The organism is Chitinibacter sp. GC72, from assembly GCF_009760905.1.
Classification (GTDB): domain Bacteria; phylum Pseudomonadota; class Gammaproteobacteria; order Burkholderiales; family Chitinibacteraceae; genus Chitinibacter.
On sequence record NZ_VIRW01000002.1, the window covers coordinates 287,522 to 343,745 of the forward strand.

Sequence of the window (56,224 nt, forward strand, 5' to 3'; positions counted from 1 at the left end):
CCAGATCAAATGGCTGGCTATTGCGCGCCAGAAAACGCTCAGCGTCGCTCAAAATCACGTCAACATGATGGGCACCGAGTAGCTGAGCATTGGCTTTAAGTGCCGCGTGCACCGGTTTAGCCATTTCCACCATCACGACTTTTTTCGCATTGCGGCTAGCCGCCTCAAAACCTAGGCCACCACTACCGGCAAATAGATCCAGACACACCTGCCCGGTCAGGTCCTGCCCCAGCCAGTTAAACACCGTTTCGCGCACGCGGTCGGGCGTTGGGCGCAGCGCCAGCGAATCAGGAAATTTCAAAAGTCGGCGTTTATATTGACCCCCAATAATACGCACCTGATTTTTATGCTGTGCAGACACGGTTGCTCCGGTAAAATCCTGTGAATTCATTATTTTCCGCGATTTGTAGCCCGAGCGCCAAACCCATGTTTAGTTTTTTCAAAAAAAAGAAGCCCGCTGACACCGTCGCGGAGCAAGATTTAGCGCCTGCGCAAGTCACACCCACAGCGCAGACCGCGCCAGCAGAACACGTCGCGCAAGCCACGGAGGCCGGCGCCGCCACTGTTCCCGCAGCGCCCGCCGTGCCAAGCACGCAGCAAGCCCCGGCGCAAACCGCTGCAGCCGAACACAGCGCCACTGCCGTGACAACACCAGAGGTATTGCCCGCTACGCCAGAGCCAGCAAAGCCTGCAGAGCAATACATCGAGACTGATCCAGCCAAACTGGGCAACACCGATCAGCCGCAAGAGCGCCCCAAGCTCTCATGGGCCGACCGGCTGAAAATGGGTCTGGCCAAAACCCGCGATAAATTGGGAAAAAGTCTGGCCAGCGTATTTGGCGGCGGCAAGATTGACGACGATTTGTACGACGAGCTGGAAACCGTGCTGCTCACCGCCGATATGGGCGTTGATGCGACACAACATTTATTGAAAGACGTCCGCGAGCGCGTGTCCCTCAAAGGTTTGAAAGACCCGAACGAGCTCAAAGGCGCATTGAAAGACAGCCTGGTCGAGCTGATCCAGCCACTGCAAATTCCGCTCAATGTCGAAGGCCATAAGCCGTTTATTTTGATGGTAGCCGGCGTCAATGGCGCAGGTAAAACCACGTCGATTGGCAAGCTGGCCAAATATTTCCAAAGCCAGGGCAAGAGCGTCTTGCTCGCGGCGGGCGATACTTTCCGTGCCGCAGCGCGCGAGCAGCTGGTGGTCTGGGGCGAGCGCAATGGCGTACACGTGATTGCGCAGGAATCGGGCGATGCGGCAGCGGTGGCGTTTGACGCGGTGAATGCGGCCAAAGCGCGCGGCATTGATGTGGTGATCGTCGATACCGCCGGTCGCCTGCCAACGCAATTGCATTTGATGGAAGAAATCAAAAAAGTAAAACGCGTGGTGCAAAAAGCCGACCCGACTGGCCCGCACGAAATCATGCTGGTGCTCGACGCCAACACTGGCCAGAATGCACTCTCGCAAACCAAATCGTTTGACGACGCGCTGGGCTTGACCGGCCTGGTGCTGACCAAGCTCGATGGCACCGCCAAAGGCGGCGTGATCGCGGCGATTGCCAAAAATCGCCCGGTGCCACTGCGCTTTATCGGCGTGGGCGAAACCATCGACGATCTGCGCCCCTTTGTCGCCAAAGATTATATTGACGCGCTATTTGAATAAACCCGGTTTGGGCTTGCCTCCTGCGCAAGTTTAAATCATGGGGTATCGCCCTGTAGGCAACAGCCAAATTAACTCGCATGGCAATACCCCTAAGGCAATATTCAGCTGCCGTGTTGACAACAAGAATCGTAGGGTGGGTTAGCCCCTCAGGGCGTAACCCATCCGCGTGATCAACACAAGATCTGAACATGGCCAAAAAACCTACTCGACGCCAGCAAACTGCACAAGGACCGACATGATCCAGTTTCAGCAAGTCAGTAAAAGTTATCCCGGTGGTTTTGACGCCATCAAAAACTTGAGCTTTGAAATCCCGACCGGCGAGCTGGTGTTTCTGGCCGGGCATTCGGGCGCAGGCAAATCGACTTTGCTCAAGCTGATTGCCGGCATCGAAAAGCCCAGCAGCGGTGCGGTGCTATTGAATGGGCAGAATCTGGCCCGCATGAGCCGTGGCTCGCTGCCGTTTGTGCGCCGCCATCTGGGGCTGATTTTTCAGGATCACAAAATCTTGTACGACCGCAGTGTGTTCGACAATGTGCGCCTGCCGCTTGATATTATCGGCTTTGATTATCAGGAAGGTCGCCGCCGCGTGCTGGCGGCGCTGGATAAAGTCGGTCTGGCGGGCAAGGAAAAACTCAATCCGGTATCGCTATCCGGCGGCGAGCAGCAAAGGCTCTGCATCGCGCGCGCCGTCGTACACCGGCCATCAATTTTGCTGGCCGATGAGCCAACGGCCAATCTGGATCGCGATTACGCGCACGATATTCTGGAATTATTCAAATCATTCCATCAGGTTGGCGTCACGCTGGTGATTTCGGCCCACGATGAATCGCTGATGGCCGATTATGGCCGCCGCATTTTGCGCCTCAAACACGGCCAATTTACCGCATAAAAAGGGAACACGATGAAAGCCTGGTTCCGCTCGCACACCCTCGCCTTCACCCGCTCGGTGGGAGGCTTGTTCCGCCAGCCAATTGGCAGCCTGCTCAATTTGCTGGTCATCGGCATTACGGCCGCTTTCCCGCTCGCGCTGTGGCTGCTGGTCAGCAGCCTGGCGGGCATTAGCAAAAATATCTCGGTAGAACCGCAGCTGTCGGTGTTTATGGTGCCCAGTGCCGATCAGGCCCAAGTAGCGGCCCTGCAGCAAAAACTGGAAAACGATAATCGCCTGAAAGTCGTGCAATTTATTGCCAAGGATGAAGCGCTGAAAAAACTGCAAAGCAGCTTTGGCTCGGCCGATTTGCTGGCCGGCATCAGCGAAAACCCGCTGCCCGACGCTTTTGTACTGCAGGCCAAAGACCCCAACCCGCAGCTGCTGGCCACGCTGAAACAGGAGCTGGCCACGCAAGCTGGCGTTGAAGAAATCCAGCTCGACTCCGAATGGGCGCACCGGCTGGCACGCATTAGCGAACTGGGGCAAAACCTGTTTGAAGTAGTACTGGTGATGCTGGGTGCGGCTCTGGTGCTGATTACTGGCAACGCCATCCGCATGCAGATTTTGACGCGCAAAGACGAAATCGAAGTGGCCAAGCTGATCGGCGCAACCGATGCCTTTATCCGCCGCCCGTTTATCCATAGCGCAATTGTGCAAGGCATCACGGGCGGGCTATTTGCCGTTGGCATGGTGTGGGGCGCAATTGCTCACACCAATCCAGCCATCGAAGCACTGGCCAAATCCTATGGTCAGCAATTTGCCCTGCAAACACCGGATGCGCTAACCATCCTCATCGTCTGCGCCACCATCGCCACGCTGTGCTTAGTCGGCGCGCTGATCGCGGTGTCACGGCATTTGCGGCAGTATCGCTAACTGCGCGCCCAAACAACGCAGGAAAAATCAGGCGCACGCAATGTTGAACAACATGGATTCAAATCAAACAGAGCAAAACATGCATATATTCCGCCTGGAGGCTTTCTCGGAGCACATTCATTCCGATTTTGATATTTTTTATGGGGATCACAGCGTAGGTGTATTGCAATTGATCAGCGCAACGCCAGCACCTGGAAGCACTGATTCTCGGCATTTTTCATTGATTTTCAGCGGGCAGCCAACGCCCCACTTGCCACAACGTACCTACCATTTTGTTCACGCCATACTAGGCAGATTTGACTTGTTCATTGTACCAATCGGACCAGACCGGCAGACTGGGCAAATGTTATATGAAGCTATAATTAATCAATAAGTTAGACTATTCCCTACTCTACAAATACAACCTATACTGCCGGGCTAGGCGACATGCAAGATAGTCAGCCACCCCGCAATCTTGACTCAAGGCCACTTGTATTTTTCGTCAGGAATATTTTTAAATCGGGCTTAATTCGCAAGGAGTGATGATGGCTGAAAAATCGGCAATGACGCGCAGAAATTTTTTGATCTGCGGAAGCGCCGCGACCTTAGCGGCAACTGGGCTGACCGCTTCGCGGCAACCACTTCACTCTGTAAAAGCATTAGAAGTTGCACCAGCCATTTGTAGCAGTGATTTATCGCCTGCGACTGCAATCTGTCCGAGCACAATCTCATTGAATGACTTTGCCTCTTTAAAAGGGCAGATTTTTACAGTATTTAATCAAGATAAAAGCGCGAAGCTACGACTTACTGATGCGCAATCATACGCTCAGCCGGAATCTACTCAAGCAACACATGGGCGACGCGACCCTTTTAGTCTGTTGTTTGTGGCTGAAGAAGGTGAGCTCCTGCCTGATGCCATTTACACAGTGCAGCACGCAGCAATCAAGCACCTTGATCTATTTCTGAATCCGGTTGGCGCTGCACAGAAATCATCTCAAACGTACTATCAGGCTGTATTTGGCTAATCCAATGAATTTAGCAGTGAATCATCAGCTTCTAGGGCTGCGACCTATAAACAGTGACGACATGCCGGTTTTGCAGCAGATTTATGCTGCTAGCCGAGCCGCTGAAATGGACTTAGTCCCATTCTCGGAACCACAGAAGGCCGAGTTCCTGCGGATGCAATTCATGGCTCAGCATACCCATTATCAAACTTATTATCCAAGGGCGGATTTTTGCTGCATTGTGCAAGAAGAAACTGTGCTTGGCCGTTTATATATTGATCGCCACCCTAACGAAATCCGCATTATGGATATTTGCTTGCTGCCCGAATATTGTTACCAGCGCATTGGCAGTTATTTCATGAAACAGTTACTCGGAGAAGCGAGTCGAGCCAGAGCCAGATTGACTGCCCATGTCGAATTTGGCAATCCTGCCAGAGCCTGGTATGCCCGACTTGGTTTTCAAGAGATCGAAGAGCGTGGAGCATATATTTTCGTCGCTAGAGAACCTGATTTGCCCATTTCACAGCCGCCCTCAAATACAATCGGCGCTCAATCGCCGCTAACGGTTGCGAGTCAAACCAATCACCCTATGGAGAACACCGATGGCTGAACCATTTTTGGCCGAAATACGGGTTTTCAGCTTTGTCTTTGCCCCTAAAGGCTGGGCGCTGTGCAATGGACAACTGCTGCCGATCAATCAGAACATGGGCTTGTTTTCACTGCTGGGCACCACCTTCGGTGGCGACGGGCGCGTCAATTTTGCCCTGCCGGATTTTCGCGCTCGCACCCCCATCCATGTCGGCAATGGGCATACACTGGGCGAACGCGGCGGTGAGCAGGCTCACACGCTGTCAATCAGCGAGCTGCCGGAGCACACCCACCTAGTGAGAGCCGCGGATGCACCGGCCAACATGCTGAATCCACATGGTGCCATTCCGGGCCAGGCCCCCAGCCCGCAATACTCCGACACCAGCCCTGGCAATGCACTGGAAACCTCGGTAGCGGGCCATCCATCAAGTATCAGCACGATTGGCGGCACGCAGGCGCATCTGAATATGCAGCCCTTTCTGACGCTGAATTTCTGTATCGCCCTGCAGGGCATTTTCCCTTCACCCACCTGAGGAAACAACATGGCTCAACCATATGTTGGCGAAATCCGCATCTTTGCCGGTAATTTTGCCCCGGCTGGGTGGATGTTCTGCGAAGGGCAACTGCTGCCAATTTCAGAGAATGAAACCCTGTTTCAGCTGATCGGCACCACCTATGGCGGTGACGGGCAATCCACCTTTTCGCTGCCGGACCTGCGCGGGCGCATTCCCGTCCATCAGGGCAACGGTTTCATCCTGGCCGAAACGGGCGGTGTCGAGGAAGTCACGCTGACCGTGTCACAGATTCCGGCTCACAGCCACGTGCTGCATGGCAAACAGGCCACCGCGCAAGCCGCCACCGGCAATGCCACCCACCGCGCTCCCTTTGGCGCCCAGGGCGGCCATTTGCCGGCGAGCGGAGCCACCAAGGCCTACTCGTCGCAGCAACCGGCAGCGCAACTGAATGCCGCCACGCTGACAAGCAGTGGTGGCAGCCAGCCGCACAGCAATATGCAGCCCTATCTCTGCGTGAACCACATCATTTCCCTGTACGGGATCTTCCCGTCTCCCACCTGAGAACATCTATCATGGCCGATCCATTTGTTGCCGAGATTCGCATTTTTCCGTTCAATTTTGCCCCTAAAGGCTGGGCTTGGTGCGATGGGCAGTTGTTACCGCTCTCTCAGAACACTGCGCTATTCTCGCTACTGGGCACGACCTATGGCGGCAATGGCAAAAGCAACTTTGCCCTACCTGATTTACAAGGCAGGGCAGTAATGAATCCTGGTCAAGGACCGGGTCTGTCGCTACACGATCTGGGCGAACAGGGCGGCAGTGAGACTATTACGCTGATCGAGTCAGAAATGCCTTCGCACAACCACAGCATGATGGCTACTGCCGCCATCGGCAGTAGCCACTCTCCAGAGAACAACGCTCTGGCTATTGGTGCAAAAGCGACGCCACTCTATAGCCCCGCCAGCTCGGCCTCGGGAACCATGCATACAGAAACGCTAATTGCCACGGGCGGCGATCAGCCGCACAACAATATGCAGCCCTACCTGACCTGTTATTTTGCGATTGCACTGCAAGGCATATTTCCACCCCGCACCTAACGCAATCCCCGCGAGCCCATCGGGACAATGCAAGATCAAAATACAGTACAGAGGTTGTTCAGATGAAGCACATTCGATGTTCAAAGCAGATCGCACTTTTAGCAATTACTTTACTGCTCACCGCCTGCGGTGGTGGGGAATCAAATAACGACAAAGCACCAATTACACCAGCCAGTGCTTGTACCGGCGCAGTGCAAGAGTTGTTTGTTGCAATGCAGGGGAGCTATGACGGGCTAGCTGATCCTGCATTTGCTAGTGGTGCCGCCCTGCCATTGACTCCAGGAAAAGTATATCCGGTGATGATTTCCGGCAAAGAATGTGCCATCCGCTTTACAGGCAACAATGATGTGAAATACAACTTCATTTACGGCGAACCGGGAAACAAGGCAGCAAGCAAGTTAACAGGTTTTTCGGGTACAACCATCATCAAAAACCCTGTCACCCTTAATCTGACAGAGAATCAATACAACATAAGTATTGCAACATCAAATAACACTATTGAACTAGAACGCAGAGTTAAATCCATCTCCGGCGCAGAAGTGACTGATGGAGACTTGCATCTGTACAGCATCCCCGGCCCCGCCTCTTTTGGCGGAATGCAATTAAGAGCAGCCAGCAAACGCTGATACATATCGCAGACGGCTACGGCGGGTACGATAGGCGCTGGCCTCTTGTCTAAGAGCGATTACCCACCAAAGCTTTTCAAGCAAACAGCTATTAGATATTAAATACAACGCCCTACGGCAATCACCGGGTATCAAATGAATATGCAAATCCATACTGCAAGCCAGAAAAATCAGTCTTTACTGCGCAATATTGCATTTGTTGATGCTCGACTAGCCGATCACAAACAACTCGTTGCAGCTCTATCACCGATAATGCCAGTGATTATGATTCCAGCCGATCAAGACGGATTGGAGATAATTAGTCACACGCTGACCAATATGCCCGGCATGTCGGTGGCTCATGTATTTTCACATGGCAGCGAAGGACGCGTGACTCTGGGCAGCAGCGTGCTCGATGCCCGTGCGCTGGCAGAGCCGGAAAGCCGCGCGCAACTCGCCGCGATGGCTGACAGTCTGGGTCGGGATGGGCTGCTGGCGCTGTATGGCTGTGATGTGGCCAGCGGCCTGCAAGGCGAAGCATTTGTCAGCCGGCTGGCGCAGGAGACCGGCCTGCAGGTAGCCGCATCGGATGACCCGAGCGGCGCGCAGACGCTGGGCGGCGACTGGACACTGGAAGTGCTGGCGCTGGCCGATGGCAGCCTGAGCAGTGTGGCCACGCTGAGCGCCCCGCAGGCACTGGCCGATTACGGCCACACGCTGGCCGCAGCACCTGCCGCCAGCGCGCAGGTGCAAATTGCCAGCGGCCACGACTACATTTCTGCCACACCGGGTACAGCACCGCTGAATGTACTCGGCGTGGTCGAGTTGTCCGATGGCAGTCGCGCCGTGCTGCTGGCCAATACGCATGCCCAGTATTACGACATGCCCAACCTCGATTACCTGCAGGTCGCCCTTGTCGATGGCGCGGGCAATGTCACCACCAGAATGCTCAGCGGCAATGTGGCCAACGTGGTCAACAATAATGCAAGCACCACCCACAATGCCGATGCCAACCTGCAGACCAACGATGGCGCGAATCTGGTCGCACTGAAAAATGGCGGCTTTGTCGTCGCGTCCTATTCCAATGACGGCTATGCCATCCAGATGTACGACAATGCCGGCAATGCCGTCGGCCTGTCTGCGATAGCCACGCTGACCAATTCCCTCAATCCCGACGTCAGGGTGCTCGCGGCCGACGATGGCGGCTTTGTCGTCCTGTGGACGCAGAACAATTATCAGACGCTGAATTTCCAGCGGGTGAACGCCGATGGCAGCCTGAATGGCGCCCTGGTCAGCACCGCATTCAACACCAGCACGCATACCCCCTACATCCAGGGCGCCGCCGTCGACCAGCATGGCAATCTGGCCATTCCGATCACAACCGACGACGTCTACACCCAAAGCCAGGTCAAGCTGTGGAATGCCAGCAATGGGCTGGTTGGCACCTATGACACGGCTTATTACCAGGCGCCGGCAATCATCACCGCAATGTACGGTGGCGGCTTTGACCTGTTTGGCAATGATGTGGTTTCCGGCGTTGGCAATACCAGCAGCGCCTACCATCTGCAGACACTGGGTACCGATGGCAGCCTGGGCCAGCTTGTTCGCGACGTCCTGCCACTGACCAATCTCAAATCGGTCAGCAAATCGATTTCGGGCGATATTCTGGCCATCAGCGGCGTGGATGGTGCTGCCAATACCGCTTATGTGATTGATGGCTTCCAGCCTGCTGCGGCCAGCACTTTCCTGCTCGTCAATGACCAGAGCAAACTGGCGACGGCCCCCACCCTGGGCCCGGATGGCAATCTCGTCGCCGCCTGGCTGACTGGCGCAACGCTGACAGGCGAAGGACTCCCCGCTTCGGGCACGGTTTCGGTTGTCACCTACCTGGACGCCTTTACCCAGCCCAGCAATATGCCGCCCACCCTGGCTGGCACATTCATGACCCAGGGTAACATTGGCGACAACGCCAGCATTGCGCCCTTCGCCAACCTCACCGTCAGCGATGCCGATTCGGCCAGCGGCAGCATCCGCATCACCTATCAGGCCGCCAACGGCACACTCAGCGGCGCCGGGCTGTCGGGCAGTGCTGGTGATTATGTGCTGGCCGCCGGTGGCATGGCGCTGGCCGAACTCAACGCGGCGCTGCGCGCACTGGTGTTCCACCCAACGGCCAACCAGGTCGTCGTTGGCGCCACGGTGCAGACCATCTTCACGCTCACGCCCCAAGACGCCAGTGAGCAGGGCCGGGCCAATACGGCCAGTGTGGTGGTGGCAACCTCGATCAACGATGTGCCAACGCTGGCCAATCCGATACCCGACCAGAGTATTGCCGAAGATGCTCAACTCAGCTTTACCTTTGCGGCCAATACCTTCCTTGATCCAGATATTGGCGATGTATTTGGCTACAGCGCCCAGCTCGCTGGCGGCGGTGCGCTGCCCGCCTGGCTGAGCTTTGATGCCGCTACGCGTACCTTCAGCGGCACACCACTGAACGACGACGTGGGCACGCTCACCATCGAAGTCATCGCCGCTGTCAACGGCGGTGCGGGCGGCACTGTCAGCGACCAGTTCACGCTGACCGTCACCAATACCAATGACGCCCCCACCCTTGCCAATGCCATCGCCGACCAGAATGCCAGCGAAGACACGGCCTTCAGCTTCCAGTTCGCCAGCAATGCCTTTGCCGATGTCGATGCCGGCGATACGCTGAGCTACAGCGCGCAACTCGCCGGCGGCGGCGCACTGCCGGCCTGGCTGAGCTTCGACGCCGCCACGCGTACCTTCAGCGGCACGCCGGCCAACGGCGATGTCGGTACTCTGGTGATTGATGTCATCGCCCGCGATGGTGGTGGCGCGACCGCTAGCGACACGTTCAGCCTCGTCGTCGCCAACACCAACGACGCACCGACGGTCGCCAATGCCATCGCCGACCAGAATGCCAGCGAAGACACGGCCTTCAACTTCCAGTTCGCCAGCGATGTCTTTGCCGACGCCGATGCCGGCGACACGCTGAACTACAGCGCGCAACTCGCCGGTGGCGGCGCGCTGCCGACCTGGCTGAGCTTCGATCCCGTTATGCGCACCTTCAGCGGCACACCGGCCAACGGCGATGTCGGCAGCATCAGCATCGATGTGATCGCAGCTGACGGCAACGGCGGCAGCATCAGCGATACCTTTACGCTGACGGTCGCCAACACCAACGATGCCCCGACCATCGCCAATGCCATCGCCAACCAGAACGCCAGCGAAGACACCGCTTTCAGCTTCCAGTTCGCCAGCAATGCCTTTGCCGACATGGATGCCGGCGACACGCTGAGCTTCAGCGCGCAACTCGCCGGCGGTGGCGCACTGCCGGCATGGCTGAGCTTTGATGCCGTCACGCGTACCTTCAGCGGCACGCCGGGCAACGGTGATGTCGGCAGCATCAGCATCGACGTGATCGCCGCTGACGGCAACGGCGGCAGCATCAGCGATACCTTTACGCTGACAGTCGCCAACACCAACGATGCCCCGACGGTTGCCAATGCCATCGCCGACCAGAATGCCAGCGAAGACACCGCTTTCAATTTCCAGTTTGCCAGCAATGCCTTTGCCGACGTCGATGTGGGTGACACGCTGAACTACAGTGCGCAACTCGCCGGTGGCGGCACACTGCCGGCCTGGCTGAGCTTTGATGCCGCCACGCGCACCTTCAGCGGCACGCCGGCCAATGGCGATGTCGGCAGCATCAGCATCGACGTGATCGCCGCTGACGACAATGGCAGCAGCATCAGCGATACCTTTACGCTGACGGTCGCCAACACCAACGATGCCCCGACCATCGCCAATGCCATCGCCGACCAGAATGCCAGCGAAGACGCGGTCTTCAATTTCCAGTTCGCCAGCAATACCTTTGCCGATATCGATGCCGGCGACACGCTGAGCTACAGCGCGCAGCTCGCCGGTGGTGGCGCACTGCCGGCATGGCTGAGCTTTGATGCCGTCACGCGTACCTTCAGCGGCACGCCGGGCAACGGTGATGTCGGCAGCCTGAGCATTGACGTGATCGCGGCTGACGGCAACGGCGGCAGCATCAGTGATACCTTCACGCTGACAGTCGCCAACACCAATGACGCCCCTAGCGTCGCCAATCCCATCGCCGACCAGAACGCCAGTGCCCGCATGCCGTTCAGCTTCACCTTTGCCGGCAACAGCTTTGCCGACGAGGATGCCGGCGACACGCTGACTTACAGTGCGCAACTCGCTGGCGGCAGCGCGCTGCCGGCCTGGCTGAGCTTCGATGCCGCCACACGCACCTTCAGCGGCACGCCCGATGACGGCGATATCGGCACGCTGAACATCGAGCTGATCGCCAGTGATGGCCACGGCGGCAACGTCAGCGACAGCTTCGCGCTGGCGATCACCCCGCTCAATCCGGAAGTGCTCAGTGTGCAGTCCACCAGCGCCAATGGCAGCTACAAGGCTGGCGCCACCCTCACGCTGACCGTCACCTTCGACCAGATCGTCACGGTAAACACCGCCGGCGGTACGCCAAGCCTGCTGCTGGAAACCGGGGGTATTGATCGCAAGGCCATTTACACGGGCGGCTCGGGAAGCAATACCCTCAGTTTCAGTTACACCGTGCAGGCAGGTAACGAGAGCATGGACCTGGATGTGCAGTCTGCCGGCGCACTGGCGCTCAATGGCGCCCGCATCCGCAACGCCGCCCTGATGGATGCCATCCTGACCCTGCCGGCGCCCGGCGCAAGCGGCTCGCTCGGCGCCAATGCGGCGCTAGTTGTGGACACGCAAGCACCCACGGCGAGCATTGCCAGCTTGCAGCTATCCAGCGATACCGGCAGCTTTGCCAATGACTTTGTCACTCGCACCAGCGCGCAGACACTATCTGGCATGATCACCGGCGTACTCAGCGCCACTGATACGTTGCAGATTTCGCTGGATAACGGCAACAGCTGGCAAGTGGCCGACACGCTCGATACTGCGACAGGAGCCTGGTCGAACAGTATCAATCTGATGGGCAGCAATACAATGCGGGTTCGGGTTAAGGACCAGGCTGGCAACACCGGTCCAGAGAGGGTGCAAAGCTATGCACTCGATACACAAGCTCCCAGTGCGACAGTTAGCATCAGCAGCAACAGCCTTGGCAAGGACGCAGTGGCATCGGTCAGTTTTGCATTTTCCGAAGCCATCACGGGTCTGGACGCTAACGACATCACCATTGAAAACGGCCAGCTTGGCAACCTGAGCAGCAATGATGGCGGAAGAAACTGGACCGCGACCTTCACACCGACCGCCGAAATCAGCGACAGCAGCAATGTCATTACACTGAATCTGACCGGTGTCAGCGATCTGGCCGGGAATGTGGGCAACGGTACAGCTGTTTCGGCCAATTACAGCATCAATACCGTTACTCCACCGCCTCCACCCACGCCAACTCCGACGCCGATTGGCACCTTCGATGGCATAACCGTCACCGAAGTCACCCAGAGCGATGGCAGCAAGGTCATTACCATTCCGGTGATTCCCGATAGCCGCCCCGGCAATCCCGGCGGCACGCAGTCCTCGCATGTCGAGATTCCGCTGTTCAAGAACAGCATCGGACAGCCGGTACTGGAGCTCGGTCTGCCCGCAGGCTTTGGGCTGATTATCAGCGGACAACCTGCCGTACAAAACCCGGCCGCTGCCGACCGCACCCTGACCGACGCGATTTCTCGCGCGCTCTCGGACGATCTACTCACCCGCGAGCAGATCGTCACCGAGCTCAAAACATTCCTTGCCGGACTACCGACCGATGAGCGGCTGCTGATCCAGAGCATCACCCCGACACTACCAGCTGGGGCTGGTGTACCGGGCCTTCCCTTGATCATCACAGGTTCAAACCGACCAGAAGACGGTCAGCAGGCGCTGGTCATCGATGTCAGCAAACTGCCCAAAGGTACGGTGATTCAGGTCAACGACATCGAGTTTCTCACCGTGATCGGTGAAATTCGTGCCATTGGCGGAGCAGGCCAGAATACAGCCGTCGGCGACGGTCAAACCCAATTTATGGTCCTGGGCGCCGACGACGATCTGATTTATGGCGGTGCAGGTAACGACACTGTTGGCTCGCTGGGCGGCAATGACCAGATTCATGGCGAGGCTGGCAATGATGTGGTTTATGGTGGTGCTGGCGATGACACAGTCAGTGGCGGCAGCGGCAATGACCGACTCAATGGCGGCCTAGGCCAAGATACGGCGCTGATGAGCGGTGGCCGCAGCGACTACACGATCAGTACAGAAGGCAACACCGTGGTATTGACCCACAAGCTCGGTGAAATCGAGCGATTGATTGATGTTGAACTCATCAAATTCGCCAGCGGCAATGATCTGCAAGTAAGCTATGGCGAGGTACATACCACAGAAGAAAATGCCGACATTCTGAAGATCAGCACAAGCACTCGCTATGTAGGAAGCTCAGCCAACGAGCAAGGCTATCTACCGATGGGGTTGGGTCTGACGATTGACGGTAATGCTGGTCATGACGTGCTGCAGTTGCAAGGTCAGGCCAGCGATTATCACCTAGGTAAGAACGGTAACGCACTGGAAATTACCCGCTATAGCGATGGAGCGATGTTCAGTTTGCAGAATGCTGAAATGCTGGCCTTTGACAGCCAGCAGACCGTGGTGCTAGCGCGCAATGGTATCGAAGCCACGCTGGCCAGACTGGTACAGGTCTACCTGAACCGAGATTCGAGCATGACTGAATGGCAGGAAGGCACTCAGGCCGTGGCGGCCTACCAAGCTGGCAGCATGACAGCGGAGAAGATTTTCGCGTGGTTCCATACCCAGAATCCAGGACTGGCAGGCCTAAGCAATGCCGCCTATGTGCAGACCTTATACCAAAACACACTAGGTCGTGCCGCCACACAAGGCGAGCAAAATACGCATGTTCAGCAACTCGAACAGCAAACGCTGAACCGTGATTGGCTAGCGGTAGAAATTGCCAATAGTGCGGAGACGATCAAAACAATAGGAACTGTAATTCAATTTGAAGACTGGTTATAAATAACCCAACGCATTTGAGCATATCTAAGGTGGTTTTGATGGGAAATAGCGGCGTCTCCATCATTCATGGCAATCGGGCTTCACGGCCTGCATTGCCGTGAAATTACCGATTCAAATACATTCAAATACACTAAACGGGTAATGTGCATTCAATTCGCAGCAGCTCGCGATTGTGCAATTTATAAAACGCCTCTTGCGGCATATCCTGTGCCCACAGCGCGTCAAAATCCAAACCGGCATACACACCGCGCAGGATCTTCCCGAGCAAGCCATGCGCGACCACAATTAGCTGGTGTGGCAGCTGAGGATCGGCTAACCAATGCTCAATCCGCGCCAGCACGGCTTCATACGGCTCGCAATTGGGCGCATTGAAGTGCCAATTGGGCTGTGTGGCCAGCACTGGAATTTCAGCATGCAATTGCTCGACGGGCGCGGCTTCCCATTCGCCAAACGCCACCTCGATCAGTCGGGGCTCGGCCTGAATCACCTCAGCAGGCAGCGCGAGCTCTTCACACACCAAACGGGCAGTTTGCATCGCCCGCCCCAATGGGCTGGCTATCATGTGCCAATCGCGAGCATCATCGCCAAGCTGACGACGCAGCGCCGCCCCCATCGCGCGCGCTTGCGCCTGCCCCAGCTCGGTGAGCGGTGAATCGCAATGGCCTTGCATCCGACGCTCGGCATTGAGCTCGGTTTGACCATGACGCAGTAAATAAATCGTACGAGACATCAAAACTCCCAAAAAATTTGCGGCCGAATTTCCCCACAGAAATTCAGCCGCCACTTAAACTACCGCCGCGCCGCGCATGCGGCGAGCGTCAATCAATAACTAGTGATGCGCCGTACGCGGCCACAATAACATCGGTGCGGCCACGCCAAAGGCCAGGGCAATCACAATCATACACGCGGTAATGCCGCTCACTCCGGCGCTGACCAATAATTGCGTGCCATCTGCGCCATGTGGCAAGGTAGCCATCCCCAGCAAGCCCTGCACCGCTTTATACATATAAGTACCCGGCACCATCGGAATCGCCGCGCTAACCGCAAAAATTGCCCCCGGCTCGTCACGTCGCGCACCCCACCATTCGGCGAAAAAGCCAATCAGCAGCCCGGCACACAAGGTGCCCAGCACAATATCACCGCCGCCCATCATCACCAGCTTACGACATGCATGCCCAGCAATCGCCAGTACGCCACACATCAGCAAAGTACGCGGCGGCACATTAAACAGCAGCGCAAACCCCAGCGCCGCCGGTGCCGCCCATAGCTCAAGCAACCAGGTATCCATCGCCAGCCCTTTTAGTTCAACAGTCGCAGGGCAATACTCACCCCTACTGCGATTCCAAAGATAATCACCGCGCTCATCGTAAAGCGCACCATGCCATTCAAATAATTGCCATTGAGTAGGTCTGAAGCGCCATTAATCAGCGGCACGCCCGGAATCAAAAACAGCACCGATGCGGCCAGCGCCGCATCCGGCGTGGAGCTGCCTTGCTGCGCAAGCAGTCCGGTAATCAATAGCGCGACAAAGCTCGCTGCCGTCGCAAAAATCGACGGTTTAAAATGCCGTAGCACCAGCGCAAACCGCACCGCCATCCCGCAGGCGGCACCCAAGGTCGTAAATAAAATAGCAGGTATATCGCCACCAAACAACGCAGCAAAGGCACCGCACGATATACCCACCATCACCGTCACAAACCAGCGCGGATAGTGGATTGCCCGCTGGGCAATATCAGCCAATAGCGCGCGTGCCGCAGCAATATCAAGCTCGCCCTGTTCCAGCTGGTACAGCCAGCGGCGCACCGCCGACAACGTCGCAAAATTCGCCCCCATATGCGGCGCTTTGCGAAAGGCCGTATGCGTTTCATTGCCCGCCTCGCCAGCACGCTCAACGGTGACGCCAATATTGGTCGACGAAATCATCGTCTCCACCCTAGCAGCGCCCAGCGATTTGGCAATCCGCTGCATGGCCATTGAGGTACGATGGGTGCCCGCGCCCGACTGATGCATCAATAGCCCGGCATCCAGCGCCAGGGCCAAAATTTCATCCAGCGGCAACACCGGAGAAGTGGAAATGGTCTGCATGATCGCCGCACCCGCACGCACAAGAATGCAGCGATTGTAGGCCAAATCGCGCACGCCAGTCTTGCCCCGCATCAAAGCGCGCCACCGGGCGATCGGCGGTAAAAGTACCGTTCAAACCCTGAAAAGGAAATATGAATTGACACTGGGCGGCTTGGGCTATATAGTTCGCCCCTCTGTCGCGGGATGGAGCAGTTGGCAGCTCGTCGGGCTCATAACCCGAAGGTCACAGGTTCGAGTCCTGTTCCCGCAACCAGACAAATTCCTCAAAAATCGCTTCGATGTGCAACTTAGTCGCTGTGACAATGTGTGACGCAGCAAGCGGTTTTTCTCAGTAGCAATACTGATCGCCAAGTACAGACGCGGGATGGAGCAGTTGGCAGCTCGTCGGGCTCATAACCCGAAGGTCACAGGTTCGAGTCCTGTTCCCGCAACCAAAACCGCCAATTTCCAATCATTTTCTTGTGACGTTGATGATTAAAACTGGTAATTTATTGGATGCGTCGACCAATAAATAGCAAACAGCCGCGGGATGGAGCAGTTGGCAGCTCGTCGGGCTCATAACCCGAAGGTCACAGGTTCGAGTCCTGTTCCCGCAACCAAAAATGAAAAAACCTAGGTCTCAAGCCTAGGTTTTTTTTCGTCAAAAATTTGCCAAAAACGTCACAAACTCGATTTGTGACGTTTTCTGTGCCAAATCTGTGACACGCACTGTGACTAAATAGGCCATTTTTGACCTTCGACAGGCAAATTTGGCAACATTAGCCATACCTATCAGAGCCCCACTAACACATCAGCCAGCAGACCCTTGAGTTGTTGCCCACTTGGCCGATCGAGCAATCGGCCATCCATGCCCATCGCCTTGGCGCCATCACGATCTGCGTATGTCGAATCACCGATAAAAATACAGTCAGTAGCAGCTAGGTTAAGCTTGTCCAATACGTATTGGTAAATTTCAGGCTCGGGCTTGATGTGGCCGAGCTGATAACTCATTGCATATACGTCTGCATCAGGTAGTAATTCCATCACTCTCGCCCCATAGGTCTGAGCCAGATTTGAGCAAATCGCAATGCGACATCCGCGTTGGCGAAGCGCTGCGAATGACTCTGCGACATCGACAAAGCATGCGATGCTGTTCAAATCGGCCTGCAAAGCGGCTTCACAGGTCGCCAATTGATCTGCTGGCACCGTTGTGCCCAAGTGCGCCGCCAACTCGGCCAGACTCCCGTCAAACGTCAAAATGGTACGTGAATCATCAGCTTGAGGCTGTCGCCCTTGTGCGCGCAAATACCGCATTAGCAGTAAATACGGATGATGTTGCTGACCGATTTCCAGCAAAGTACCAAAGACATCAAAAATGACCGCTTTGGGGTGATCAGATAAAGCATTCATCATTGTCATTCCGTTCTGATTTAATCACGCCCCTTCAGCATGCAAATGATGATAGAGGGTTTCATCGAACAAGCTCATGTATGTATCGGGTGAGCCGTCCAGAAAAGTCTATACTGTATCAAAGGAGGTTCTATGATCGTCGTAACTGATAAGCAAGAAATCCAATACAACCTAGCATGCGATTTAATGGGCAGTCGATTCGCTGAATTATCCGGTCTGATCGGCGAAGAGTGGGATAAGCCGAACGGTGGCAGCGAGGCGGTCGTTCAAGAGCTTGGGCGTCAGCAATCCATCATTCATCAAGCCAGAATGGCACTAAGTCCTGTGGACGACAGTGCCGTAGCTGCAGCAATCGAGCAATACCGCACAAAATAAAATGTTTGTGATGTATTGATGCCTCAATAGCACTCTGCGAGTGGAGAATTAGCGGCTTCTTGAGTTTATTCGCCCATCTCCTCATCAAGCCTCAAATCGCTTGCGCGCCTACTATCCATAGTTCTAATTGCTTGTGTAAGTAAGCATGTGCCATCACCGTTCTTTCTGTGGCGAGCAATGCATAATCGATTCTCGGGGCATTAGGCTCTGCGGTTTGTGGCGCTTGTTTTTGGTAGAGGCAACACAATTCTTCCTGACTCAGCTGCTGTAGTGTTACTAGCAATTCACGCACCAAAACTTGTGCTTGAGTTGATGGGGTACTGTTTTGTAGAGCACGGTGTTCATAGATCGTCCAATGATACCCACCATCTTGGCGTTGATTCAGCTTGAGTTGAACTGTCGACAAACGCCCATCATCAGGCGTGCGAACTGAAAAAATAAACATCGACGACTGGATGCAATCAATCGCACGGCTGGCCACGCAATGATGCATCGCGCTGCCTTCGCGGATGAGTTCTGCTTCCGAGCGCAGCGGGATAACATAGCCTAGCTGGTGGTGCCAAGGTGATGTGAGCGGAGAAGGCCATACGCGAGGAAACGCGGCAACAGGCTGATTGTTGGTCAGTGGCCGATGTAATTGCCGCAACCAATAGCGTCCAGCAAGCAGTACTTGCCACGGGCTCAATCTCGTTAAGGCATGAGCTAACTGTTGTTCCAGCGTGGTATCACGCACACCTTCTTCATTAGCTTGGTATTGCGGATTGATGGCGCGAATGTAGCGTGCTAGCGATTCAAGAAAATCCTCAATTACTTCAAATGGGTTTTCGGCTGGAAAACATTGCCGTGCTTTAGTCATAGCGTTCTGCCAGCCGAGTTGACTCAATGTTGGTAGCCACGCTCTCACTAAGCTTTGCCAGGGCATTTGGCCTAACCATGCCTGCAACATCATGCCGAGGATCTGCCATTCGACAGGCGATGTAGGACGTTTCTCACGGGCGATCATCGCGCACCATTGAACAATCTCGGCCACTGGGCGTAATACCAAGCAAGTTGGCAAATCGCTGACTTTGAGTGGCAAACACCAGCGTGCAACTTCACTATTCACTTGGGCATGCTGCGCGAGTACGGGGATTAAGGCTTGGCCGCTATCAATGGCGTGGCATAAAACATCGGCACCTGGATCACTATTTCCCCACAATTTGGCACTTAAAGGAAAAACACGTAATGCATCAAAGCGATTACGTCGCACCGTTTCATCGCAGTGAATGAATAAGTTGTAGCGCTCCAAACTGAGTGGAATCGCGCTTGGCCAGGCCTGAATGAGCTGTGCAAATTGTAGTTGTTGAGCAAATGCTGCGAGCTGGGTGGGCTGAAAAAGGCGTTTGCAGCGCGCAAAATGACTGAGCTTGCGCGGTAATTGGCTATCAAAGCGCTCAACTACCACGCAATAAATCGGCCAGCGTACTACGGTGAAAAAATAGGCCTGCCAATCGGACAAGGTGCTCGCAACAAATGGCCGTTGCTCCCGATTCAGTGCCGCCATCATTTGATCGAGAGGTATGTCGAAGCTACGACAATCTAGCCATGCAGGAGTGGCCATATCGTATTGCTGGCAGACATCTCGCATCAACTCACCTAAAGCCAACAGCAGCATCAAACATTGGCCATTGTCTAACTCCAGCAAGATCAATTGCGGTACATCGGCGGTCACGACGAGGTGTTGCGACGCGCTGGGTGAAGGCCAAATTACCAACTGCCGCGCACCTTGCATAGATACTCGTTCTAGTGTTGTTGCAGTTGGCATATCGACCTAATGTGAGTATGAATACGTGTAGCTTAGCAAATGCCCTAGCTCGCAACATGAGCCTGCCAAACCTTCAAACCTATCGAAGTTCGGTTCGTTTAGTGATGAGACTTGGACTTTCTCTTGCCAGATTGCACAACAAGCCACAGCGCAGCCAAGGCAAAGATCAGTAGTAAGCCCAATGCAGGCAATAGATCAATGATGGTCATATTTTCTCCTTATCGATATCTGGGCTGGTCGATCTAACGATAGTTGCTCCAGTGACCTTGTTGCTAAGGTGATGTCCTGGCGTTGCAGTTATTCCAGATCTTTTAACTCCGCAAATTTGCTGGCCATCGTTGGGTTATTGCGCGTGAGTTTTTTGATCGTCACGTCTTGGGCCTTATCATTGGCGAGGCGCAGATTACGATCGGTGCCGAGCAGGGCTTCTTTGGTTTTTTGTAGGTGATCAATGGATTTATCGATTTCATCAATCGCGGTTTGAAAGCGTCTTGAGGCCAGCTCATAGTTCTTACCAAACGCAGATTTGAAGTTATCTAGCTCCAGTTCGAAATTGGTAATGTCGATGTTCTGTGCTTTGACCAGGGCCAGCTCTGATTTGTACTGGAGCGAGTTCATCGCCGCATTGCGCAGCAGAGTGATGATCGGAATAAAAAACTGCGGCCGCACCACATACATTTTGGGATAACGGTGAAACACATCGACAATCCCAGTGTTATAGAGCTCGCTTTCAGGTTCGAGTAGCGAAACCAAAACCGCGTATTCGCAGCCTTTCTCAATACGGTCTTTGTCGAGCTCTTTCAAAAAGTCTTCGTTTTTCTTTTTGGTGGCGGTGGTATCGCTCTCGTTCTTCATCTCGAACATGATCGAAACGATCTCATTCCCCGCTTCATCGCTATCGCGGAAGATGTAGTCGCCTTTACTGCCGCTGCGCGCGTCATTGTCTTTTTCAAAATAGGCACGTGGGAAAGCTGTCGCGCGAATGCGGTTAAATTCAACCTCGCAGTGGTGTTCCAGTGTTTCGCCGATCATTTTGGTCGATAGCTTGGCCTAGCGCGACGGCGTTTTTCTTATCCTGTTCGGCCAGTACAAGGCGCTCGTGGATTTGTTTTTCAAAATCCGCATCGCGCACCTGCTTCAAAATATCGGCATAACCTGCTTCGTCAATGGTGAAGGCGGTATTGCAATGAGGGCAGATGATGTCGTGCATGCTGGTAGCCTTTATCAAAAATGTAAATTCAATTGAACTGTGTGTGCACGGGGAAGCCGGTCACCAACTCGGATTTTTATGGTGAAGACCTTGGCATCGTGCAGTCTCAAGCCTTATTCGAGCTGGCACATGGACTGAATCAATTGCAGCCCATTTAAAGCCCCTGTTTGTAGGCTGATCGTGCCTGCTGGTCCATCGGGTTCTGTGGGGTTGATGCGAATCAGGCTTGGATTCAGTTGTTGTTGCTGAGTCAGAATGCGTTCATTCAAACGGCGAATGGTCGCTATCGCTGTGCCTGCGCCCATTTCAATGATCACTAAGCGCTTGGGGTGGCCGATCTGCTCGGCGGGGACATCGCTGGTATCAAGCATGGTATGCAAGCGCGACAGCAAAGGCGCAATTTGTGCACCGAGTAGGCTAGGCTCAAGCTGCTCGAGCAAATGCTGCATGGTCAGCAATGCATGCACTTCCGATGATGAAAACCATAAACCCGGCAATTCAAACTTCGGGCCAGTATGTGCCTGAACGAAACGATAACCGCCAGCTTCACGATCATACTCAATGGGGGCATTGAGCCGGTCGCGCAGGTATTCCAAATCGCGTTTGAACGTGGCCAGCGAAATACCTAGTTCATCCAAGAACACCTGACGTGGCACTACCTTGCGATCTTGCAGTAACTGGTTAATCCGGTAAAAGCGCTCGTTCTGGCTCATCATCAACTCACCGTGTAGCAATCAAGCTAGTGTAAGTGAAAAATAAGATAATCGCACAACTACTGGCTCAGTATATGAGCTAGTCATATGGGTAGAGTGCAACTATTCATGTCAAATGGGGTGATCAAATGGATTACAGCAAAATCAGTGCGGATGCTTGGGTCTTGTTTGTGTGTGCGGCGGCCATCCCGTTTTTATTGCACTTACTATGATTTACGCCGAGTGCAATATTGAGCACAATAGTCAGCATCAGCTTGGGGTTGCTGAAAGTTTATTTAGAATCCCCTATTAATCGAAGAGCCCCCTCATGTCCTGCCCATTTTGCGCTATACCCGCCGAGCGAATCATTGATCGTAATGAATCAGGCTTTGTTATCCGTGATGGTTTCCCTGTCTCACAGGGGCATACGCTGATTATTCCGTACCGGCATATCGGCTCGTTTTTCGAGCTGAGCAAACCAGAGCGTGATGATTTATTTGATTTACTCGATCAGGCCAAACTCGTGCTTGATCGTGAGTTCAAACCAAACGCATACAACATCGGCATCAACGACGGCCCTGCAGCTGGGCAAACCGTCCCGCATTTGCATATCCACCTCATTCCCCGTTTTGAAGGTGATATGGCTGATCCACGCGGAGGGGTGCGGTATGTGATTCCAAGCAAAGCTAAATATTGGAAAGACGAATGACACTAGCGCAATACTGCAGCCAATTTCAAAAAATTCGTCGTGCCAACGGCATTGCATTCAGCGACTTAACGCTAAAAAAGGCGCCGCATAAACCGCTGCTGCTCTTGGCTGTTTTGGATATGGTGGGGCGAAAACAAATCACTTCGCCTTTTATCAGCATCGCTGATGAAATGACTGAATTGAATGCTTTGTTCGGCAGTTTCTGGCATAAGCTGATGCCGGTGACCCATACCAGCAGCATTGGTTTTCCATTCTCAAAAATGGGGAATGAGCCTTTCTGGCATTTGGTGCCTCTCCCCGACAAAACAGTAACAAAAGAACTCATTGAGAAGATGAGTACGGTATCTCAATTGCGCCAGCATGTGATGGGGGCGCAGCTTGATGAGGCTTTATTTGCCCTGATGCAAGACGCTCAATCTCGGCAAACCTTGATCGATACGCTCATAGGCACGCACTTTTCTCCAGAAGCTCAGGCCCTGCTGCGAGCTGAAATGGGTGAGCAAGATACGATTTTCCAATACAGCCTAGAGCTAGAGCAGCAAGCCCAGCACAAAGTTCGCGATAGCTCGAGCGTTGCAAAATACACCGTGCAAGTGAGAGATCAGGGCTTTCGCAAGGCGGTGGTTCGCTGTTATGACCATCGCTGTGCCATGTGTGGCACCCGTATTGTCACGCCCGAAGGCTATACCGCTGTCGATGCTGCACACATCGAGCCATGGAGCGTGTCGCAAAACGATCAAATTACCAATGGCATGGCACTTTGCAAGTTGTGTCACTGGGCATTTGATACCGGTGTAATTGGGGTACGCGCTGACTTTAGCATTGCGGTGGCTCGGCAAATTGGTCAAATGCCCAATGCCCCTGGTTTTATTCCAACCTTGGCTGGTCGCACTCTGATATTGCCTAAGGAAGTTCATTTACGCCCCAAGCCTGAAAACTTCGAATGGCATCGGAAGACGTTCTCAGTGGCATAAACAGTCACGACAGGGCCTAGCAATGGATACCATACTTTTTCCTGCGCCCATGAGTTACTCAGAATAGCTGCTGTTGGCGGCTGACTAAGTTGTCAAAGTTATCCTGAAGCAATGGCAGAATCGCATCGGCAATTGGCTTGAGCTGTGATGCGATGTAGTGTTCGTAATTAATTTTCTGGCGGCGAGCTTCGAGCGGTTCAGGGCCTGCGCCTGTCATCACATAGCTGATCCACCCGCCTTTTTGATATTGCTGAGGGCGTCCATGCTGTCGGTTGTACTCATCGGCGATTCGCGCCGCGCGAACATGGGGTGGTACGTTACGCTGGTAGTCTGCTATTGGCCGGCGTAGTCGCTTGCGGTAAACCAGCAATTCATCAAATTCGCCATTCAAAGTGCGCTCAACATACTCCCTGATGAAGTCCTGATAGGGTTGCTGCCTGAAAATACGCCCGTATAGAGCCTGCTGAAACTGTTGGGCCAGTGGCGTCCAGTCGGTGCGTACGGTTTCCAGCCCCTTATAAACAACTTCATCCGTGCCGTCGGCGCGCATGGTGAGCCCCGCATAGCGCTTTTTGCTGCCTTCTTCGGTGCCACGGATGGTGGGCATAAAGAAACGGCAATAGTGTTTCTCAAATTGAAGTTCGAGTGCGCTTTCCAAACCGAATTGCGATTGCAGATGTTGCTGCCACCAGTGATTAATGTGTTGAGCCAGTCGGTGACCAATGTCCGCAGCCTGCACCTCAGAATGGGGATGCTTTAGCCAAACGAAGGTCGAATCGGTATCACCGTAAATCACGGTATAACCTTGCTGTTCGATCAACTCACGGGTTTTGTGCATGATCTCATGCCCACGCATCGTGATCGACGAGGCAAGGCGAGGATCGAAGAAACGACAGCCGCTAGAGCCGAGAACACCATAGAACGAGTTCATGATGATTTTTAGTGCCTGTGACAGCGGTGCATTGGATTCGCGTTTTGCGTCTTCCCTTCCTTGCGAGATTTGGCTCACAATCGAGGGTAAACAGTGTTTGGTGCGCGAGAAGCGCGCCCCCACAAAGCCGGGCACCGAAAACTCATCTTCAGGATGCTGCATGCCTTCGATCAAGCCCACAGGGTCAATCAAAAAACTGCGGATGATTGAGGGATAGAGGCTCTTATAGTCGAGCACCAGTACCGAATCATACAGCCCCGGTTGCGAATTCATCACAAACCCACCTGGGCTAGGTTGCCCGTGAACATCGCCCAAATTTGGCGCCACATAGCCTAAGCGATGCATCAATGGCAGATAGCGGTGAGTAAATGCGGCGACTGAACCACCACTGCGATCGATTGCTAGGCCCGTGACTGTCGCGCGTTCGAGTAGAAAGGGGATTAGCTCCGTTTTGGCAAAAATACGCGTAACCAGCTCGCAGTCTTTGAGATTGTATTTGGCAAGAGCGGGTTTATCTTGCTCGAAACGTCGTTGGATTTCATCCATGCGCTGGTAAGGATTGTCACTGGCCTTGCCTTCGCCAAGCAGGGTTTGGGATACGTATTCCAAACTGAACGATGGGAAACTCCAGGTGGCGGATTTCAGCGCTTCGATGCCATCAATAATCAGCCGGCCTGCCACACTGGCAAAAAAATGTTCTTGCTGGGTATGTTTTCTCCATTCCATAACACTGCCGTCCCGTCCAAGACGCAGCGGTATGCGATATTGCTCGGCGTGTTGCTGAAGAACGCGCAGATCGAACTGCACCAGATTCCAGCCGATAATGGCGTCTGGATCATAGGTCGCAATCCAATTATTTAATTGCTCCAGCAATTGAGGGCGGCTTTCACAGTAAGTGAGCGTGAAATCAAGTGGCCACTCCTCCCCGTTTTGCGGCCCAAGCATATACACCTGCCGTTGACCGCAGCCTTCTAGCGCAATCGAATACAGTTCGCCCCGCGCGCTGGTTTCAATATCGAGTGATACCAAGCGTAGCTGGGGACGATAGCCCGACTCAGCTTTAAGGTCGCTATTGATAACGGTATTTTCACCATCAGGCTGATCATGAAACCAGACCGGCCCGGTGATAAAGCGCTCCATCAAGTAGCGATCCGGCGGAAAAATATCTGCTTCATAGACGTCGATGCCCGCTTGGCGCAATTGCCGCTCGAGCCTGCCCAGGTGCTTGTATTGATGGGTATACAGGCCAAGTACCGTTCGGTGCTGAAAATCAGACAGCGCAAGTGGTCGCAGCTCTGAGCGCCGCATCTCACCCTGCTGCTGGCTACTTAAGATGACTTCTGCCTGCTCACGCAGGCAGGCAGGGATGAAGGCAGTTGAGCGCTGATGGGCTAAGCGAATATGGCGCGGGCCGTCATCGCTTGCCAGCCAAAAATCAAGCTCGGTCCCTGTCGCGGTATCGCGCCATTGGCGAGTGAGAAGAAATCCCTTTTGAAGCATGCTCTGGGATATGGCCTTGTTTCAGTTTTATCTAGAGGGACGGCTTAGTCTTTGTGCGCTTCGTCTGTGGGTAGGTCAACAAGTCAATCCCCAAGCTCACAGCCGAAATAAGCACACAGTATTCGTCATATATTCTATGTTTCATCGCTAGGTACGGCGACAGCAACGTGCTCATGTAGTTCTAAAATTGATCAGGAAGAATCGAACTTGAAGTGATTGCTACGTTATGCACACACTTTCTAGTGCAATGCCCACTGGCTTAACCGCTACACGTGATAATCTTACCTATCCGTTAATTTAGAAGCAGGCCACGTGATTGGCTCAATACTTGTCGCAAAGAAGTTTCGCCAATCAATTGGATAGAGAGTTCAAGCCAAACAAAAAGAACTTCATTTTATCGATGAGACTTGCATGAATAAGCAAATATCCCTGTTCACGACAGCTGTTTTCCTATTTGCCATTGCACTAGCAAGCGCTAGCAATGACGAAGCGCCGCTACGCCATGATTTGAATGAACAAGTACTGATGCTGCAAATAGGGCCGAAAGACCTTGGTATCAAACTCGAAACTACGCTCTACAAACCAAACGGTTCCGGGCCATTTCCGCTGGTGGTGATCAACCATGGCAAAAATGCCGGGGATACATCCCTGCAGGAACGGACGCGCTATCCGCTGATGGCACAGGAATTCCTCAAGCGTGGCTACCTTGTTGCACTACCGATGCGGCGCGGGTTCTCCAAGTCGGGAGGTCAATATCGCCTTGAAGAATGCACCGGCGTTCAGTATACCCGCGACCAAGCTGACGATGTCACCAAGGTCATTGAGCTACTGCGCGCCAGATCCGACGTAGATGCCAGCCGTATTCTGGTTATGGGGCAATCACTTGGCGGGTTTGTTGCGTTGGCGCAAGCAGAGCGCACAGTTCCCTGAGTAAGAGCTATTCTTAATTTTGCCGGCGCTATCTACTACCCGAAAAACCCATACTGCGACTTACAACCCGCGCTTGATACCGCATTCACCATGCTGGGCTCGAACGCCAAAGTCCCTTCGCTGTGGTTTTATGGTGAGAACGATGAAAATCCCAACGGCGAAGCAGCTTCCAAGCTTTACGCACGCTATCAAGCAGCGGGCGGTCTAGCCCAGTTTGTAAGATTCTCAGCGCCAGCATACGCTTCGCATGGCATGTTCGGGATACGCCAGACTTTCGATAATATTTGGTGGCTCAAGGCAGAGCCCTTTCTCAAAGCACACGGTCTTCCAACTGCCGTGATTAATCCGCAATATATTGACCCGCCTGCTCCAAAAGCCAGCGGCTATACCGATAGTCCACGCGACTTCGATGTATTGCCAACCACAGACGAAAACTGTAAAGCCGCTTACCGCAAATTCATCGACGACTACGTCGCACCGCGTGCATTTGCTTTTGGTGCCGATGGTGCTTGCGGATGGGTTGCCAATAGCGACAACCCTAGTTTTTATGCGTTAAAGCAATGTAAATCGGTCGCCAAACAGCCCTGCCAGCTTTACCTCGTCGACGATGTCGTTGTTTGGCCCAAAGCGGCTATAGCGCCATCTAACACCAACACCGAAAAACCACCTTCAAGCTAAGTTTCCAATAGGTATATTATTAGAAATAATAATTAACAATGCCTATAGCCATATACCCCCAAGTCAACACTCAAAATCCCCACCATTTTCCCGGCGTGCATCCTGCTGACCATTGAATCTAATACGCAGCGTTAAGCCCGAAGACCTGCGGGTCTTCGGGCTTGGGTTTTACCAGCTGTATTTGAACGAGGTGTTGACGCTGCGCTCATTGCCGAAGTAGCAATAATTTTCGCCGTAGCACGCCGCCACATAGTCTTTGTCGAACAAATTATTGGCGCTGACTTGCACTGAAGCGCCTTTTAGCTGGCCTTGCCAGGCGCCCAGATCAAAGCTGGCCGACAGGTCAAACAGTGTGGCCGCTGGCACGGCCATGGTGTTGGCCAGATTGGCGTAGCTCTTGCCAATATAGCGCGCACCCAGCCCGATTCGGGCGCCGGTGACGGGCGTGTAGTTCAGCCATGCCGATGCCAGTTGCTCTGGCGATTGACGCGGGCGCTTGCCTTCGGCCTGTGCTTCACCGTTGCGGATGGTCATGTCGCTGTAGGTGTAGGCAGCCTGCAGATGAAACTTCTCGCTCAGGGCCAGATGCCCTTCCAGCTCCAGCCCGCGCGATTTGACCGTGCCGACAGATTCAAAATGACCTTGCCCTGGCACCATGCGCGCGAGATTCTTCTGCTGCAGATCATAGAGCGCGGCAGTGAACAAGGTGGCAGAATTAGGCTGATATTTCACACCCACTTCCCATTGCTTGCCGCGTGACGGCTGCAGTACCTTGCCCGCAGCGTCGACATTGCTGCTCGGATCAAATGATTCGCTATAGCTGACATACGGGGCTAGGCCATTGTCGAACAAGTACAGCACGCCCAAACGGCGACTGGTTTCACCGCCATCCCATTCGGTTTTGCTTTGGGTGCCGGTATCCAGCGTCGAGGTCTTGGCGCGATCGTAGCGAACCCCACCGGTCAAGCGCCACGCGCCCAGCGTGATCTGGTCTTGTAGGTAGTAGCCCAGTTGCCTGAATTCGCGTACCCAGTTCGACTGTTCAATATTACTAACCGTGGTGCTGCCGTACACCGGCTGGAAGGCATCAATTCCAGCCACCAAGCCGCCTCCCCAGAAGCCGGTATTTTTGCGGCCCTGATAATCAAGCCCGGCGACAACGTCATGAATCAGCGCACCCGTGGCAAAGGTACCTTGCACGCGGGTATCGACCGCCAGACCTTTTAGCTTCTCTTTCGAGAAGCTATACCCCCGTGCTAGTTCGGTATCGCTATTCCAGCCGCTTTGATAAAACTGCTTGGAAGCATAATCCGAGTTGGTGTAGCGTACATTCTGCCGCACTTGCCAGGCCGGGTTGAAACGATGAGCAAACTGATAGCCCAGCATGCGCTGCTCGCGGTCAAATTGATCCTTGTTCGGCTCGCCATCAAAAAACTCGCGGCTTACTTTGCGCCCGGCGTGTGCGATCACTGAGCCTGCATACGGTGTGCCGCTGTGATACCCGCCTTCGGGATCATTTTGCACATAGGCTTGCAAGAGCAAGGCGGTGTTTTCCGATGGCTGCCACATCAGTTGCGGCATGATCACCAGCCGCTTCTCGCTGGCGTGATCCTGCATGCTGTCGGCTTCGCGCCCCAAGCCGGTCAGACGATAGCTCAGCGTATCGCTCAAGCCGCCCGCCAGATCAAAGCCCAGACCCAGCGTATTGTGACTACCCGTTTCCAGACGGATTTCGCTGTGCTTGGCCATTTGCGGCTGCTTGCTCATCAGCGCCACCATGCCGCCCGGCGCGGCATTGCCGTACAGCACCGAAATCGGCCCGCGCACCAGATCGATCCGTTCGACAAAATACGGGTCAATCTGGAAAGCGCTAAAGCTACCCGCGTCCGACATCAGCCGCATGCCGTCCAGCGTGGTATTGGCCATGCTGGTATCGGCAAAGCCGCGCAAGGCCACGTAGTCGTAGCGCATGGCATTGCCAAACAGGCCTGAATACGCACCCGGTGCGTAGTCCAGCGCCTGTGCAATCGTGCGCGGCATCTGCGCCTCGATCTGCGCCTGGCTGACTACACTCACCGCTTGCGCAAGCTCATTGAGCGGCGTAGTGGTCTTGCTGGCAGCACGGCTTTCCCCCACCGACCAGTTCCCCGCACTGCGCTCCTGCGCCGCCGTTTCGGCCGTCACTTCCACCTCCTGCAATAGCGCGGCATCGCTGGCCAGCACGCTCCCCGCAGTCATCGTCATGCCGGCTGCGCACAAGGCCAGCACCAGCGGATGCACTCTCCATTTCACTTGCTTCATACCTATCCTCATCGTTCATCGAGTTGGGATTCAAATACCCCAAGCGATGAGAATGATAATGCCATTGATAATCATTGTCATCTACGTTATAGTCCGCAGCGATTATTCTTTGATGCAGATGAATTGCACCTGACAGCCAATTAGGGCCTGTTGACGCTTGGAGATGAGCATGCAAAACAAGATTTACGACTTAATCGGCATTGGCATCGGCCCATTCAATCTGGGGCTGGCCGCTCTGAGCGAGCCGATTGCCGGGCTCGATACGCTGTTTTTTGACATGGCCGATCATTTCAACTGGCACCCGGGCATGCTGCTGGACAGGGCGACGATGCAGACTTCGTTTATCGCCGATCTGGTCACGCTGGCCGACCCGACCAGCCCGTACAGCTTTTTGAATTTCGCCAAGCAAAGCGGCCGTCTGTACGCCTTTTACATCAAGGAAGATTTCTTTCTGCTGCGGCAGGAATACAACCAGTACTGCCAGTGGGTGGCGGGCCAGTTAAGCAATCTGCGCTTTGGGCAATTTGTGCAATTTGCGCGCTACGACGAACAACAGGCCTGCTATGTATTGACCTGCACGTCAACTAGGACGGGCGCTAGCAGCCAATACCTGGCCAAAAAGCTGGTACTGGGCACCGGCACCAAGCCGCAATTGCCACCCTGCTGCGATGGCGTACCGGTGACTCACAGCGGCCAGTATCTGGCGCGCAAAGCCCAGCTGCAGCAGAAAAAACGCCTCGCCGTGGTGGGCAGCGGACAAAGCGCGGCCGAGATTTACCTTGATCTGCTACAGGATGCGCGCCGCTATGGCTACCAGATCGACTGGATCACCCGCTCGCCACGGTTTTTCCCGCTGGAATACACCAAGCTCACGCTGGAAATGACCTCGCCCGATTACATCGACTACTTCCACGCGCTGCCCGACCATACCCGCTCGCCACTGCTGGAATCGCAAAAAGGCCTGTACAAAGGCATTAACCGCACGCTGATCAACGCCATTTTTGACGAGCTGTATCGCCTCAAGCTCGATGGCGAGCTGCCCAGCCGCTTGCTCAGCAATGTGGAAATGCAGGCGCTAACGCTGAAAAACGGCAACTACACGCTCAAACTGCACCACCATGAAACCGGCCAGCATGAGCACGCCGACTACGACGGGCTGGTGATCGCCAGCGGCTATGGCTATCAGGCACCGGCATTGATGCAAGGCGTGCAGCATCGCATCCGTCACGATGCGCAAGGCCGTCTAGCCGTGCGCCGCAACTACAGCATTGACCTGCACGGCAACGAGATTTTTGTGCAAAACGCCGAGCTGCATACGCATGGCCTGGCCGCGCCCGATCTGACCATGGCCTGCCATCGCAATTCGGTCATCCTGCGCGAAGTGCTGGGGCATTCGCCCTACCCGATCGAGCAACGCGTAGCTTTCCAGCAATTTGGCCTCAGCGCCACCGAACAGCAGGAAATGGCATGGGCTTGAAATTCTGGCTGATTGCCATGACCGCGGTGGCCGTGGTCGCCGACACGATGCTGCTGCCGTTTTATCCACAGTATTTTGCTGAGCGCTTTGGCGTGAGCAATCCCGAACACGTCGGCACGTATACGGCGGCAATTTGCCTCGTGGCCATGCTGGCGCTGCCTTTCTGGGCGCGCATGGTGCGCCACGGCGGCACATTAAGACTACTGCTCTGGACTCAGGTTGGTGCGGGCCTGCTGTGCATCGCCTGCAGCTTTACCGATAGCCTGTGGCTGTTCTGGGTTTTGTCGCTGGCGATGATTGTTTTCAAGGCCAGCTATTTATTGATTTATCCCTATCTGATGGCGGGCGAGGACGAGGCCAATCACGGCCATACCATCGGCCTCCTGTCGATTGTCGTGCACTTTGGGCATATTGCCGGTGCCGTGCTGGGTGGTTTTGCGCTGACGCACTGGCCGCTGGAGCATGCTTTTCTGCTAATGGCCGTCGGCGATATTGTGCAGATTGGCGTCTGCGCCTATCTGATTTATGCCGGGCTGGAGCAGCCCGCGCCACCGGCCGAAGACACAGCCCAGCCAATCACCACCTCGCGGGGGATTTATCCGCTGGGCGTGCTGATGCTGGTGTTTTATTTCAGCGAATACCAGATCGTGCCGTTTTTTGTGCAGTACTGGCAGCAAACCGAGCCTGAACACGGCGTGCAGCTGGCGGCGTGGGTGTACGCCATACCGGCGGCGGTGGGTCTGCTGGCGCTGTGGTTCAACCAGCGCGTCGGGCAGCAAAGCCTGGCCAACCATGCGGTTTTCTGCCTGATTCTGGGCATTGCCGGTTTGCTGCTGCAAGGCTCGGGAGAAACAGGCTGGGTGCTCTTTGGCCGCGTGCTGTTTGGCTGGGCGTCATTCCAGCTCACCGTGCGCCTTGATGCGCTGATTTTCGAAAAAAGCAGCCCGGCTGCGTATGCGCACGATTACAGCAAGATCAACCTGTTTCAGAACATTGGCGTGCTGATGTCGTATTACAGCGCGGGCTGGCTGGTCAGCCTGCACGGCTTGAGCACGCCATTCTGGCTTGCTGCCGCCGGGCTCTTGCTGAGCTTGCTGCTGTACCCCCTGATCAATGCCGCCCCCGCGCTGCCCACCCGGAGAACTGCCGATGTCCTGCCGTGATTTGAACGAGAACGCTGCCACACCCGAGATGGTTTTTTGCCACACCGTCAGCGGCGTGGGGCAATTTCAATTGCGGCCACTGTCCAGCGCCGACTTTGCCTTATTACACCAGTGGGTGACAGCACCGCGCGCCAGCTTCTGGGGTATGCAGCAGGCCAGCCCCGATGAAGTGGCGCAATGCTATCGCCAGCAAATCGAGTCAGCGCATTGCGCGCCGTATCTGGCTTTTTACGCTGGCCAGCCTGCGTTTCTGCTCGAAACCTACGATCCGGCGCACGACGAACTCGGCCAGCATTACGCCGTGCAAGCTGGCGATATCGGCATGCATTTTCTGGTCGCCCCCGCCAGTGGCCCCGCCGTGCACGGTTTTACCCGCGCGGTGATGCAAACGATTCTGGCCTTTCTATTTAGCCAGAGCCGCCATCTGCGCGTAGTCGTCGAGCCGGATGTAAACAACCAGAAGATCCACCCGATCAATCGCGACGCCGGTTTTTGCTACCAGCACACCATCAAGCTCTCGTACAAAACCGCCTGGTTTGCCATCTGCGATCGCGCCTCATTTCTGCAAGCTACCGAACTGGAGATCACTGCATGACCACTCGCCTGCCCGCCCCCACTCTGGCCGAATGCGCTCACCTGAACCCCGCCATTTGGCACAAGGTCAACCGCCTGCTGGTGCGCAAGGCCATTAGCGAATTTGCCCACGAAGGCCTGCTCACGCCGGTGCAGCAAGCCGATGGGCAATACCAGATTCACAGCGATGACGGCCAGATCAGCTATCGCTTTCGTGCCGAGCTGCTGGCGCTGAATCACTGGAGCATTCCCGCCGATTCGATCAGCAAGCACTGCGGCGAGCTGCCGCAGGAGCTGGACGCACTCTTGTTTATGCTCGAGCTGCGCGAGCAATTGCTGCTCAAAGAACATGTGCTGCCGGTCTATCTGGATGAAATCAGCAGCACACTCTATGGCAGCGCGTACAAACACGACCGCGCAGCGCCCAGCGCAGCCGAGCTGATTCATGCCGATTTCCAGCGCGTGGAAACCGCGATGAGCGAAGGCCATCCATGCTTTGTGGCCAATAATGGCCGGCTGGGTTTTGACGCCAACGATTACCGCCGCTACGCACCGGAAGCGGCGACCCCATTCCAGATTGTCTGGTTGGCGGTACATAAACAACGCGCAACTTTGTCGATCTCGGCCACGCTGGATTACGAGCAGATGATGCGTGAAGAGCTGGGCGAGGCGCAGCTCGCCCAATTCCGCCAGCGTTTACAGGCGCTAGGCCTGAACGATGGCGACTACTGGCTGATGCCCGCTCACCCGTGGCAATGGCAAAACAAACTGGCGATGGCCTTTGCCGCCGAAATTGCCCAGCAGCAGATTGTGTTTCTGGGCACGGGCGATGATTTATATCTGGCGCAGCAATCGATCCGGACTTTTTTCAATGTCAGCGATAACAGCAAACGCTATGTCAAAACCGCGCTATCGGTGCTGAATATGGGCTTTATGCGCGGCCTCTCGCCTTATTACATGCTGGCCACGCCAGCGATTAACGACTGGGTGTATGCGCTGGTCGAGGGCGATGCCTATCTGCAAAGCAAAGGCTTTCATATCCTGCGCGAAGTGGCGGCCATTGGCTATCGCAATCCGTATTACGAAGCAGCGATCAAGGAAAACAACGCCTTCAAGAAAATGCTGGCCGCACTCTGGCGTGAAAACCCGAATACGCATCTGCAGGAAGGCGAAAAACTGATGACGATGACAGCGCTGGCGCATCTGGACAACAATGGCCGCGCGCTGATTGCCGAGCTGATCTCGGCATCGGGCATCAGCACCGATCAGTGGGTCGCCGAATATCTGGACGCCTATTTTGCGCCGCTGCTGCACTGCTTCTACCAGCACGATCTGATCTATATGCCGCACGGCGAAAACCTGATCATGATTCTGAAAGAGCACCGCGTTGCCCGCGTACTGATGAAGGATATTGCCGAAGAAGTGGCCATTCTGAATCCGGCGGTCGAGCTGCCGGCAGTCGCCCTGCGCATCTCGACCCATATCCCGGACAATATGAAGACACTATGTCTGTTTATCGATGTCTTTGACGGCTATCTGCGCCACGTCGCGGCAATTTTGCACGATCAAAGTGCTTACAGCACCGAGCAATTCTGGCACGCGGTCGCGCGCTGCACGCATCGTTACCAGGCCGCTCACCCGCAATTGGCCGCGCAATTTGCCCGCTACGATCTGTTTGCCGCCGACTTTGAGCACTCATGCCTCAATCGTCTGCAAATGGCCAATAACAAGCACATGCTCAATCTGGAAGACCCGGCTGGCAGCTTGCAAATGGCCGGCCGGCTGGTCAATCCGCTGGCGCGCTGGCGCGATCCGGCCAGCATGGGCGAGGTGTAATTGCTAGCGGCGGTATTAACTGAAATCGCCCGCATTTGCCCGTATCTGCACGGGCAGACCGGGGCTGCGCGTAGCGAGCAGCACTCGCTGGCGGGCGAATTGTACGCACACTGGCAAAGCGCTACGCCGGCCGCCGGGCCGCATTACTGGCGCGCGCGCAGCTGGGGCATGCTGATGTGGCAACCGGCTTACGCCTGCGTGCTGGCGGTGCATTGCGCCAATCGCGCGCTCGATTTGCAGCATTTCTGGCAAACGGCGCGCGCTGGCGTCACGCAAGCGTGGGCCTTGCCCGCCGACGCAGTGATCAGCGAGACGGGCACGCCCCTGATCACGCAGGCTGCGCACTCCTTGCTGCGCTATCACCACGCGCACTACCAGCAGCTTGTTCAGCTCAGCCGCTATTCGGCCAAACAGGCGGCCTGCATGACGGTCGATTGCGTGCTGTCGGCGCTGCTACTGCCTGCAAGGCATTTCAACTGGAGCGCAGACCAGCTCGACGAACAAACCCATCTCTGGCTGGATGCGCTGCAATGGCAGCAGCACGGCCAGCTGATGCAGGTGCAATTGCCATCCGGCGCTTGCGTTCCGGCGCTGCACCGTCAGGGCTGCTGCCAGCATTTTCGCCTACCCGGCGAACAGGCCTGCAGCACCTGCCCACGCTGGCCAATGGCGACCCGGCTGGAAAAAATCCGCCTTGAGCTGGAAACAACCTAGGGTATACCCATACAGAGCAATACCAATATTAACTTCAGAAGCATACCCAAGCATGTATCAACTTAAAAACGTCAAACTCAGCCGCAATGGCCGCACCTTGCTGCAGATCGAGCAGCTCTGTATCCCGCCGCAAGGGCTGACCGTCATTCTGGGTCACAATGGCTCGGGCAAATCAACGCTGCTCAAGCTGCTGGCAGGCCAGCTCAAGAGCGATCAGGGGCAGGTGCTGCTAAATCAGCGCGAGGTGATGCACTATGCGCCACGCGAGCTGGCGCGGCAGGTGGCCTATATGCCGCAGCAGATTCCGCAAGCGGCGCTGATGCAGGTGCGCGAGCTGGTCGAGCTGGGGCGCTTTGCCTGGCGCGGCTGGCTATCGCGCTGGCAAGCCGACGACAAAGCTCAGGTTGACGCGGCATTGCGCGCGGCGGATGTGGCGCATCTGGCTCGCCATGCGCTGGATGAAATCTCGGGCGGCGAGCGCCAGCGGGCGTGGCTAGCGATGCTGCTGGCACAAAATTCACCGATGCTGCTGCTTGACGAGCCCAGCTCGGCGCTTGATCTGGCACATCAGTATCAGCTGATGCAATTGCTGCGCAGCCAGGTGCAAAGCCAGTCCTGTGCCGTGATTGCCATCTTGCACGACCTGAATCTGGCGCTGCGCTACGCCGACCGGATTATCGCGTTGCAACGCGGCCAGCTCTGGTTTGACGGCACACCGGCGGAGTTGCTCGCCCACGCCGATTTGCACGATTTGTACGGCATCGCGCTCGATATTTTGCCGCGCGCGGGCAAACACGCCGTGGCGGTGGTGGCATGAAGCGCCCTAGCCTGACACTGCTGGGCGCAGCGCTGATCGTACTGGCCTTCAGCCATCTGCAACTGGCCACGCCGCTCTCGCTGGGCGAGCAATGGCAGGCCATCCGCCAGCCCGGCGATGGGCAGATCGAGGAAATGATCTTTCTGCACGCTCATTTGCCACGAACGGTACTGGCGATCTTGCTCGGTGCAGCCATGGCTTTGTCGGGCAGCCTGTTGCAGCAACTGACGCTCAATCCGCTGGCCTCGCCGATGACGCTGGGCACGTCAGCAGGCGCATGGTGCGCCATTGTGCTCGGCGGCCTGCTATGGCCGGGGAACACCATCGGCATCGAATGGCTGGCACTGGGCGGCAGCCTGCTGAGCTTTTTGCTACTGGGTGCACTGGCAGGCTGGCGGCAATTGCATGGTCTAGGCGCGCTGCTGGCAGGCACGGCGCTGAATTTGCTGCTGGGCAGCGTGGCGGCGATTGCGGTAATGATGAACGATCAATACAGCCGCTCGCTGCTGGTGTGGGGCGCTGGCGATCTGGCGCAGAATGACTGGTACTGGGTGCACTGGGTACTGCCTCGGCTATTGCCCGCATTGCTTGTGTTGCCGCTACTTTGCCGCCCACTGCAGCTCTTGCAGCTGGGCAGCGAAGCTGCGGCGGCCGCCGGGCTGAATGTGCTACGGCTGGCGCTGGTGGGCAGCCTGCTGGCGCTATGGCTTAATGGGCTGGCGATTAGCGCGGTGGGTCTGATCGGCTTTGTCAGCCTGCTGGCGCCGGCGCTGGCCCGTTTGCTCGGCGCCAGCCGCCCGGCCGATAATATGAGGTATGCCGTGCTAATCGGCTCCATTACTTTGCTACTGGCCGATACTCTGGCCATGTATGCATCACAATGGTTGTCGGACATACTGCCCAGCAGTGCGGCCGCTGGCTTGCTGGGTGCGCCTGTGCTGATCTGGCTATGCCTGAGGCAGCCGCTGGCCGATGGCGTGGCCTTGCTATCGAGCCCCGGAAAATCACGCCGCTTGCTGCCGCTGACTCTCTGGCTGGCGGCCGGGTTGCTGATACTGCTGCTGTGCGCGCTCGGCAGCCGTGACGCCGGGGGCGCATGGGTGCTGGGCTGGCCAGAGCCCGCCATCTGGTCTTTGCGCTGGCCACGACTACTGGCCGCGTGTGCCGCAGGCATGGGGCTGGCGATTGCCGGGCTGATCTTGCAGCGCTTGCTGAACAACCCGCTCTCCAGCCCAGATTTGCTCGGCATTTCCTCGGGTGCCAGTCTGGGCATGCTGGCAGGCTTGCTGCTGGGTTCAAGCCTGTCACCGTGGCTGTTTTCTGCCGCAGGCGCGGCGCTGGTGTTGCTGGCGCTGTGCTGGCTGGCGCCACGCCAAAGCCCGGCACGGCTGATTTTGCTGGGAATCGGCTTGTCGTCGCTGCTTGAGGCGGTGCTGCAATTTGTGCTGGCGCAGGGCAATAACGACAGTTTTCAACTGCTGAACTGGCTGGCTGGTTCGACCTACCACACCACGGCCGCACAGGCAGCTAGCCTGTTTGGGCTGGTGTCCCTGCTGGGGCTGATCACGCTGGGCACGGCGCGCGTATTGACGCTCCTGTCGCTGGGTGAAGCGCACGCCCGTGCCACCGGGCTGGATGTGCGTCGTGCGCGGTGGGTATTGCTACTGCTGGCGGGCTTGCTCAGTCTGGTGATCAGCAGCCAGTTTGGCCCGATGGCGTTTATCGGGCTGGTTCTACCCCAGCTGGCCATCAAGCTGGGCGCACGCAGGTTGGGCAGCCAGCTTGGTCTGGCCACGCTGCTGGGCGCGGCGATGCTGGCACTGGCCGATCTAGCCAGCCGCACGGCGTTTTTCCCCAACCAACTACCGGTGGGTGCTTTGGGCTCGCTGGCCTGCGGCAGCTTGCTGCTGCTAGCGCTGTTGAGTTCTCCACGGAGCAGAACATGAAAATCATCGTCGTGGTACTGGGGCTGCTCTTGAGTAGCCTGCTGCAGGCCGCACCCAGCCGCGTGATTGCGCTAAGCTGGGAGGCCACCGAATACCTGCTGACACTGGGCGTCACGCCGATTGCGGTGGCCGACCGTGCCGACTATCAGCAATGGGTCGTTGAACCGGCGCTGCCCGGCAAAGTGCTGGACGCAGGCAGCCGGCTGGAGCCCAATCTGGAGCGTATTTACGCGCTGAAACCCGATCTGATCATCATCAATCCGGCACTGGCGGGCATGCAGGCCAATCTGGAAAAAATTGCCCCCACCTTGCTGCTCGATGCGTTCCGAGCCGAGCACGATAATGCCAGCGCAGCCGAGCGGCTACAGCGCCAACTGGCAGTCCGGCTTGATCGGCTGGCGCAGCATGAAGCCTTTGTACGCCAGCAAGGCCTTGAGCTGGCTAAATTGCGCCAGATCATTGGGCAGCGTTTTGGCGCCAAGCCGCCCGCGGTATGCCTGATCCGCTTTGCCTCACCGGTCAGCTTTTGGGTCTACGGCGAAAACTCGCTGCCCGAGGCGGCCATGCACGCGCTGGGGCTGCGCAATGCCTGCCCGCAACAGCGCACCGCCTGGGGCACCCGCTTGCGCAAGCTACCCGATCTGGCCGCGCTGAATGAAGGATTGCTGCTGCATATTGCACCGTTTCCACGGCAAACCGAGCTGGAACGCAGCCGATTATGGCAAGCATTGCCCGTGGTGCGGGAGCGGCGGGTGTACGCCATGCCACCGGTGTGGACCAATGGCGGAATGTATTCGATTTCGCGGCTGGCACGCCAGATCAGCGCACAGCTGCAAAACCGCTCACCGGATTGAAGGCATTGCTAGCGAGCAAAACCAATGCTTAACGGAAGCAGTCCGCTGGAATGCCTTCGCGGCGGAAATAATCGCTGAGATTACGCCCGCTCACCTGCACAAAGGGCTGATCGGTCAGCACCAGCGAAAGCATGCGATCAAGCCTGAACTGCCGGTAATCATTGCGCAAATCGCACCAGCCGACCATTGTCCAGCCGTTTCCCCAGTAAAACAGGCCCAGCGGCTGAACGCGGCGCTCGCTGTCCGTACCGTCAGCGCGGGTGTAGGCAAAATGCACCAGCAGACGCCGCGCGATGGCTTCGCGCAGCAAAGCCAGCGCAGGCAAGCTTGCCATTTCGTCGCTGGCCGGTACAAAAATGGCGGTCTCGGGCAGGTGCTGGCCTGCATCCTGCAGCGCCACCTCGATCCGCGCCAAAGCCTGTCTGGCCGCCAGCACCAGCGATGGATCTGCGCACTGGGCGACCAGTCGGCAACCCAGACGCAGTGCATCGAGCTCGGCGGCACCAAAGCTCAATGGCGGCAGCTCATTACGTTGGCGCAAACGATAACCGACGCCCGCCTCGCCTTCGATATCCAGCCCGGTACACAGCAGATCGGCAATATCACGATAAATGGTTCTCTCGGACACGCCGAGCGTTTGCGCCAGCCAGCGCGCGGTAGTGAGCGAGCGGCTGCGCAAAAAAAGCGTGATCTGATATAAACGGTCGGCGCGGCGCATAGAGATGGCTTTGAAATAGAGGGGATGGTCTGTTGATGCTTGGCTAATGACCTGCAGCCCAACAGACCGACACATCAACAGACGCTAGGGATTATGCCGCATTGATTATGGTTCGGAATGCAAACCGATGCGGTTGCCTTCGCTGTCGATGAAAATGGCAATCGAGCCGATTTCAGCAGAAATCTCGGTTTTGGGTAGCTCAATCTGCGCGCCCATTGTTTGCAGGCGCTCAAGCAACACATCAAGCTGGCCATTGGCGTTCAGATAAGGCAACACGCCGCCTGCTGCAGGGCTGACTCCGTCGGTTTTGGTCAGCTCGCCCCCCACCGCACCCGGCTGATGCGGCAGCAGCACCCGCTCGCCACCACACTCGGTGCGCTGCAGCGTGCTGGCCAGCAGTTGCTCGTAAAATGAGGTGGCGCGCGCCAGATCAACAACGGGAATTTCAAACCAGTTCAGTGCATGCATGGTATTTCTCCTTGAGAAAGTCACTGCCGATTGCAGTACCCACAGCATGCCAGCCCCCTACTGACACCGTCGTGTCAGTAGGGTAAAGCCTCGACCTAATTCAGGCGAACTGGTTGATGCGCAGCGGCGATTTGCCAAATGCTTAAACACCAAATTGCCGGAACCATTTGAGCATGCTCTCCCACGCATCGCGCGCGGCCGCCTCGTGGTAGCTGGGCCGGTAATCGGCGTTAAAGCCGTGGGTGGCCGATTCATAGACCGACATGCCAAAAGGCTGGCGCTGCTGCTTGAGTGCGGCTTTCATCTGCTCAACGCTCTCAAGCGAAATGCCTTTGTCCTGCCCGGCATACAAGCCAAGTACGGCCGCTTTGAGCTCCCGCGCGACATCAATCGGCTGTTTGGGCGTATTGGCGCTGGCCTGCCCGATCAGTCGGCCATACCAGGCTACCCCGGCTTTCAATTTCGGATTGTGCGCGGCGTATAGCCAGGTAATGCGTCCGCCCCAGCAAAAGCCGGTCACCGCCAGACGATTGGCATCCCCGCCATGACTGGCTGCCCACTGCGCCACCTGATCCAGATCGCTCATCACTTGCGCATCCGGCACCTGGCTGACCAGATTTTTCACCAGCTCATTGGTATCGGTATAAGTCCGTGGATCGCCCTGCCGGTAATACAGCTCGGGCGCAATCGCCAGATAACCCTGCTTGGCCAGCCGACGGCATAAATCCTGAATATGCTCGTGAACGCCGAAAATCTCCTGAATCACGATCACGGTTGGCAAAGCAGTCGATGCGCCTGCTGGCTGTGCGCGATACGCAGGCATATCGCCAATGCGGATTTCGCCCGCCAGCAAGCCTTCACTATCGGTTTGAATCGTACTGGCAGCCACTGGCTGCACCGCCAGCGCAAAACCGCTGGCCAGACTGATCTTGAGAAAATCACGACGGGTATCGATCTTCATGGCAATCCTTTAGCTTTACTAGGGTTGAGGGCTGATGCTGATACGTGCAAAGCGCGGCGGAGACGCGATTGACTCTATCGTATTGATTTCATCAAGGCGGATCTGCCGCAGCTCACCTGCACAATTGACTTCAAAATACTCAATATGTTCACGCACGAGCACATTACAAGCCTGCGCCTCAAATACCGCGCCATTGTGCAGCGCGATGCACAAAGGCTCGCGATACATGGCGGCAATTTCCAGATAATCATAGATATCGCAGGCAATCGGGACATAGTTTGAATTCATGCTGATACCACTCACAATGCGGCTTTCTAGTTTGGCTCCAGACACGCCAAAAAGCAAAAACGCCCACAAGGGGCGTTTTGATTTAAAGCGAGTTAATTAGTAGCGGTAGTGTGCAGGCTTGTAAGGGCCTTCTTTCGGTACGCCGATGTAGGCCGCTTGCTCGTCGGTCAACACCGTCAATTTCGCACCGATTTTCTTCAAGTGCAGGCGCGCCACCATTTCGTCCAGATGCTTAGGCAAAACGTACACGCCAACCGGGTATTGATCCAATTTCGTGAACAATTCGATTTGCGCCAGAACTTGGTTAGCAAACGAGTTACTCATTACGAACGATGGATGGCCCGTGCCGCAGCCCAAGTTCACCAAGCGGCCTTCGGCCAGCAAGATGATGCGTTTGCCGTCCGGGAACACAATGTGATCGACTTGCGGCTTGATATTGTCCCACTCGTATTGGCGCAGGCTGGCGACCTGAATTTCAGAATCGAAGTGGCCGATATTGCAGACAATCGCGTTGTTACGCATGCGAACGAGGTGCTCGTGCGCGATGACGCTGACGTTACCGGTGGTCGTGACGAAAATATCAACTTGGTCGGCAACGTCGTCGATCGTCACAACGCGGTAGCCTTCCATCGCCGCTTGCAAAGCGCAAATCGGGTCGATTTCAGTCACCATTACCGTCGCGCCGAGGCCGCGTAATGATTGCGCACAACCTTTACCCACGTCGCCATAGCCCAGCACCAGCGCCACTTTACCCGCCACCATCACGTCGGTCGCGCGTTTAATCGAATCAACCAGCGATTCGCGGCAGCCGTACAGGTTATCGAATTTTGACTTAGTCACTGAATCGTTGACGTTGATCGCCGGGAAGGCCAGTTTGCCCTGCTCGTGCATCTGGTACAGACGATGTACGCCGGTCGTCGTTTCTTCGGTCACGCCTTTAATCGCAGCCAAACGCGTTGAGTACCATTTTGGATCTTTGGCGATTTGCGCTTTGATCGCCGCGTACAGCACGGTTTCTTCTTCGTTGGTCGGATTGGCAACAACGCTGATATCGCTCTCGGCACGCGCGCCCAGATGCAGCAACAAAGTCGCATCGCCGCCGTCGTCCAAGATCATGTTCGCGTGCTCACCATTGGGCCACTCGAAGATCTGGTGCGTGAATTGCCAGTATTCTTCCAGCGATTCGCCTTTGAATGCGAAAACTGGTGTGCCTTGGCCGTTGTGGCCGTTCAAGGCAATTGCCGCAGCGGCATGATCTTGCGTTGAGAAAATATTGCACGACGCCCAACGTACTTCAGCGCCAAGTGCCTGCAAGGCTTCGATCAATACACCAGTCTGGATGGTCATGTGCAATGAACCGGCAATACGCGCGCCTTTCAGTGGCTGCTGCGCTTTGTATTCGTCGCGCACAGTCATCAAGCCCGGCATTTCGGTTTCGGCGATGTTCAGCTCTTTGCGGCCCCAGGCGGCAAGGCTGATATCGGCGACATGATAGTCTTTGAAACTGTTTTGAATGTTTTGAGAATCGGCCACGATAATGCTCCATGTGGCCGGGTCGATGCTCACCGTCATCGAACCCGGCAGGGTTTGAACGAAAGGTGAGCGCCGTTGAATTGGATAAGTAGTTGGACAAAAATGTTCAGGCAAGGCACTGAGCCGCAGACAGTACAAGTTAGTACGGCAAGGCGAAGTAACGATGCATGAGAACTTTTGGTTTAGCACTTAACGACCGAGCCTGAACGCCTGGCCTTGATCAGGCCGGCGGCTGCAGCGCCCCTCGGTGTGGGCGAATTCTAGCGTAAAAATCGTTGTCTGGCAGCCATGCTAAATGGCCAGCCGTCAGACCGGCGGCAAGACCGAGCCCCCACTGGCAGCCACGGCGATTTCTTCGGTTGCTTCGGCTTCATCCGGTACCGGGCGCATCACAATCAGCAAACCACGCTCATTCGCCTCGGCCATTAGGGTATCTGTCGCTGAAGCTTGCTGGATAAAGCCTACAGCCAGATACATCGGCAACACCTGTACAGACACCAAGGACCAGCAGGCTTCGCGCCCGACCCAGCGCGATGATTGCTGCAATAAGAGCTGCAAAACCTCATCATCGCGCGCGATCACGCTATCGAGCCGAATCAAGCCACGCGCCATCACCACGCGTAGCGCGCCACAGAGCACACCACCCTCTTCAGCAAGCAGCACCATATCGGCCAGCGTTGGCGCTGCATGGCCAGCGTCGGCAAACCAGCTGGCCAGTTTGCGGTATTCAGGGGGCGAAGCCAAACGAGTGATAATCGACATTGTGAGTCTCCTGCATAAACAAAACGATTAGAGAGCGATTACAGCACAATTCATTAAGCGCAATCTTGATCTGCATCGCTTGCAACGCAGCAGGCACCAATAAAAACAGCCACCCGAAGGTGGCTGTCTGGATTGAAGCGAGTTTACAGACCCGCAGCAGCTTTAAGCTGTTCAACCTTATCAGTGCGCTCCCACGTGAAATCGGGTTCTTCGCGACCGAAGTGGCCGTATGCTGCGGTGCGGCTGTAGACCGGACGCTGCAAATCGAGCATCTGGATAATGCCTTTCGGGCGCAGATCGAAGTTCGCCTTGATCAATTCAACGATCTTGTCGTTGGAAATCACGCCGGTATCCCAAGTATCGACCATGATCGATACCGGTTGCGCCACGCCAATCGCGTACGACACTTGCACCAAACACTGCTTGGCAATGCCCGCTGCTACGATGTTTTTCGCCACATAACGCATTGCGTACGCAGCCGAGCGATCCACTTTCGATGGGTCCTTACCCGAGAATGCGCCGCCGCCGTGTGGCGCTGCACCACCGTAGGTATCGACGATAATCTTACGGCCAGTTAGACCGCAATCGCCCATTGGGCCACCGATCACGAAACGACCCGTTGGGTTCACCAAGAATTTGGTGTTATCTGTTACCCATTCAGCTGGCAATACCGGCTTGATGACGTGCTCGATCACGGCTTCAGACAATTGCGCGTGCGATACATCTGGGTGGTGCTGAGTCGACAAAACAATCGTGTCAACTTCTTTGACCTTACCGGTTTCGCCGTCGTAACGCAGCGTCACCTGAGATTTCGCATCCGGGCGCAACCATGGCAGACGGCCGTCTTTGCGCAATTCGGCTTGGCGTTGTACCAAGCGGTGTGCGTAGTAAATCGATGCTGGCATCAATTGCGGCGTTTCATCGCACGCATAGCCAAACATCAAACCTTGATCCCCGGCGCCCATATCCAGATCAAGGCCTTGGCCTTCGTTCACGCCTTGCGCGATATCCGGAGATTGTTTGTCATAAGCCACCAACACCGCGCAGGTTTTGTAATCAAAACCGATGTCAGAATGGTCGTAGCCAATGCGCTTGATGGTATCGCGAGCAATTTGGATGTAATCGATATTGGCATTGGTGGTGATTTCACCCGCCAAAACCACCAGGCCGGTATTCACCAGTGTCTCAGCTGCCACGCGCGCGGTTTTATCCTGCGTTAAAATCGCGTCCAGAATCGCATCGGAAATCTGGTCTGCAACTTTGTCCGGATGGCCTTCGGATACCGACTCGGATGTAAATAAAAAATCTTTCATTGCTGTTATTACCCTCGGTTACATGACCCCTGTGGGCCAATCGCAGCTACAATCGGAATTTGAAAAACACTCACAACACCAAGATGCTGCTTACGCTGTCCAAATTATTGGCCCGATTGCCACTGCCCTTGCTGCAAGCGCTAGGCTGGATCGTCGGCTGGCTGGTCTGGTGGGGCTCCCCCCGTCACCGGCGCGTGCTACGAACCAATCTGAAACAAAGTGCGATCGCAAAAAATAAGGCCGATTATAACCGATTAATCAAGTCAAGTATTCCTGCCCACGGCATTGCTGCATTAGAATTTTTGCCACACTGGATGAGGCCGATTAATGATCTGCTGCCATTGGTTAAAGAAAAACGCGGCTGGGAACATGTCGAAGCGGCGCTAGCAACCGGGCGGCCGATCATTTTTATGTCGCCGCATCTGGGTGCACTGGAATTAACCGGGGTATATGTGTTTGGATCAATCGGGAAGGGCTTTTCAGGGCTATACCGCCCCCCAAAACAGAATTACCTAGAACCATTGATGATCTACTCCCGCTCGCGAGGCGGAGCCGAGCCAGCCCCGGCCAATGCCGCCGGCGTCAGAATCTTATTGAAGACTTTAAAACAGGGCGGCATTGCCTACCTGCTTCCGGATCAGGTGCCGGGCAATGGGGATGGCACCTGGGTCCCCTTTTTTGGCAAGCCAGCCTACACCATGGGTCTGCTCGCCAAAATGGCTCGAGCCAGCAATGCCATCGTGCTGCCCTGCTACACCGAACGCCTCGGTATTGGTCGTGGCTATCGCTTTCATGTCCAGCCTTTTGCGGGCGAATTGACTGGGGATGCCGAACACGATGCCACCCTGTTGAATCAGAATATCGAAGACCTGATCCGCCAGATACCCGAACAGTATTTCTGGAGCTATAGCCGCTACAAGCACCCCGCAGGCGCGCCGCTACCACCGGGGCCGCAAACATGAGTACCCGCTTGCTAGCAGGCTTGCTCTGGATCATCCATTGGATACCATTTCGCGTCATGGGCTGGCTGGCACAACCCATCGGCTATGCCTTGTATTTACTGCTTAAGCGCCGCCGCAAAATCGGCGCAGTCAATCTGACCCTGTGTTTTCCCGATTGGTCGCCCAGCCAGCGTAGTAGCGTGTTACGGCAGCATTTCTGTCAGGCCGCACAGCTGTTTCTGGCTTATAGCATTTTGTACTGGGGCAGCGAGCAGCGGATTCGTCGCCTGGTGAAGGTGGAGGGAGAGCATCACCCTCAAGCCCATCAGGAGCAGCCGGTGATTTTGCTCTCGCCCCACTTTCTCGCCCTTGATTTTGGCGGCATGCGCTATGCCATGGAGCGTGATGGCTCGGCCTATCTGGCATCACAACGCGGGGCATTTAATGAAATCAGCCTACGGATCCGTCGCCGTTTTCGTCAGACCTTGCTGGTGCCTCGCGCCGAAGGCATTCGCCCCATCATTCGTGCATTAAAGCAAGGCATCGCTTTTTATTATTTGCCCGACCAGGATTTGGGCCCCAAAGAATCAATCTTTGTGCCTTTTTTCGGCGTGCAAACTGCAACCATTCCTGCACTATCGCGCATTGCACAGATCAGCAAGGCTGTGGTGATTCCAATGATTGCTACATTGGAGGGAAACCACATTGTGCTGCGCTTTGAAGCTGCCTGGGAAAACTTCCCCAGCAGCGATATGGAGGCCGATACACTGAGAATGAACCAGTTTATCGAACAGCGTGTGCTGGCCCACCCCAGCCAGTATTTCTGGCTTCACCGCCGATTTAAAACGCGCCCCGAGGGTGAAGCCAGCCCTTATTAATCGTCGCGATGGCGGCCGTGGTGGCGTGGATGACCGTCATCGCGGTGGCCGCGATGATCCTTATGCCAATCGTTACGATCACGCCAGTGGCCGCGATGACGATAGGTGTCGCGATACCAGCCATCCTGCACAAAATACACCGGCCGCGCGCACGCGCGATAGCGCCCGCAATGGCGTGACCAGTGCCGTGCATGGCCCGGGGGCACCCGCAGATAGACCGGTTCGTACACATAGCGTGTACGGTGAATGATTTGTGGCTGCTCGTAAATCACCCGTGGCCTGAAACGCTCGCCAATTTCAAGCTGGCCGTAAAAATCGGGGTCGCCCACACGAATCGACACCCCGACATCCGCCGCCTGTGCGCTCCAGCTGATGGCTGACAGCGCCAGCGCTGCCAGACTGGCCTGAATAGATGAAGTCCACATTGTCGTTCTCCTGAGTTAGATGGCTCCATTATCAACAGGGCAAGCTGAATCAGAGATGAACAGCAAAGCAGGGCAATAATCGGTGAGAGAAAAATCGCAGCCGCCGGTCTGGCGCTGGTTTATTCGGGCAGAATACCGGGATCGATGATATTACCCATGTCATCGGTAATCCCGCGCAGCGTCACGCCATAGGCCTGAAAGCCCAGTCGCAGATCGTGCGCTCGGTAGTCGAGGCAATCGTGCTGGTGGCCATGAAAAGATTGCTTCACGCCCAGCTTGTGCGCCAGCTGGTCGAGCGCGTGAAAACCATACGGGTGGCAGCTTGGCGCTTCGTGGGTGACCAGAATATCGGCTTGCTCCTGGCCTAGCGCCTGATAATCGGTGTAGAAAATCGTGCTGCGATGCTTGCGCGGCAAGCCGCCGCGCCAGTAGTTGCTTTGCCCGCAATGCGCCAGATAATGTGCCTGACTTGGATAATTCGGATGCGCGGGCGGCATCCAGATCTGGCCACGGAAAATACCACCCAAACCTGCAACGCGTTTACCAGCGATTTCCACCACACGGCCATGTAAATTGCGATCGGCTAATTTGGATTCAAACAGGTGGGTATAGTCGTAGAAGGTATCTGTATCGTGGTTTCCGTGGATATACCACACCTCGGTCAGATCCAGAATGTCGGCCAGCACTTCATCCAGTGGCTTGGGCGCCTGAATATCGCCGAGCAAGACAATGGCGTCCGGCCGATGCTGCTGCACCGCGCGGATCACATGCTCAAACCGGCCATGCGTGTCGCCACAGAAAAAAATCATTGCTCGCCCAGAAAATCGAAATAGAAATCAAGTTACATTGTATTGCAAAACGCCCCTGCCAAGAGTGCGTTTTCGCGCAACAAGCGCAGCCCAAGGCCGCCGAAACGCATTTTTATAGCCGACGAGCCGCATTTTTGCTCCGGCAATCGGCGCATCGCACAGCCCAATTTGACGCCAGCGCTCAATCCGCGTAGGCTTCCACGCCCTCCTTAGCCTCTCAAACCGCAGGTTTTCATGACTCAATTATCCGCTTGCGGTATCGACTTTGGCACTTCCAACTCCACCGCAGGTATCGTCAGGCCCGCCGGGGCGCAACTGCTGGCGCTGGAAGACGGCAAGCTCACCCTACCCTCCGCCGTGTTTTTCAATGTCGAAGAAGACACCATGGCCTATGGCCGCGCCGCGCTGGCCGAATATCTGGAAGGCTATGAAGGCCGCCTGATGCGCTCGATGAAAAGCCTGCTCGGCAGCAGCCTGATGGACGCCGGCACCGAAATCGGCGGGCGGCATTTGTCGTTCAAAAACCTGATTGGCCACCTGATCGGAGAAGTGAAAACCCGCGCCGAGCAATCGGCAGGCACGTCATTCGATGCCGTCGTGCTCGGCCGCCCGGTGCATTTTGTCGACGACGACAAGGCAGCCGACGATCAGGCCGAAGCCACGCTGGCCGAAATCGCGCGCGGGCTGGGTTTTAAAGAAGTGAGCTTTCAATTCGAGCCCATCGCCGCTGCGCATGATTACGAGCAACGGATTGAAAAAGAAGAACTGGTCTTGATCGTCGACATCGGCGGCGGTACGTCCGATTTCTCGCTCGTGCGCCTCTCGCCCGAACGCCGGGGTATGGCCGACCGTAGCGCGGATTTATTGGCCAGTGGCGGGGTACATATCGGGGGTACTGATTTTGATAAGCGCCTATCACTCGCTGGCGTGATGCCCGAGCTGGGCATGGGCACTTTGCTGAGCAATAACGCCGAGTTCCCCAATAGCGTGTTTTTCCAGCTCGCCACCTGGCATACGATCAACTTCGCCTACACGCGCAAAATGTGGCGCACCTTCCAGGATATTTCGCCTGAAGTCGTCGACAAGGTGCGCTTTGAGCGCCTGCTGAACGTGATTCGCCAGCAAGCCGGCCACCATCTGGCAATGCGTGTCGAGGAAGCCAAAATCGGCCTATCGAATCAGCTCAGCGTTGCGCTCGATCTGGTCGAAGCCGAAAAAGGCCTGCTGGCCAATATCAGCCGCGAAACGTTTGAAAACGCCATTGCACAGGAAACCCGCCGCGTCTGCGCCTCGGCGCTCGATACCTTAAAGCAGGCTGGCGTCGCGCCTGAAGCGGTACAAACGCTGTTTTTTACCGGCGGCTCATCAGCAGTTCCGGCCCTGCGCTGCGCCCTCGCCGCCGCCTTCCCCACTGCCCGCGCGGTTGAAGGCGATCATTTTGGCAGTGTGGGATGCGGGCTGGCTGTGGTGGCACAACAGCGATACGGCTAGATGTATTGCACTGTAGATCAATCTGTAATTAACCTGCAGGGCAATACCCATTTGATTATTTAATTGAAGCCAGCAAACGTTTGGCCTGTTTAAGCCAATACAATTCTTCTTCGTGCTGGATTTTGAATAGCTTGGCTTTGCCAATCAGGCCATTCAATACCTCGGCGGCTTTGGCATTGTGCCCCTGACGGATTAAATACTCGCCATACCGGAACGCGGCTTCCAGACCCGAATAAATCGCCGTTACGGCCTCAAGCTGCTGCAAGGCCGCCGCGACATCGTCGCCATATGTGGCATTGCGCGCCTGCAACAGCTGCACTTCTTCGCGTTGAAATTGCGGATGCTCCAGCTGCAACTGGCTCAATAATCGCTGCGTTGCTGACACATCGGTATTGGCAAAATGCGAGCGTGCCAGACCAAAAATCAGATGGGGGTCATTTTTATACGGGCCAGTCAGCGTACTGGCATACAGCGCCACCGCATCTTGCGGCATACCGCGTTCAAGACATTCCTCGGCCAGTTTGCGTTTATTATCAACGCTGCCGCAGATTTCCAGCTCCTGCGCCCGGCGGCGTAAATCAAGATCAGGGTTGATCGATTTAACAATATTCTTGCCAATCTTGCCCACTTGGCGCTCAGTACGGCTGCCCGGCAGGATTTCGACTACAAAATACGCCAGCCCGCCAATAAAGGGCGCTGCGAACAAAACCCAAATCCACCAGTTAGGGCGACCAGTGCGCACCACGTGGATGATTAGAAAAATCTGTACCACCCAGCCCAATAACAGAATCGGCATATATCCCCTCCTTGAATGGCATGATTAGACCATTACATCCAGCGTAAACGAAGGATTTAGCGCAGGGTGTTGGAAGGCTGCAATTGCGCCTGGGTTGTGTCATACATCTACGAGCACGGCGCACAGGGAGAAGGTATTAGCCTTATTGAGCACCAAAACCGCCCATTAAGCCACGGCAAAACCCGATAAACTCCAAACGACAGCATGGCGGATGGCTACATCTGAAAGCATGAAAAAACCGCCAGTAAGAACTGGCGGCCTTGATGTATTGCTCACTAGAGCAATCTAGGCAAGTGCTAGTGGGCAATACCCCATCAACCATAGCGTGTCGATTTCATCCCGTCGACCAGCCGGTCGCTATGCTGGGCAAAATAGAACCACTCATTGCCCGGATTGGCAGCAGGATTCGGGAACAGGATGTAGCCGTCGGCGGGCGCGGCGACGGCGCGGCCATCAGCACGGTGGCCGATCAGATCGCCGGCGTGCAGTTTATCGAAGCTCGCCCACGTTTTCACAAAGGCATCGCCCACATCGTGGCGATCGATCACTTGCGTGAGCTTGAGCAATTCAAATTCAGTTTGCACTTGCGGCGCAGGCAAGTCGGCCAGATGCAATTGCGCGATGGTGTTGCGGATGGCCTGATAAGCGACTTCGGGCGCATCCGCATCCAGATGCTGGCCACATTCCAAAGTCAGCGAAATGCCGCCGTGGGCACGGGTATATTCGGTGGTGCCGACGCCATAGCTTGGGTCGGTACTCAGCATTTGCGCGCGCTCGCTGGCATTGCTATTGGCAAGGCGATTTTTCACGCCTTCGGCGTAGGTTTCCAGCCAGCCTTCAACAATCCGTTTTGGCCCAAGGCGCACGGCTAGCGCTTCTTCTTCGGCGGCGCGAGAAAATGGTGACAACTCACCGTCATTGTTTTCTGGCCCGAGCATGATAAACGGCTCGCCCGGTGGATTGGTCGTTGAATGCAAGTCGAGCAGCACATCCTGCTGCTCCAGAATCGGGCACAGCATATTGGCGATGCGGTCTTCAAAATCATGTGGCAGCGCGTTCGGTCGCAGATTACGGTTCAAATTGCGATCGCCATTCCGCTCGTTTTTGGCGTGCGCCAGCGGATTGGTGATCGGAATAAACGTGATCTGGCCGCGTTGCAGTACCAATTCGCCCGCGTCCAGCTCGCGCATGATGCGCTCAATCGCGATCGGGCCACAAATCTCATTGCCATGCACCGCACCAAGTACCACCAGCTTGGGACCAGCTGTCAGGCCGTGATAAACATAAGATTTAAGCATGTGCTGATGATGCATGGCGGGGTTTTCCACAAGAAAATCAAAGAGTCGCAATTATCGCGGTAAATCCACCAGTTGCACAGAGTCGCATACAATTACGGGGAGGCAAAAGCATGGAAATGGGAATAATTTGCTATGGTGAAGTCACATTCAATTGAAAGGTGGCCTTCATGGTATCGCGTTTAATCACTTATTTTTCCTGTGGACTCACCCTAGCAATGAGTACTACGGCGCAAGCCGATTTAACCTTTTATGTCGGCGATAACCCACCATTTAATGAGATGGTCGGCAAAATGCCCAAAGGGCTAGCCGTCGATATCGTTGAGCAGATGCTCAAACGCGCACAAATTACGTACAAATATCAAGAAAGTCCTTGGGCTAGGGCATTGTTCACCACCCAAAACGAAGCTAACACCTGCATTTTTTCTTTAGGTCGTATTCCCCAACGAGAAGGTTTGTTCACGTGGATAGGTCCGATTGCCCAAAATAAATGGGCGCTTTTCACACTAAAAAATAAAAAAATTCAACTAAAATCTTTGGATGAGGCAAAGAAATATCCCATCGGCGGGCAGCGCAAAGATGCCAAGATGGTTTTTCTAGAAGGCAAAGGGTTTACTGTTGATCTTGCGACGGAAGAAGATCAAACAATGAAAAAGCTCTATGCGGGCCATTTAGATTTAATTGCTGGGGGCTTATACACCGCAAAAAAAATTGCCCGTGATTTGGGTTTTGATCCGGAATCAATCAAGCCAGTACTGGTCTTCAATACAGTCGAGAATTACATCGGTTGCAGTAAAAGCACCGACCCAAAAATGATTGAGGCATTAAATAGTGCTCTATCGAATATGCAAAGCGATGGAAGTCTTAAGAAAATTACCGATCAACATATACAGAATTTTGAATAAGTACAGCAACTAAGGCATTGCATAAAAAAAGCACCCGAAGGTGCTTATCCTGAAGCGAAGTCGCTTACTTTTTCGACATCGCGTGTCCTCCAAAGGCGTTTCGCATCAGCGACAGCATTTTCATTGCGTAGTCGTCGTTACCACGTGAAGCAAAGCGTGCGTACAAGCTCGTCGCCATCACGGGTGCAGGTACACCCAGCTCAACCGATTCGAGCACTGACCAACGGCCTTCACCTGAATCTGGCACATAGGCGTTTAGATCGGCCAACTCAACGTCATGCGAGAATGATTCAGCCACCAAGTCGAGCAGCCATGAGCGCACGACCGAGCTATGACGCCAAGTTTCAGCGATTTCAGCCACGTCCAGATCGAATTCTTTCTTCGCTTTGAGCATTGCAAAGCCTTCGGCAAAGGCTTGCATCATGCCGTACTCGATGCCGTTGTGGAGCATTTTGGTGTAGTGGCCAGAGCCAGCTGGGCCGGTGTGCGTCCAGCCGCGAGTCGCGTCGGGAGCCAAGATTTTCATAAATGGTGTGGCGATTTCAGCCGCGTCTTGATCACCACCAAACATCAAACAATAACCATTCTGCAAGCCCCACACGCCACCCGAAACGCCTGCATCAACGAATTTGATGTCCAGCTCAGCCAATTCAGCTGCATGGCGCTGGCTGTCTTTGTACATTGCGTTGGCGCCGTCGATGATCAAGTCGCCAGGCGCGAGCAGGGTTTTCATTTCGGCAAACGCGGCTTCAGAAATATCACCCGATGGCAGCATCAGCCACACGACGCGTGGCGTTGGCAGCGCAGCGATCAATTCAGGCACAGAAGCAAAGGCACGGAAGTTGGCTTCTTCTTTTGCCAAGCCTTCACGCGTCTCAGCGCTGACATCAAAGCCAAACACATTGGCTCCGCCACGCGCGAGACGGCGCGCCATATTGCCGCCCATTTTGCCCAAACCGATCATTGCGATATTCATTGTGTAGTCCCTTCTAGGTGTCCAACTGCGGACGGATAGCCCGTAGTGTGCCTGTAGCCAGTAATCATTCGTACCCGTATTTTCTAGCAAGACAGGCCGCACGCCAAGCCAGTTTTGCACTAATTGCCTAATTAATTTACTGAATTCAGCGTTTTTGCCGCAAATACGCATGAAATCACTACAGCTTATCGGCCATGCATCACTTTGGAACTACTCCCTTTCAGCCAAAAGCAGTGACACAAAATTTGACCTGCATTAAAACCATGCAGGCGCGCTGGCTCTAAGCTGCACTTTCTGCATACCGCTAGAAAATCGGGATATTGCGATGTCCGCAGCCACACTGCCTGAACTGATTTGCCCTGCCGGCAGCCTGCCTGCACTGAAAGCCGCCGTTGATCACGGTGCCGATGCGGTGTATCTGGGGTTCAAAAATGCCACCAATGCCCGCAATTTTGCCGGGCTCAATTTTACCGATGCACAAATCCGCAGCGGCATCGACTACGCCCAATCACGCGGTCGCGAAGTGCTGGTGGCGATCAATACCTACGCCCAGGCCGGTCGCGTCAAAGAATGGCACGCCGCGATTGATGCCGCTGCCGACGCCGGGGCCAATGCGGTGATCCTGGCCGATTTGGGCTTGCTCGATTACGCAATGCGTGTGCATCCGCAACTCAATCGCCATTTGTCGGTACAAGGCTCGGCGACCAATTTTGAGGCCGTGAATCTGGCGCAGGATTATTTCGGCATTCGCCGCGCCGTGCTACCGCGCGTGCTGACTTTACCGCAGGTTGAATTCGTCATTAAAAACACGACGGTCGAGATTGAAGTCTTCGGCTTTGGCAGCTTATGCGTGATGGCCGAAGGCCGCTGCATTCTGTCGAGCTACGCAACGGGCGAATCGCCTAATACCCATGGGGTGTGTTCGCCTGCAAGCCATGTGCAATGGCTGCCACAGGGCAATACCATGGATACACGACTCAATGGCATATTGATCGATCATTTCGAGGCTGGCGAGCCTGCCGGTTATCCCACGCTGTGCAAAGGGCGTTTTGAAGTAAATGACGCCACTTACTACGCCCTGGAAGAACCGACCAGCCTGAATGCCTTGTCGGTGTTGCCCGAGCTATTACGTATTGGCGTGCGCGCCATCAAAGTGGAAGGCCGCCAGCGCAGCCCGGCCTATACAGCAGAAGTCACTAAAACATTGCGCGCCGCGCTTGATGCCGCCGCTGACGCGCGCTACACGGTCAAGCCCGCGTGGCAGCAGACGCTGAGCAAGGTCTCCGAAGGCCACCAGCAAACACTGGGAGCCTATAGCCGGCCATGGCGCTAAGCGGCAGCCCTTTGCCCCTTGCGCGAGCGAGCCTGACGTACGGGTTTGACAGGAATGGATGGAATAAAGATATGTTTGGCAAACAGCGTGGCCGAAGCGGTTGCACCCAGCACGATCACCAGATAAGTCACCATAAAACCGGAGTAACCTAGGATGGCAGTCAAAGGACGGGCAATACCCAGAAAAGCGGCAAAAACCCAGGATGCACCTGATAAAGCACCCAGCATGAGCATCAGGTAAATACGGCGGTGCGCCAGCTGATTCAGATCGGTTTTCTGCGCAAAATGCGGCAGGACAAAACGATGCAATAAATAACCATTGATGCTCAAAATGCTCACCACGGTTAATTTGGCGATGAGTTTGGGCTTGGCGACTAATTCGGCCCAAGAAGGAAAATGACCAAAATCAATCGCAATAATGCTCAAACCCGTTAGCCAGAGAAAACCCAGCGCAATACAGGCTACGCGGCTTAAATCATGCAATGCCGCACGCTCCTGATCATTGAGCACACCGCGTTTGAGCAGGAATTTGACATCGGATAATAAAATAGCCCCCAAGGCCACGCAGCAAGCCAGTAAATGTGGGAATAGCACCAGGACGCGCAATGAACTTTCTGTCATTTATTTTCTCATTACTGTTTTTTTAAGCATATGCTTTGCAAAATTAGACCATTTCAGCAGCGCAAGGCGCAGCAGATTTTATGTGATGTAGTTCACTTAAAATAAATTACATTCAGGTTTTCGAATATTGCCAGGAAACTGAAATACATCCAATTGATTTATATCGTTAATTTCTTACTCAGATGATCGCGAACCTTCGCCCAGTAGCAATCGCATCAAATATTACTGTTGTAGAAAGTTCCCAAACCCACACAATTGGTATCAATATGCAATTGACCCTAGGTCCTTTACTCTATTACTGGCCCAAGCAAGAGGTACTCGATTTTTACGCGCAAGCGGCCGATTGGACACTGGCCAGCATCTATCTGGGTGAAGTCGTCTGCGCACGGCGACATGAATTGCGCACAGCCGACTGGTTGGCGCTGGGCACCGAGCTGGCGCAAAGCGGCA

At 55.3% G+C, this 56,224-nt stretch carries 54 protein-coding genes, 3 tRNA genes and 1 riboswitch (2 of these 58 cut by a window edge); of the genes, 33 read left to right on the top strand and 24 right to left on the bottom strand.

Translation table 11 applies throughout. The annotated features are described in order from the left end of the window. Nucleotides 1-361, bottom strand: partial view of a 16S rRNA (guanine(966)-N(2))-methyltransferase RsmD gene (gene rsmD, locus FLS37_RS02995; RefSeq protein WP_232522474.1) — the 5' portion only. Its footprint begins 224 nt before the window's first position; only the first 361 of its 585 coding nucleotides appear in the window; its start codon is at nt 359-361; the stop codon falls past the left edge of the window. 65 nt (nt 362-426) lie between these two features. On the opposite strand from rsmD, the gene ftsY reads away from it, so the two are divergent. The 11 genes from ftsY (at nt 427) to FLS37_RS03050 (ending at nt 14,304) form a co-directional block, all read left to right on the top strand. Beyond that, complete coding sequence (gene ftsY / locus FLS37_RS03000) at nt 427-1,665, top strand: signal recognition particle-docking protein FtsY (RefSeq protein WP_157314439.1); 1,239 nt, start codon at nt 427-429, stop codon at nt 1,663-1,665. 235 nt (nt 1,666-1,900) lie between these two features. Next, nucleotides 1,901-2,554, top strand: a complete 654-nt coding sequence (gene ftsE / locus FLS37_RS03005; RefSeq protein WP_157314440.1) for a cell division ATP-binding protein FtsE — start codon at nt 1,901-1,903, stop codon at nt 2,552-2,554. Nucleotides 2,555-2,566: 12 nt separating this feature from the next. Next, nucleotides 2,567-3,469: a permease-like cell division protein FtsX gene (gene ftsX / locus FLS37_RS03010; RefSeq protein WP_157314441.1), complete on the top strand. Its 903-nt coding sequence runs from the start codon at nt 2,567-2,569 to the stop codon at nt 3,467-3,469. A 40-nt stretch (nt 3,470-3,509) separates the two neighbouring features. Continuing rightward, nucleotides 3,510-3,842, top strand: a complete 333-nt coding sequence (locus FLS37_RS03015; protein ID WP_157314442.1) for a hypothetical protein — start codon at nt 3,510-3,512, stop codon at nt 3,840-3,842. Nucleotides 3,843-3,990: 148 nt separating this feature from the next. Beyond that, nucleotides 3,991-4,473, top strand: a complete 483-nt coding sequence (locus tag FLS37_RS03020) for a hypothetical protein (RefSeq protein ID WP_157314443.1) — start codon at nt 3,991-3,993, stop codon at nt 4,471-4,473. Nucleotides 4,474-4,477: 4 nt separating this feature from the next. Then, nucleotides 4,478-5,062 carry a GNAT family N-acetyltransferase gene (locus FLS37_RS03025; protein ID WP_157314444.1) on the top strand — a complete coding sequence of 195 codons (585 nt, stop codon included), beginning with the start codon at nt 4,478-4,480 and terminating at the stop codon, nt 5,060-5,062. After that, nucleotides 5,055-5,573, top strand: a complete 519-nt coding sequence (locus tag FLS37_RS03030) for a phage tail protein (protein ID WP_157314445.1) — start codon at nt 5,055-5,057, stop codon at nt 5,571-5,573. The genes FLS37_RS03025 and FLS37_RS03030 overlap by 8 nt, the downstream gene beginning before the upstream one ends. A gap of 9 nt (nt 5,574-5,582) precedes the next feature. Continuing rightward, nucleotides 5,583-6,116, top strand: a complete 534-nt coding sequence (locus tag FLS37_RS03035) for a phage tail protein (protein ID WP_157314446.1) — start codon at nt 5,583-5,585, stop codon at nt 6,114-6,116. A gap of 11 nt (nt 6,117-6,127) precedes the next feature. Further along, a complete protein-coding gene (locus FLS37_RS03040) occupies nt 6,128-6,652 on the top strand; it encodes a phage tail protein (RefSeq protein ID WP_157314447.1) in 525 nt (174 codons plus the stop codon). A gap of 62 nt (nt 6,653-6,714) precedes the next feature. Then, nucleotides 6,715-7,278, top strand: coding sequence for a hypothetical protein (locus FLS37_RS03045; protein WP_157314448.1), 564 nt, complete (start codon nt 6,715-6,717; stop codon nt 7,276-7,278). A gap of 135 nt (nt 7,279-7,413) precedes the next feature. After that, nucleotides 7,414-14,304, top strand: a complete 6,891-nt coding sequence (locus FLS37_RS03050) for a putative Ig domain-containing protein (protein WP_157314449.1) — start codon at nt 7,414-7,416, stop codon at nt 14,302-14,304. A 130-nt stretch (nt 14,305-14,434) separates the two neighbouring features. On the opposite strand, the gene FLS37_RS03055 is transcribed toward FLS37_RS03050, so the two are convergent. The 3 genes from FLS37_RS03055 to FLS37_RS03065 all read right to left on the bottom strand — a co-directional run bounded on the left by FLS37_RS03055 (nt 14,435) and on the right by FLS37_RS03065 (nt 16,461). After that, nucleotides 14,435-15,034, bottom strand: coding sequence for a histidine phosphatase family protein (locus FLS37_RS03055; RefSeq protein WP_157314450.1), 600 nt, complete (start codon nt 15,032-15,034; stop codon nt 14,435-14,437). Between the two features lie 99 nt (nt 15,035-15,133). Beyond that, nucleotides 15,134-15,592 carry a threonine/serine exporter family protein gene (locus FLS37_RS03060; RefSeq protein ID WP_157314451.1) on the bottom strand — a complete coding sequence of 153 codons (459 nt, stop codon included), beginning with the start codon at nt 15,590-15,592 and terminating at the stop codon, nt 15,134-15,136. A gap of 11 nt (nt 15,593-15,603) precedes the next feature. Further along, nucleotides 15,604-16,461 (bottom strand): threonine/serine exporter family protein, encoded by an 858-nt coding sequence (locus tag FLS37_RS03065; RefSeq protein ID WP_157314452.1) that lies wholly within the window; start codon nt 16,459-16,461, stop codon nt 15,604-15,606. A 105-nt stretch (nt 16,462-16,566) separates the two neighbouring features. Between FLS37_RS03065 and FLS37_RS03070 the strand changes: the two genes are divergently transcribed. The 3 genes from FLS37_RS03070 to FLS37_RS03080 all read left to right on the top strand — a co-directional run bounded on the left by FLS37_RS03070 (nt 16,567) and on the right by FLS37_RS03080 (nt 16,988). Further along, nucleotides 16,567-16,642 (top strand) — tRNA-Met (locus FLS37_RS03070). 105 nt (nt 16,643-16,747) lie between these two features. Beyond that, nucleotides 16,748-16,823 (top strand) — tRNA-Met (locus FLS37_RS03075). 89 nt (nt 16,824-16,912) lie between these two features. Further along, nucleotides 16,913-16,988, top strand: a tRNA-Met gene (locus FLS37_RS03080). A 172-nt stretch (nt 16,989-17,160) separates the two neighbouring features. On the opposite strand, the gene FLS37_RS03085 is transcribed toward FLS37_RS03080, so the two are convergent. Next, a complete protein-coding gene (locus FLS37_RS03085) occupies nt 17,161-17,781 on the bottom strand; it encodes an HAD family hydrolase (RefSeq protein WP_157314453.1) in 621 nt (206 codons plus the stop codon). A 129-nt stretch (nt 17,782-17,910) separates the two neighbouring features. Between FLS37_RS03085 and FLS37_RS03090 the strand changes: the two genes are divergently transcribed. After that, the gene (locus FLS37_RS03090; protein ID WP_157314454.1) at nt 17,911-18,153 is read left to right on the top strand and encodes a hypothetical protein; all 243 of its coding nucleotides are present in this window, start codon (nt 17,911-17,913) and stop codon (nt 18,151-18,153) included. A 91-nt stretch (nt 18,154-18,244) separates the two neighbouring features. Here FLS37_RS03090 and FLS37_RS03095 read toward each other — a convergent pair whose 3' ends face one another. The 4 genes from FLS37_RS03095 to FLS37_RS03105 all read right to left on the bottom strand — a co-directional run bounded on the left by FLS37_RS03095 (nt 18,245) and on the right by FLS37_RS03105 (nt 21,883). After that, a complete protein-coding gene (locus tag FLS37_RS03095; RefSeq protein WP_157314455.1) occupies nt 18,245-19,864 on the bottom strand; it encodes a PcfJ domain-containing protein in 1,620 nt (539 codons plus the stop codon). Nucleotides 19,865-20,254: 390 nt separating this feature from the next. Continuing rightward, nucleotides 20,255-20,989 (bottom strand): DUF2130 domain-containing protein, encoded by a 735-nt coding sequence (locus tag FLS37_RS03100; RefSeq protein WP_304487375.1) that lies wholly within the window; start codon nt 20,987-20,989, stop codon nt 20,255-20,257. After that, nucleotides 20,952-21,167: a hypothetical protein gene (locus tag FLS37_RS16990; protein WP_304487376.1), complete on the bottom strand. Its 216-nt coding sequence runs from the start codon at nt 21,165-21,167 to the stop codon at nt 20,952-20,954. Before FLS37_RS16990 ends, FLS37_RS03100 begins: the two co-directional genes overlap by 38 nt. 113 nt (nt 21,168-21,280) lie before the next feature. Continuing rightward, nucleotides 21,281-21,883 carry a YafY family protein gene (locus FLS37_RS03105; RefSeq protein ID WP_157314456.1) on the bottom strand — a complete coding sequence of 201 codons (603 nt, stop codon included), beginning with the start codon at nt 21,881-21,883 and terminating at the stop codon, nt 21,281-21,283. Between the two features lie 304 nt (nt 21,884-22,187). Between FLS37_RS03105 and FLS37_RS03110 the strand changes: the two genes are divergently transcribed. After that, nucleotides 22,188-22,568: an HIT family protein gene (locus FLS37_RS03110; RefSeq protein WP_157314457.1), complete on the top strand. Its 381-nt coding sequence runs from the start codon at nt 22,188-22,190 to the stop codon at nt 22,566-22,568. After that, the gene (locus FLS37_RS03115) at nt 22,565-23,542 is read left to right on the top strand and encodes an HNH endonuclease (protein WP_157314458.1); all 978 of its coding nucleotides are present in this window, start codon (nt 22,565-22,567) and stop codon (nt 23,540-23,542) included. Before FLS37_RS03110 ends, FLS37_RS03115 begins: the two co-directional genes overlap by 4 nt. A gap of 58 nt (nt 23,543-23,600) precedes the next feature. Here the strand turns inward: FLS37_RS03115 and FLS37_RS03120 are convergent, their stop codons facing one another. Then, on the bottom strand, nt 23,601-25,973 hold the full coding sequence (locus tag FLS37_RS03120; RefSeq protein WP_157314459.1) for a DNA polymerase II: 2,373 nt from the start codon (nt 25,971-25,973) through the stop codon (nt 23,601-23,603). Between the two features lie 411 nt (nt 25,974-26,384). Between FLS37_RS03120 and FLS37_RS03125 the strand changes: the two genes are divergently transcribed. After that, complete coding sequence (locus FLS37_RS03125) at nt 26,385-26,903, top strand: S9 family peptidase (RefSeq protein ID WP_157314460.1); 519 nt, start codon at nt 26,385-26,387, stop codon at nt 26,901-26,903. 90 nt (nt 26,904-26,993) lie between these two features. Beyond that, nucleotides 26,994-27,581: a hypothetical protein gene (locus FLS37_RS03130; RefSeq protein ID WP_157314461.1), complete on the top strand. Its 588-nt coding sequence runs from the start codon at nt 26,994-26,996 to the stop codon at nt 27,579-27,581. Between the two features lie 168 nt (nt 27,582-27,749). On the opposite strand, the gene FLS37_RS03135 is transcribed toward FLS37_RS03130, so the two are convergent. Continuing rightward, complete coding sequence (locus tag FLS37_RS03135; protein WP_157314462.1) at nt 27,750-29,882, bottom strand: TonB-dependent siderophore receptor; 2,133 nt, start codon at nt 29,880-29,882, stop codon at nt 27,750-27,752. 169 nt (nt 29,883-30,051) lie between these two features. On the opposite strand from FLS37_RS03135, the gene FLS37_RS03140 reads away from it, so the two are divergent. Genes FLS37_RS03140 through FLS37_RS03175 form a run of 8 tightly spaced genes read left to right on the top strand, consistent with a single transcriptional unit; the run spans nt 30,052 to nt 39,262 of the window. Further along, nucleotides 30,052-31,359 (top strand): lysine N(6)-hydroxylase/L-ornithine N(5)-oxygenase family protein, encoded by a 1,308-nt coding sequence (locus FLS37_RS03140; protein ID WP_157314463.1) that lies wholly within the window; start codon nt 30,052-30,054, stop codon nt 31,357-31,359. Beyond that, a complete protein-coding gene (locus tag FLS37_RS03145) occupies nt 31,350-32,522 on the top strand; it encodes an MFS transporter (RefSeq protein WP_157314464.1) in 1,173 nt (390 codons plus the stop codon). The genes FLS37_RS03140 and FLS37_RS03145 overlap by 10 nt, the downstream gene beginning before the upstream one ends. Further along, complete coding sequence (locus tag FLS37_RS03150; protein ID WP_157314465.1) at nt 32,509-33,117, top strand: GNAT family N-acetyltransferase; 609 nt, start codon at nt 32,509-32,511, stop codon at nt 33,115-33,117. Before FLS37_RS03145 ends, FLS37_RS03150 begins: the two co-directional genes overlap by 14 nt. Continuing rightward, nucleotides 33,114-34,931, top strand: coding sequence for an IucA/IucC family siderophore biosynthesis protein (locus FLS37_RS03155; RefSeq protein ID WP_157314466.1), 1,818 nt, complete (start codon nt 33,114-33,116; stop codon nt 34,929-34,931). Before FLS37_RS03150 ends, FLS37_RS03155 begins: the two co-directional genes overlap by 4 nt. Beyond that, nucleotides 34,932-35,645: a siderophore ferric iron reductase gene (locus FLS37_RS03160; protein ID WP_157314467.1), complete on the top strand. Its 714-nt coding sequence runs from the start codon at nt 34,932-34,934 to the stop codon at nt 35,643-35,645. A 52-nt stretch (nt 35,646-35,697) separates the two neighbouring features. Beyond that, nucleotides 35,698-36,462: an ABC transporter ATP-binding protein gene (locus FLS37_RS03165; protein WP_157314468.1), complete on the top strand. Its 765-nt coding sequence runs from the start codon at nt 35,698-35,700 to the stop codon at nt 36,460-36,462. Next, entirely contained in the window at nt 36,459-38,408 is a 1,950-nt protein-coding gene (gene fhuB / locus FLS37_RS03170) for a Fe(3+)-hydroxamate ABC transporter permease FhuB (protein WP_157314469.1), read from the top strand. Before FLS37_RS03165 ends, fhuB begins: the two co-directional genes overlap by 4 nt. After that, the gene (locus FLS37_RS03175; protein ID WP_157314470.1) at nt 38,405-39,262 is read left to right on the top strand and encodes an iron-siderophore ABC transporter substrate-binding protein; all 858 of its coding nucleotides are present in this window, start codon (nt 38,405-38,407) and stop codon (nt 39,260-39,262) included. The genes fhuB and FLS37_RS03175 overlap by 4 nt, the downstream gene beginning before the upstream one ends. A 28-nt stretch (nt 39,263-39,290) precedes the next feature. Here FLS37_RS03175 and FLS37_RS03180 read toward each other — a convergent pair whose 3' ends face one another. The 7 genes from FLS37_RS03180 to metK form a co-directional block, all read right to left on the bottom strand. After that, nucleotides 39,291-39,980, bottom strand: coding sequence for a YafY family protein (locus FLS37_RS03180; RefSeq protein WP_157314471.1), 690 nt, complete (start codon nt 39,978-39,980; stop codon nt 39,291-39,293). 105 nt (nt 39,981-40,085) lie between these two features. Continuing rightward, on the bottom strand, nt 40,086-40,496 hold the full coding sequence (locus tag FLS37_RS03185) for a VOC family protein (RefSeq protein ID WP_157314472.1): 411 nt from the start codon (nt 40,494-40,496) through the stop codon (nt 40,086-40,088). Between the two features lie 94 nt (nt 40,497-40,590). Further along, entirely contained in the window at nt 40,591-41,409 is an 819-nt protein-coding gene (locus FLS37_RS03190; RefSeq protein ID WP_157314473.1) for a dienelactone hydrolase family protein, read from the bottom strand. 18 nt (nt 41,410-41,427) lie between these two features. After that, nucleotides 41,428-41,697: a Rho-binding antiterminator gene (locus FLS37_RS03195; protein ID WP_157314474.1), complete on the bottom strand. Its 270-nt coding sequence runs from the start codon at nt 41,695-41,697 to the stop codon at nt 41,428-41,430. Nucleotides 41,698-41,793: 96 nt separating this feature from the next. Further along, nucleotides 41,794-43,230, bottom strand: a complete 1,437-nt coding sequence (ahcY, locus tag FLS37_RS03200; protein WP_255446411.1) for an adenosylhomocysteinase — start codon at nt 43,228-43,230, stop codon at nt 41,794-41,796. Between the two features lie 60 nt (nt 43,231-43,290). After that, nucleotides 43,291-43,482, bottom strand: a riboswitch (S-adenosyl-L-homocysteine riboswitch). 54 nt (nt 43,483-43,536) lie between these two features. Next, complete coding sequence (locus FLS37_RS03205; protein WP_157314476.1) at nt 43,537-43,992, bottom strand: hypothetical protein; 456 nt, start codon at nt 43,990-43,992, stop codon at nt 43,537-43,539. A gap of 143 nt (nt 43,993-44,135) precedes the next feature. Next, the gene (gene metK, locus FLS37_RS03210) at nt 44,136-45,305 is read right to left on the bottom strand and encodes a methionine adenosyltransferase (protein WP_157314477.1); all 1,170 of its coding nucleotides are present in this window, start codon (nt 45,303-45,305) and stop codon (nt 44,136-44,138) included. Nucleotides 45,306-45,388: 83 nt separating this feature from the next. Here metK and FLS37_RS03215 point away from each other — a divergent pair, with 83 nt between their 5' ends. Then, nucleotides 45,389-46,267, top strand: coding sequence for a lysophospholipid acyltransferase family protein (locus FLS37_RS03215; protein ID WP_157314478.1), 879 nt, complete (start codon nt 45,389-45,391; stop codon nt 46,265-46,267). Continuing rightward, nucleotides 46,264-47,124, top strand: coding sequence for a lipid A biosynthesis acyltransferase (locus FLS37_RS03220; RefSeq protein WP_157314479.1), 861 nt, complete (start codon nt 46,264-46,266; stop codon nt 47,122-47,124). Before FLS37_RS03215 ends, FLS37_RS03220 begins: the two co-directional genes overlap by 4 nt. On the opposite strand, the gene FLS37_RS03225 is transcribed toward FLS37_RS03220, so the two are convergent. Continuing rightward, nucleotides 47,121-47,549: a hypothetical protein gene (locus FLS37_RS03225; protein WP_157314480.1), complete on the bottom strand. Its 429-nt coding sequence runs from the start codon at nt 47,547-47,549 to the stop codon at nt 47,121-47,123. The two genes, FLS37_RS03220 and FLS37_RS03225, sit on opposite strands and share 4 nt — an antisense overlap. Before the next feature lie 119 nt (nt 47,550-47,668). Continuing rightward, a complete protein-coding gene (locus tag FLS37_RS03230; protein WP_157314481.1) occupies nt 47,669-48,358 on the bottom strand; it encodes a metallophosphoesterase in 690 nt (229 codons plus the stop codon). Between the two features lie 234 nt (nt 48,359-48,592). Here FLS37_RS03230 and FLS37_RS03235 point away from each other — a divergent pair, with 234 nt between their 5' ends. Next, nucleotides 48,593-49,849, top strand: a complete 1,257-nt coding sequence (locus FLS37_RS03235; RefSeq protein WP_157314482.1) for an Hsp70 family protein — start codon at nt 48,593-48,595, stop codon at nt 49,847-49,849. Between the two features lie 55 nt (nt 49,850-49,904). On the opposite strand, the gene FLS37_RS03240 is transcribed toward FLS37_RS03235, so the two are convergent. After that, entirely contained in the window at nt 49,905-50,645 is a 741-nt protein-coding gene (locus tag FLS37_RS03240) for a hypothetical protein (protein WP_157314483.1), read from the bottom strand. Between the two features lie 314 nt (nt 50,646-50,959). After that, the gene (locus FLS37_RS03245) at nt 50,960-51,943 is read right to left on the bottom strand and encodes a succinylglutamate desuccinylase/aspartoacylase family protein (protein WP_232522475.1); all 984 of its coding nucleotides are present in this window, start codon (nt 51,941-51,943) and stop codon (nt 50,960-50,962) included. A 167-nt stretch (nt 51,944-52,110) separates the two neighbouring features. Here FLS37_RS03245 and FLS37_RS03250 point away from each other — a divergent pair, with 167 nt between their 5' ends. Further along, nucleotides 52,111-52,845, top strand: a complete 735-nt coding sequence (locus FLS37_RS03250; RefSeq protein ID WP_157314485.1) for an ABC transporter substrate-binding protein — start codon at nt 52,111-52,113, stop codon at nt 52,843-52,845. A gap of 64 nt (nt 52,846-52,909) precedes the next feature. Here the strand turns inward: FLS37_RS03250 and gnd are convergent, their stop codons facing one another. Next, nucleotides 52,910-53,821 (bottom strand): phosphogluconate dehydrogenase (NAD(+)-dependent, decarboxylating), encoded by a 912-nt coding sequence (gene gnd, locus FLS37_RS03255; RefSeq protein ID WP_157314486.1) that lies wholly within the window; start codon nt 53,819-53,821, stop codon nt 52,910-52,912. Between the two features lie 325 nt (nt 53,822-54,146). Between gnd and FLS37_RS03260 the strand changes: the two genes are divergently transcribed. After that, complete coding sequence (locus FLS37_RS03260; protein ID WP_157314487.1) at nt 54,147-55,154, top strand: peptidase U32 family protein; 1,008 nt, start codon at nt 54,147-54,149, stop codon at nt 55,152-55,154. Here FLS37_RS03260 and FLS37_RS03265 read toward each other — a convergent pair. Then, on the bottom strand, nt 55,151-55,774 hold the full coding sequence (locus tag FLS37_RS03265) for a hypothetical protein (protein WP_157314488.1): 624 nt from the start codon (nt 55,772-55,774) through the stop codon (nt 55,151-55,153). The two genes, FLS37_RS03260 and FLS37_RS03265, sit on opposite strands and share 4 nt — an antisense overlap. Nucleotides 55,775-56,040: 266 nt before the next feature. Between FLS37_RS03265 and FLS37_RS03270 the strand changes: the two genes are divergently transcribed. Further along, a protein-coding gene (locus tag FLS37_RS03270) for a U32 family peptidase (RefSeq protein ID WP_157314489.1) crosses the window boundary here: on the top strand, nt 56,041-56,224 show its 5' end (the start). It continues 698 nt past the right edge of the window; 184 of the gene's 882 nt are visible here — the first part of the coding sequence; it begins with the start codon at nt 56,041-56,043; its stop codon lies off the right edge, out of view.

What these genes read in the sequence shown, in the direction of transcription:
- FLS37_RS03045 (WP_157314448.1), top strand. Translation starts at nt 6,715, where the DNA reads ATGAAGCACATTCGATGTTCAAAGCAGATCGCACTTTTAGCAATTACT.
- FLS37_RS03165 (WP_157314468.1), top strand. Translation starts at nt 35,698, where the DNA reads ATGTATCAACTTAAAAACGTCAAACTCAGCCGCAATGGCCGCACCTTG.
- ftsE (WP_157314440.1), top strand. Translation starts at nt 1,901, where the DNA reads ATGATCCAGTTTCAGCAAGTCAGTAAAAGTTATCCCGGTGGTTTTGAC.
- FLS37_RS03065 (WP_157314452.1), bottom strand. Translation starts at nt 16,461, where the DNA reads ATGCGGGGCAAGACTGGCGTGCGCGATTTGGCCTACAATCGCTGCATT.
- FLS37_RS03055 (WP_157314450.1), bottom strand. Translation starts at nt 15,034, where the DNA reads ATGTCTCGTACGATTTATTTACTGCGTCATGGTCAAACCGAGCTCAAT.
- FLS37_RS03020 (WP_157314443.1), top strand. Translation starts at nt 3,991, where the DNA reads ATGATGGCTGAAAAATCGGCAATGACGCGCAGAAATTTTTTGATCTGC.
- FLS37_RS03155 (WP_157314466.1), top strand. Translation starts at nt 33,114, where the DNA reads ATGACCACTCGCCTGCCCGCCCCCACTCTGGCCGAATGCGCTCACCTG.
- FLS37_RS03140 (WP_157314463.1), top strand. Translation starts at nt 30,052, where the DNA reads ATGCAAAACAAGATTTACGACTTAATCGGCATTGGCATCGGCCCATTC.
- FLS37_RS03230 (WP_157314481.1), bottom strand. Translation starts at nt 48,358, where the DNA reads ATGATTTTTTTCTGTGGCGACACGCATGGCCGGTTTGAGCATGTGATC.
- FLS37_RS03085 (WP_157314453.1), bottom strand. Translation starts at nt 17,781, where the DNA reads ATGATGAATGCTTTATCTGATCACCCCAAAGCGGTCATTTTTGATGTC.
- FLS37_RS03150 (WP_157314465.1), top strand. Translation starts at nt 32,509, where the DNA reads ATGTCCTGCCGTGATTTGAACGAGAACGCTGCCACACCCGAGATGGTT.
- FLS37_RS03240 (WP_157314483.1), bottom strand. Translation starts at nt 50,645, where the DNA reads ATGCCGATTCTGTTATTGGGCTGGGTGGTACAGATTTTTCTAATCATC.
- FLS37_RS03190 (WP_157314473.1), bottom strand. Translation starts at nt 41,409, where the DNA reads ATGAAGATCGATACCCGTCGTGATTTTCTCAAGATCAGTCTGGCCAGC.
- FLS37_RS03110 (WP_157314457.1), top strand. Translation starts at nt 22,188, where the DNA reads ATGTCCTGCCCATTTTGCGCTATACCCGCCGAGCGAATCATTGATCGT.
- FLS37_RS03215 (WP_157314478.1), top strand. Translation starts at nt 45,389, where the DNA reads ATGCTGCTTACGCTGTCCAAATTATTGGCCCGATTGCCACTGCCCTTG.
- FLS37_RS03125 (WP_157314460.1), top strand. Translation starts at nt 26,385, where the DNA reads ATGAATAAGCAAATATCCCTGTTCACGACAGCTGTTTTCCTATTTGCC.
- FLS37_RS03175 (WP_157314470.1), top strand. Translation starts at nt 38,405, where the DNA reads ATGAAAATCATCGTCGTGGTACTGGGGCTGCTCTTGAGTAGCCTGCTG.
- FLS37_RS03265 (WP_157314488.1), bottom strand. Translation starts at nt 55,774, where the DNA reads ATGACAGAAAGTTCATTGCGCGTCCTGGTGCTATTCCCACATTTACTG.
- FLS37_RS03180 (WP_157314471.1), bottom strand. Translation starts at nt 39,980, where the DNA reads ATGCGCCGCGCCGACCGTTTATATCAGATCACGCTTTTTTTGCGCAGC.
- FLS37_RS03090 (WP_157314454.1), top strand. Translation starts at nt 17,911, where the DNA reads ATGATCGTCGTAACTGATAAGCAAGAAATCCAATACAACCTAGCATGC.
- FLS37_RS03100 (WP_304487375.1), bottom strand. Translation starts at nt 20,989, where the DNA reads ATGATCGGCGAAACACTGGAACACCACTGCGAGGTTGAATTTAACCGC.
- FLS37_RS03040 (WP_157314447.1), top strand. Translation starts at nt 6,128, where the DNA reads ATGGCCGATCCATTTGTTGCCGAGATTCGCATTTTTCCGTTCAATTTT.
- FLS37_RS03145 (WP_157314464.1), top strand. Translation starts at nt 31,350, where the DNA reads ATGGGCTTGAAATTCTGGCTGATTGCCATGACCGCGGTGGCCGTGGTC.
- FLS37_RS03245 (WP_232522475.1), bottom strand. Translation starts at nt 51,943, where the DNA reads ATGCTTAAATCTTATGTTTATCACGGCCTGACAGCTGGTCCCAAGCTG.
- FLS37_RS03105 (WP_157314456.1), bottom strand. Translation starts at nt 21,883, where the DNA reads ATGATGAGCCAGAACGAGCGCTTTTACCGGATTAACCAGTTACTGCAA.
- FLS37_RS03030 (WP_157314445.1), top strand. Translation starts at nt 5,055, where the DNA reads ATGGCTGAACCATTTTTGGCCGAAATACGGGTTTTCAGCTTTGTCTTT.
- FLS37_RS03025 (WP_157314444.1), top strand. Translation starts at nt 4,478, where the DNA reads ATGAATTTAGCAGTGAATCATCAGCTTCTAGGGCTGCGACCTATAAAC.
- FLS37_RS03035 (WP_157314446.1), top strand. Translation starts at nt 5,583, where the DNA reads ATGGCTCAACCATATGTTGGCGAAATCCGCATCTTTGCCGGTAATTTT.
- FLS37_RS03250 (WP_157314485.1), top strand. Translation starts at nt 52,111, where the DNA reads ATGGTATCGCGTTTAATCACTTATTTTTCCTGTGGACTCACCCTAGCA.
- FLS37_RS03235 (WP_157314482.1), top strand. Translation starts at nt 48,593, where the DNA reads ATGACTCAATTATCCGCTTGCGGTATCGACTTTGGCACTTCCAACTCC.
- ftsX (WP_157314441.1), top strand. Translation starts at nt 2,567, where the DNA reads ATGAAAGCCTGGTTCCGCTCGCACACCCTCGCCTTCACCCGCTCGGTG.
- gnd (WP_157314486.1), bottom strand. Translation starts at nt 53,821, where the DNA reads ATGAATATCGCAATGATCGGTTTGGGCAAAATGGGCGGCAATATGGCG.
- metK (WP_157314477.1), bottom strand. Translation starts at nt 45,305, where the DNA reads ATGAAAGATTTTTTATTTACATCCGAGTCGGTATCCGAAGGCCATCCG.
- FLS37_RS03135 (WP_157314462.1), bottom strand. Translation starts at nt 29,882, where the DNA reads ATGAAGCAAGTGAAATGGAGAGTGCATCCGCTGGTGCTGGCCTTGTGC.
- FLS37_RS03050 (WP_157314449.1), top strand. Translation starts at nt 7,414, where the DNA reads ATGAATATGCAAATCCATACTGCAAGCCAGAAAAATCAGTCTTTACTG.
- FLS37_RS03260 (WP_157314487.1), top strand. Translation starts at nt 54,147, where the DNA reads ATGTCCGCAGCCACACTGCCTGAACTGATTTGCCCTGCCGGCAGCCTG.
- FLS37_RS03130 (WP_157314461.1), top strand. Translation starts at nt 26,994, where the DNA reads ATGCTGGGCTCGAACGCCAAAGTCCCTTCGCTGTGGTTTTATGGTGAG.
- FLS37_RS03205 (WP_157314476.1), bottom strand. Translation starts at nt 43,992, where the DNA reads ATGTCGATTATCACTCGTTTGGCTTCGCCCCCTGAATACCGCAAACTG.
- FLS37_RS03115 (WP_157314458.1), top strand. Translation starts at nt 22,565, where the DNA reads ATGACACTAGCGCAATACTGCAGCCAATTTCAAAAAATTCGTCGTGCC.
- FLS37_RS03220 (WP_157314479.1), top strand. Translation starts at nt 46,264, where the DNA reads ATGAGTACCCGCTTGCTAGCAGGCTTGCTCTGGATCATCCATTGGATA.
- FLS37_RS16990 (WP_304487376.1), bottom strand. Translation starts at nt 21,167, where the DNA reads ATGCACGACATCATCTGCCCTCATTGCAATACCGCCTTCACCATTGAC.
- FLS37_RS03015 (WP_157314442.1), top strand. Translation starts at nt 3,510, where the DNA reads ATGTTGAACAACATGGATTCAAATCAAACAGAGCAAAACATGCATATA.
- FLS37_RS03195 (WP_157314474.1), bottom strand. Translation starts at nt 41,697, where the DNA reads ATGAATTCAAACTATGTCCCGATTGCCTGCGATATCTATGATTATCTG.
- fhuB (WP_157314469.1), top strand. Translation starts at nt 36,459, where the DNA reads ATGAAGCGCCCTAGCCTGACACTGCTGGGCGCAGCGCTGATCGTACTG.
- FLS37_RS03225 (WP_157314480.1), bottom strand. Translation starts at nt 47,549, where the DNA reads ATGTGGACTTCATCTATTCAGGCCAGTCTGGCAGCGCTGGCGCTGTCA.
- ftsY (WP_157314439.1), top strand. Translation starts at nt 427, where the DNA reads ATGTTTAGTTTTTTCAAAAAAAAGAAGCCCGCTGACACCGTCGCGGAG.
- FLS37_RS03120 (WP_157314459.1), bottom strand. Translation starts at nt 25,973, where the DNA reads ATGCTTCAAAAGGGATTTCTTCTCACTCGCCAATGGCGCGATACCGCG.
- FLS37_RS03185 (WP_157314472.1), bottom strand. Translation starts at nt 40,496, where the DNA reads ATGCTGTGGGTACTGCAATCGGCAGTGACTTTCTCAAGGAGAAATACC.
- FLS37_RS03060 (WP_157314451.1), bottom strand. Translation starts at nt 15,592, where the DNA reads ATGGATACCTGGTTGCTTGAGCTATGGGCGGCACCGGCGGCGCTGGGG.